This window comes from Spirosoma agri (assembly GCF_010747415.1).
GTDB classification, from domain to species: Bacteria; Bacteroidota; Bacteroidia; order Cytophagales; family Spirosomataceae; genus Spirosoma; species Spirosoma agri.
On sequence record NZ_JAAGNZ010000001.1, the window covers coordinates 1038082 to 1095752 of the forward strand.

A 57671-nucleotide genomic window follows, 5' to 3' on the forward strand; every position below is an offset into this window, starting at 1 on the left:
CTTCTAAAAACTATCCGGCCTTGTAAACGAGTGGGAGCGATCACCCGCGACTAACATAGGTCGATGGAGTATACCTAGAGAAAGACCAGTAACAGGCCCAGTAAGCCAGCCAATAGTAGGCATAGCCATTCGATATACTGATGGCTTTGGGGCCGTTTCATAGGAGGATCAATTAGTAGTGAAAAATAAACCGCCATTCAGTTCAGGACAAAAGCCCCTGCGTGAATGGCGGTTTCGATTTAGCGAAATGCGGTTTGTTACTGTATCAGGATTTTCGCCTGATAGCGCAAAGCCAGTTTAGTCAAACTGAGTATCTAAGTGCGCTGATGTATAGCTGGAAGTAATTGATTATCAGAAGAAATTAGGATCAATTCTGGTAGCGTGGAAGCCGTGAACCGTTTTCTGCATGTAGTGCGCCCATCACGCGTTTCCGGCGCAATGAGTCTTCGTTCCCCGCCACTGCCCGGCAATGTTGACGGTTTACCGATAGATGCCGTTCGAAATCAGTTCCAGCCAATTCGCTCGAAAAAATACTGCTTCTCCCGCCGGGATACTTCGACCTCGCTGCCGTCGGACATGACGACCGTACCACCTTCTCCCCGGATGTATTCGCTCAGATGCTGAAGATTGATCAGCGATGAGCGGTGAACGCGGGCAAAACTGAGCGGCTCCAGTATGTCCGCGAAATCTTTCAGCGTCTTGGTCGCTACAATTTTACGACCGTCGATCAGGTAGAACGTTGTATAATTACTGTCGGCTTCGAGTCGGATAATATCCTGGATCGGTACGAACATGAGCCCTCTCAGCGATGACACCGCAATTTTATTGAACAGCGCATGGGGCGACGGTGTTGGCCGGGCCGTATTGATCGAACTTGTTTCGCGATGCTTCCGCTTCTGCTGGAGCCGTTCGATGGCCTGCTGAAGTTCACCTTCGTGGATCGGTTTGAGCAGAAAGTCCAGCGCGCTCATCCGCAGCGCGTCAATTGCGTATTGACCGTAGGCTGTGCAGAAAATCACTTCGAAGTCGGTCGTGCCAAGCTCTCGTAACATAGAAAACCCGTCCATGCCGGGCATGTCGATGTCGAGAAAAACCACATCGGGTTTGTAATGAGCCATACTGGCCACAGCGTCGGAGGGATGCTGAAAGGTTTGCAGGATAGCGATATCCGGGGCTACTTTTTGGATTTTTACGCGTAAGGCGTCTAAACTGGCCCGTTCATCGTCAACAAGAATAGCAGATAGTTTCATCATTCCGGTTGGTTGTCTACGCTTAAATGTACGGACTTCCATCGGAGAAGATTGACCGATAACTAAACCGGTAACAAAATCCCGTGTTTCAGGGCATTTGAGTAGGTTTTGACGGGCCTGACGATTCTTATTTTCCTTGTCATGAGCACTTTACTGAATAGAATCGCCCGAACTGGCGCGTGGCGGTGGCATCAGGTATACGAATCTGACACCACCGCCACGCGTTAGTTGAATCATTATCAGGGGGCTACCGCTCCGTTCGCTTTTAGGATTTTAGTAAAGAACAGGATGTGGTAGGGCAGCGAGTTTTCCCAGTAATCCCATGTATGGCCGCCCGGATGTTCGGTGTAATCGTGGGGCGTCTGGTTGTAGACCAACCGGCGGTGTAACTCCCGGTTCGGCTCAATCAGGAAATCATCGACACCACAATCGATAATCAGCTTCAGCCCGTTTGCTTTCATTTTGTCGGCCATATTTACGACCGAATTGGCCGCGTATAGGTCGGGAGTAGCGTCCTGCATCCCCAGAATTCGCTCGAACTGGGGCTTGATCTGTTTCGCAAATTCGGGGGCGATTCGCCAGTGGGCTGTGTTCAGGTCCAGTGCGCCACTCATGCTGCCAGCCGCGCAATAGAGATCGGGGTGTCGCGTTGCCAGATACAAAGCCCCGTGTCCGCCCATACTCAAGCCTGTAATGACCCGCCCTTTGCGATCCCGAATGGTGCGATACGTATTGTCAATTTTAGAGAGAACTTCCTGCGTAATATAGGTCTCGAACAGGTTATCTTTCTGGATCGGACTATCCAGATAACCGCTTAGCTTTTCGCCTTCCGGTGTTACGATAATCAGGTTGTACTGATCGGCCAGCGTATGCAGCAGCAATTTATTGGGCGTTTGCCGCAGCCAGTCGCTAAACTGACCGCCACCACCGTGTAGGAGGTACAAAACCGGATAGGCGGCTTTACTTTTCGCATAGCTGGCAGGCAGCACTACAGCCGCCCGAAGCTTTTTCTGCATGGCCGCACTCGGGATGTCGAGCGTATCGACGGTTGCCCCGAAGGAGCAAATGGAAATCAGCAGACACAATAAACTAAACGATAAACGCATCGATGGTCAGGAACGAATAAGTGTGAAGATAGATGAGTGGCAGATGGGACGTTACCGGAACAGCAACGGCGCGTATTCGTTGAGGTACTGCCGCCAATTGATCCAGGTATGCCCGCCGTCGGTTTCTTTATACTGGTACTTGATATTGTGTTTGTCGAGCAAAGCAATCGTCTTCTTGTTGGCGTCCATCACGAAATCATCTTTACCAATCTCGATCCAGAAGAGTTTTTTGCCTTTGTTGAAATTACTGTCGTTCAGGACTTTCGCGTATTTTGTTTCGGCCTCATCGACGGTCGCGCCGAAAAATCCCGAACTGAACACGCCGACATAGTTGAACAATTCGGGATGTGTCAGCGTAACATCCAGCGTCTGGAAACCACCCATGGACAACCCCGCGATGGCCCGGTTTTCCTGATTGGTCAGCGTTCGGTATGTTTTTTCGACGTGCGGCATCACATCCTTGAGCAATTCATCGGCAAACAGCGACCGCATCCGGTTCATCGTTTCATTAGTAGGCATACCCGTTTGAGGAGGCATCGGCATACTCCCGTTGGGCATAACAACCACCATCGGCTTTACTTTGCCAGCCGCCAGTAAATTATCCATGATGAAACCCGAGCGTCCGACGGTGTTCCAGCCGGAGTCGTCGTCACCCGCACCGTGCAACAGATAAAAGACCGGGTATTTTGTTGTTCCTTTTTCGTAGCCGGGGGGCGTGTATACATGCATCCGGCGCATCATACCCAGCGATTTCGACTGATACCAAACTTCCCGCACGTCGCCGTGAGGCACCGGCTGATTATCCTCAAACGCCGTTTCGGTACCGGGTACGGCCATTACGTTTTCCAGACTACTGATCCCCTGCTTGATGACCGGATTTTTCGGGTCCATCGTACGAACCCCATCAACCATCAGCGTGTAGGTGTAGTAATCCGGTTTTAGCGGGCCAACCAGTGTCGACCAGACACCCTGTTCACTTTTGGTCAGGCTGAGTGGTTTGGGCTGCCCCAGAAAATCGCCTGTTACTGTCACGTCGCTCGCTTTGGGCGCGTAGATGCTGATCATAACGCGCTTGTCAGCCATAACCTTTGGCGATTTGAGCGTATCGTTCGGCGTGGGTTGACGTTGGGGTGCCTGCGCAACCACCCGAAGGGTAACCAGACTGATGGCCAGCAGTGTGTAGCAAAGCCGGTTTACAATTGGATGCTGATTCATGGGTATAGGAAAGTTAGCAGAACGGAACAGGTTGTCCTGAACGAGTCTGTTCATAGGAAAGCCAATGTCGATAGCTAATTTACTCGCAGGTGGTAGTTGCAGGCCTATTGATCAGCGCGGTATAAACGAAAAAGCCCGATGATCGGTTGACAATCATCGGGCCTACTGTACGTTACATTGCGTTGGGCTTACTTCTTGGCGTCGGCCGTTTCGCCTTCCTGCTTCACGAATTCACCGCTGGCTTTCACTTCAACTTCATCACTTACAACAACGACAGGGATCGTACCAATGCCGAAATCGGAACGTTTGATCGAACTGGCGATTTTGAAGCCAACTTTTTCCTGCTCTTTGCCGCCCATGCCTTTCATTTTGACGGGACCAACCATTGTTACGTCCAGTGTAACGGGTTTCGTCACGCCATGCATGGTCAGATTACCCGTTGCCGTGTATTTTTTCGCGTCTACTTTCTTGAACGATGTGCTTTTGAACGTCAGCGTTGGGTATTTGGCCGCGTCAAAAAAGTCGGGACCTTTCAGGTGGCCATCCCGGCGTTCGTTGTCGGTGTTGATACTGTTTACGTCGGCGGTCAGTTCGAGAACGGCATCGGACAGATCAGGTTTCGACGAGATAACTTTAGCGTCGAACGTTTTAAAATTGCCATCCACTTCGGCCAGCAAATTGTGGGTAACGTTGAATCCAACGCGTGAGTGCGATTTATCGACCGTCCACGTTTGGGCCAATGAAACGCCGGAAACAAACAGGCAAGCAGCAAATACGGTAAGTGTTTTCATGTGTAAACTGGTTTTTTAAGTGGAATTCAGTACAAATGGTAACGGTTGGTTATTGACTCGAACGGTAAGAAAGCAGGTAATCGGCTGATAAGCAAAACTACTTTCCTCAAATCGCCTGTCAGGATAGCGAATACAGGTTGAAATGCGTTCTGTTTGTCTACTGATTAACAATCGAGTGGACTGCTTATCGCTTGCCAATCAACCAACTGTGTTGCGAAGTTGGGAACGATAAAGCCGGTTTTGAAATCTACTATAGCGGAGTGCCCATTTTGAGTAGTTGAAACCGGTATTTTACCGGCTGAATACCTAAGTAGCTCACCCGCCAGGCGTTAGGATCGCTTTTGAAGTCGTTCAAATAACATCCGAAACCAGACCGAAAATGTATGGGGAGCACTACGCATTTCCTGCGCCAGATCATCGGGTGCTATCCAGCGAACGGCGCAGGCTTCGTCAGAATTGAACGGAATTGGTCCCTGATAATGACCCATAAATACGTGATCAAATTCATGCTCGGTCAAACCGTTGGGTAATTCGGCGTGATACCGAAAACTGAACAGCGGCTTCAGCGTAGTTCGGAATCCCATTTCTTCGTAGAGCCGTTGCTGAGCCTGTTCTGCCGTATCGTGCGGATGGCTGGGATGGCCGCAACAGGTGTTTGACCACAGACCACCGGAATGGTATTTTTCATGGGCTCGCTGTTGAAGCAGGTATTCGCCCTGGTCATTGAAGATCAGGACCGAAAACGCCCGGTGAAGGTCGCCTGACTCATGAACCGCTAGTTTTTCGGCAGTTCCCAGGATTTCGTCCTGTTCATTAACGAGCAGAACGGTTGGTGAGGAGATATGCGTAGTTGTCATACGTGGGGAGACGTTCTAAATGATTGGCCAGACTGTCCTACCGCTTGTAACACATAAACGGATGAGTAGGGTTTTATCGTTTACCGAGCCTGGGCAAAAAGCGGAATTTGTCGTTCGATTACTGCTGTTCCTTACCGGTTTATGCATAAAACGTTGACAGATGCTTCCGGTGAAGAAACCACGAAGTTACGTCCGGATCGGTCGTGTGCCTCCGCAATTTGGCTACAAAACTATATAGTGAGGGGGCATTTCCTCTTTGCTGGCTAGCCGTATTTGCCCGCAATCATAGTCTGGTATCGGAATAAAAGCGTATTTGCCAGTTCTATTTTCCTTACACCTATGTCTGATCAAATGGCCACCGAACGGGCTGTGATGCCCGTTGCGCATAATCCAGTTCTTGAGCGACGAACCGTCGAAAATGCGAACCGTAACCTGTTGAAATACCTGCGGCTGGGGCTATCTGTGCTGGATGTGGGTTGCGGATCAGGGGCAATAACCCGCAGTATTGCCGAAAAAGTAGGCCCAACCGGGCGAGTTTTGGGTATCGATCCGAACGAAAACCTGATCCAACAGGCCATCCGGCATGCTGATCGGGTAGCAGATCTCGGTTTTCAGCAGGCCGATGTGTACACATTCGACACCGACGAACGATTTGATCTGGTCACCTGCGCCCGAACGCTGCAATGGCTGGCTGATCCAATGGCCGCGCTCCGTACGATGAAACGGATGGTCAAGCCCGGTGGTTACCTGTCTATCCTCGACTTCAACCACGAAAAGATCAGCTGGCACCCCGAGCCGCCCGAAGCGATGAGCCTATTCTACGCGGCTTTTCTGAACTGGCGGCAGGATGCCGGTTTCGACAATGCCATCGCCGATCATCTGGTTGATCTCATGACGAGCCTCGGGCTTACGGAGATTCAAATCGAAAATCAGTCCGAACAATCCCGAAAAGCAGACCCGACATTCGCTATTGACAGTCGATTGTGGGCAGAAGTTGCGGAACTGCGCGGCCCTCAGTTGGTCAAGGCAGGTTACATTACCGAAGACCAGCGCCTACAGGCCATTACCGACTACGACAACTGGATTCAAACGGCTGGTGAGTCCATGACCGTTTATATGCTAGCCGTAGAAGCGCGTGTTGGCTGAATTGCCCTCACCGACGGGTCGGTGAGGGTTGGTCGGTGAGGGAGTTTACAACTTGTTCAGCAGTATCGCAGGCACGTTCAGCGTTGCGGTACTGTCGGTGTGTAGCGCCAGTGAACCAAAAATAGCACGATCGACAATAAAGGTCGTTCCGTTGTGTGCGGTAATGTCGGCTGTATGAATCTGGCTGTTCGCTGTCGTCTGTAGTGTACTTCGGCGTTGGCCCGTTGCCGTTAGATTGTTAATCGTGCTGTTGCTGATCAGTAAACGAGCATTGGAGGCAGCAAGTGTGAGCTTATCCGTCGTTAGCCCGGCTACTTTGCAAACCGATCCGTTCGCTACTATCGTCTGGAAAGAAGGCGCAATGATGTAGGCAAAGGGAGCCGCTTCAAAGGCATCGTTGGCACTAATAAGACCAGAATGAAATTCGGGTTTGTATCGGACAACCAGCGTATCACCCACAGACCGACAGGTGAACGCAACCGCGTTGCCTTTCCGCGTTCGGATTGCAAACGTTTTCCCTGTCTGTACGCCAACCGACGTATAGCTATCCGTTGAGTCAGAATGGCTTGTCGCCTGGTCACGGCCTGCCGCTACTCCGGGCTTAACGCCTTCCAGTTTTATTACCGTAAATGGCTTGAGAGCCGTTGACGAGAAGCCATAGAACGGATCGGTAAAGTCAATTTTATCATGTTCGGCTTTCAACGCTATTGTCGAGCCAACCAGGGTCAGCAAACCTGCCACCAGCAGAGTTATCAACAGTTTATTGCTTGTTTTCATCGTGTAGGAGACTGGAATTCAACTATGTGGATAAGTCTTGCTAGTTATCCACATAGTTGGTAAATGGTTGATTAGTTGAATTCAGCCTTGACAAAGCTGTCGTATCGTTGCTCGATTTCTTTCAGATCGATGTTCAGTAGGTACATGGTGCGGAAGAAAACAGGTAGTTCCGTTTCCAGAAACTGCTCGCGCCGGTGCGCAATAATGCGGTCATTGGCATCGTCGGCGGCAAAATAACCAATGCCGCGCTTGTTGAAAATGATGCTCTTTTGCTGCAAAAAATCGTAGGTTCGAACAACGGTGTTGGGGTTCACCTCCAGCTCCACGCCCAAATCCCGAACGGACGGTATTCGGTCACCCGGCGGCCATTGCCCCAGTAAAATCTTCTCGCAGACGTAATCGGCGATTTGTAAATAGATGGCCTGTTTATCGCGAAAATCCATAATTACAGTTCTTTTTCTTTAAAGCGGATATAGGCCGTAAACCACAGCATTAGTGTGATCAGCAACAGCGAGCATACAACGATCAGTTTGGGCGTACCCGTTAATTCTACCTCGTACCAAGTCCTGTTTTGCTCGAAGTGAACCTCGGTGAACACGGTCGATCCGTAGAATTCCCGGCTGGGGAACACCTGATTTACGATGAACTCATTCAGAAACATGGTGATAAAGAGAAGCAGAAAAGCGACGATACCCGTTTTGACGAACGCTACTTTCGGAAAATAAATCGAACCCAGGAAGAATAAGGGAACGCCAACCAGGGCGCAGTAGCGTAGTTCGATGGGTGTGAACGGACCACGGAGGTCAAGCAACTGATAGCGGGGTTCGATCTGTGGTAGCCGGGCGTTGATGATTGAGAAGCAAACGCCTTCGACGGTGTAGAAAACAGCCAGAAAGACCAGGACGAAGAGCACTATCATCAGGCAGGCGACCAGGTATTTTTCCAGTTGGGAAGCTGGAAGTGTCAGGAAGGGAATGCCTCGCATGGGCGTGTTGACAACCCGAAACGATTCACTGGCAAACCACGCACTGGCCCCACAAAAAATAAAGCCAAGCATCACGCCATGCGTTCGATAGATAGATTCGGAGAAGTGGCTGATTTTTGCCGTACTGGGTGCCAGCATGACGGTCCAGATGCCGAATAAGATACCGACTCCCATCAGATAGGTCCGACTATGCTCGGATAAGTGCAGACGCAGGAGCAGCGTAAAGCGGTGAAGGTTAAATGTCTGATTCATAAGTAAATGGTAGATAGGAGGGCTAAAAATTGATCGCAATAGGGTATGATCGTGCCTGAGATGGCGGCCAGAAGTGTGGCGAATAAGGTATAAAAAGCCATTGGAATTAATAGAAAAGAGTTTTGATGCGCTCCCGGTTGCTCACTACGGTGTTGAATAGTCGTTCGAGATCGACCTTACTGTCTTCCTGGGTTGGATTTTCCATGACAACGGCCTGCCCCCGTAGCGACGGCTCGGCGTAAAGAACACCACTCGTTCCTGCCAGCACCGATACCGTGTCGAACAGAAGCCGGTCGGCAATGTCGGCCAGAGAGTGGTTGAGCAGAATTTCGCTTTCGTCCAAGATAATGACCGCATCGATCAGGTTGTCTAGGTCGCGTACTTGGTGGGTCGAAATCAGCATCAACCGGTCCGAGTCGACGGCAGTAGCAACAATCTTCCGAAACTGCCCTTTCGATGGAATATCGAGGCCGTTGGTTGGCTCGTCCATGATCAGCAGGCGGGTGTTGGTTGCCAGGCCAAAGCTGATGATGACCTTCTTCTTCTGCCCATACGACATAGCGGTTAGCTTCTGGTCCTGAGGTACGTCAAAATCGGTCAGGTAACGCCGAAACTGCGACTCACTGAATTTCGGATAGAACGGTCCCATCGTGTCGATGTAGGTTTGAAGCGTCACGGCGGGCAGATAAATCTCTTCCGGAATAAAATACAGCTCCTGCAAGAAAGCGGGTTGCCGTTTCCGGGGTTCGAAGCCCACCACGTTCACTTGGCCGGCCAGTGGGTAAAGCAGACCGCCCATAAGCCGCAGCAGGCTCGATTTTCCCGCCCCATTTTTTCCCAGCAAGCCGTAGATCGTGCCGGATTTTAGCGACAGCGTAAGGTCCTGAAAAATCAGTTTTTTTCGATTGTACCCGAACGTCAGGTTGGTAAGGTCAACCATTGTGTTTTTGGTTTAGTGTACTATTGAACTAATACACTACAATGCTCGGGATTTATTTTCACACTGTCAAGAAGTTAGCCAGATTTATTTTTTGTAGGATAGGCAGAAGCCCGCTTTACGTAGTTAGAAGGGGTAATTTAATGTTGACTACAGTTCCGGTTCCGTCAGCGGGATTCTGGTCCGTAATGGTGCAGCTGGCTTCGGAGCCGTAGAGAATCTGCAATGAATCGACGCGCTCGGTTGTAACCGTACTGCCCAGTGACTGATACGGTTTGGCCATTCTTGGGGCCTGCATCGTAGCCGATTTTGTCCGGCCAATACCATTGTCTTCAACCCGGCAGTAGAGTTGATTACCCGTTTGCTGGATCGTGATGAGTAGTAGCCCTGGTCCGTTGGTTTTATGGCGCAGTCCGTGCAGAATGGCGTTCTCGACAAAGGGTTGCAGCAGCAGCGGAGGCATCAGGCACGATTGAACGCCGGGCCCAATCGAGAACGTATGACTGAACCTGTGATCGGCGCGTTCTTCTTCCAGTTCGATATACAGCGTTAGCGTTTCGAGTTCCTGTGCAACCGGAATCAGCGTTTCGCGGGAATTTTCCAGCACTTGACGCACCAGCCGGGAGAATTTTTGCAAGAAAACCGAAGCCGCATCGGGTCGATTGGTCAGAATGTAGGCGTCGATGGTGTTCATGCAGTTGAAGATAAAATGCGGATTCATCTGGGCGCGTAATGCCCGCGTTTCTGCTTCGGCCCGCTGGCGGGTCAACTCACTACGCCGACGTTCCTGACCGATGCGCAACCGGTAAAATCCGTACAAAACGCCCAGTAACGCGAGTAACACCAACCCTCTGAACAGCCCGGTTTCGTACCAGGCTGGTGCAATGTTGAACTGGATCGTAACACCATCCGAATTCCATCGCCCCGTATCATCGCCATTCTGAACAACCAGTGTATAATCGCCCGATTTTAGGTTGGTCAGGTTGATTTCGTTGACGGTGCCCAGATTGATCCAGTCGGCGTGTTCGTTTAGCTTGTAGCGGAAATGAACAGTGCTTACGGGTCTGAAAGTCAGTGTCGTAAACGTAAGCCGCAGGTCATTTTCCGCAGTGGCCAGAGACAACGGTTTCGCCAGATCGACAGGTCTGTACTGGCCATTGACCTGCATGCTAGAGATCGCCAGCGCGGGCAAAGGCATTGGCTGGTGCAGCCGATTGATGTCGATCAGATCGAACCCGTTCTGCTGGCCCACGAGCAATAAATCATTCCAGGTCAGCGCAAAGCCATTGGTAACATCGTCGCTGAGCAACCCGTCTACTTCCGTAAAGCGTCGGATTCGCCGAGTTGCCGGGTCGAAGGTGTGTAAACCCTCGCCCGTACCGATCCAGATTCGGCCTTTCGTATCCTCGGCTACACCAAAGCACTGATCGTCGGCCAACTCAGGAGATAGACCACTGTAGACCGATCGTAGGGAGTCGATTTTTCCATTGGCATCCGTACTGTTGACACCACCACCGCCTGAAAACAACATTCGACCATCCTGTCCCACCGATACCCTGGTGAAATAATCGCCCACAAACTGTTTATGGTTGTTAAAATCAGCCAGTTCCTGCAACCGCCGTTCGCGTTCGTTGTACCAGATCATGCCAAAGCTTTTCGGGTACCAGGCAGCTAACCAGATTCGACCATCGGGCGATTCGGCTATGTCGTGATACTGATTGACAGACCACAATTGACGCGCTTTCTGCTCATCCCAAAGGGTAACCGGGCGTAATGAGTTGAGATCAAAAACCTGCACACCTTCTGTACTGTGCAGCACCCAGAGTCGTTGGCACTTATCGGCGAGCACTTTCTGAATACGAGCGGATGAGAACCGGGCGGGCAGTCGAATCGATTGAAAACCCCGCCCGGTCAGTTGAAAAATGCCCTGATCCGTTGCGGCCCAAAGTCGCCCGTTTACCCACGAAAGCGTGTTGGTTGCGGCATTGGTCGGGTATCGGAAAAGCTGAAACGTATTGGTCGGCCGATGCCATCGCAACGCACCCGTTTGCGACAGACCGAGCCAGAACGTATCGCTGGATTCTGGTAAGATCGCTTTGACAACGACTGCCTGGGGAACGATGGTTTCGGGTAGGCGAATGGCCTGAATGGTAGGAATGCCGGACCGATACGACCACAGACCATCGCTGGTGGCAAGCCAGACAAGGCCGTTGCGGGTGTCAGGGACGATCTGCTGGACAGAAACACCCTGTCTGGTCAGATCCGCTACGGTTGTGATCGTTTCCAGAGCGGGCTGGAAAATGCGTAGTCCATTGTCGCAGCCCAACCAGAGCGTAGTGGCGCCTGATGCATCGACCACAAAAGCCATGCTCAGAATGACCTCTGAAAAAGGGTAATGAGTCAGTGCGTTTGTTGCGGGTTGATATCGGAACAAACCAATTCGGGGGCTTCCCAGCCACAAGTTGCCAGCGTTGTCTTCGGCAATGGCCGAAAAAGGGATTGCCTTGCGCTGACTTTCGACGCTGGCTTCCGGGCCTAAGACACCGCGTATGGTGTTGCGTTTGTAATCGAACTCACTCAGCCCAAGCTCGCTCAAGATCCAGAGCCGATGTTGCTTATCTTCAAAAAAATGATTTCGGTCACCGTTTTGATCGGCCCCTTTGACCGGATACTGGAACCGTTTTTTGGTACTGATTTCGTATCGACGGACTAGGCCGTAGCTACTCGACCAGAGATTGCCGCGTGAATCGGTGAAGAGATTATCGAAGTGATCATTGACCGGATCGGCATCATTAAACTGAACGGAATCGATGGTTGTAACCGACTGGCGGGTGGGATCGACGAGGCACAGACCGATGTTATTCCAGTACACGGCCAGCGCATTATCGGGTAAGCGGCTGATACTTCTGACATAGCCGGATTCGTTCTCGGGAATCTTCCGGAACGTGTACCCGTCATAACGACAGAGTCCGCGCCGGGTGGCAACCCACAGATACCCTTCCGCATCGGTTGCGACGCCCGAGACGAAGTTGGAGAGCAGTCCATCTTTTGTGCTTAGTTTCTGGAACGTTGGGCCGGGCGATTGGCCAACGGCGGTTACGGACAGAAACAGCAGGAAAATGAACAGATAAACGCCTTTAACGAACATCATTATCAAGGCATTATAGTGTTTAGCGAGGCATCAGCTTTCGATAATCCGGTAAAAAGCGTCCCGGTAGGTATCGCCAATCGGAATGACGGCTTTCCCGATGTAAATCCGGTTTCGCTCAATGGATTCGATGCGATTTACGGCAACAATATAAGATTTATGTACCCGAATGAACTGATTGTCGGGAAGTTTTTCTTCCAGACTCTTCATGGTCTGTAGAGTTAGCATACGTTCTGGCTGTGAACCGTCGCCGATCGTGTACAGCGATACGTAATCTTTCAACCCTTCGCAGTACAAAATATCGGGCAGGCTAACCCGCTGCAACCGGTATTCGGTCTTGACAAAAATGAACTCCTTGGGGGCACTGCCCGATGGTATGGCTGCGGGGCTGGGCGTTGGATTGCGGCTGTCGTCGGGAGCGGGGTCAACAACGGCGGGCGTCGTAGGCTCGTTCTTTGGAAATAATTTTTGTACGGCCCGGTAAAAACGCTCGAAAGAAACCGGTTTGAGCAGATAATCGACCACATCGTGTTCGTAGCCTTCCAGCGCATAGTCGGAATAGGCTGTGGTCAGGATAACCCGGCATTTGTTGCCACCGACCGCGCGTTCAACCAGTTTCAGGAACTGAATGCCGGTCAGTTCCGGCATCTGAATATCGAGAAAGACGAGGTCAACTTCGCCCAGCTGAACCCGCGATAAGGCGTCGATGGGGCTGGTCGTTGCACCAACCAACTCAAGAAACGGTACTTTACGAATGTAGTCGCTCAAAATGGCGTGAGCCAACGGTTCGTCATCAACAATCAGACAGCGCATGTAGTAGTTCGGTTCACAGCGTCAACTCCAGCGAAGACGCGTAACTAGTCGATTCGTCGGTGATATGCAGCGTATGTTGCTTTGGATAGAGCAGTTCCAGCCGACGGCGGACGTTGATCAGGCCAATACCACCAACGCTATCCGTCTGACGCTTCGCTTTTTTGTTTAACGTATCGAATCGCAATTTACCAGTTCGTACGCTCAACTCAATGATCAGCGGATGCGCCGGATCGCTCAAGTCGCCGTGTTTAAACGCGTTCTCCACGAACGACACCAGCAGCAGCGGCTCAATACGAAACAAATCGACGTTTCCCTCAATGTTGAATTCGACGTTGGCATTCACGACGCGTAATTTTTCGAGTTCAACGAAGTTTTTCAGATACGCAACCTCTTTGCCCAGCGACACCCGCCCGGACGGGCCCGCCGTGGAGGAGTGGCCTTGCCCATTGCTGTCGTAGAGCATATAGCGCATCAGTTCGGACAGCTTCAGAATAGCCCCCGGTGCCGCGTCCGATTTGGTATAGGCCAGCGAGTAGATGTTATTAAGCGTATTGAACAGGAAATGCGGGTTCACCTGCGATTTCAGAAAAGCCAGTTCAGCCGCGTTTCGCTCACTGACCAGTTCCGAGCGTTCCTGCTGATGCGCCAGCCAGTCTTCCACAATTTTGAACGCAAAGCCAAGACCCACCGCTGGCAGGGCATAGTAAAGATTATCTCTGGTGTAATAAAGTAGGGGAACGTCTGGATTGTAGTTGGTAAAGCCAAACAAATACCAGTAAAGAACCTGTTCCAGTCCATACCGTATGCCCACAAAGCACCCGAGTGCGGCTATCGATCCGACTACTGCCCAGACCAGTTTTTGCCGGTTCAGGTAGCGCGTGAGCACAACGGCGTGTTCGAACCAGACCGTCAACCAGAAGGACGCGCTGAACGAGAATTCCAGCGCATCGAACTCCAGTGATTGTTTCTTCGGCTCGTACGCATTCATTACGAGCATCGTACACCAGATCAACAGGTATAACAGGTTACGAACGAAGGCGCGGTTGTTCAGAAAAGCGGGCAGTTGTAGGGCGGCCATAACGGGAGCAGTTTACTTAATCACGAAGTACTATGGTTGACGCGGTAATGGCAAGAACAATCGACCAACGCCCGGTTTCAGCCGACAAATCTTGTTTCAATCTATTCAGCAGGTTGGTCGATCAGGAATGCCGTTAGCCGACGAGATGGTGGGGTTGGTCGACTTGCGTTGGCGGACCCGTCCATGAGACCACATCTTTGTTTCATCAAACACGCAGAAACGCACAAACAACATGAAAACGATTATAACTACTGTACTCCTGATCGCTTCGGTACTCGCTGGCTTTGCCCAATCAAAACGTGCCGACCAGCCGATTGAGATCCTGTTCATCGGAACATCCCATGATTACGGCAAAAAACCGGTTGAGAAATTCGACTATGTGAACGATAAGATCCGCGCGTTTCGGCCTGATGCGTTCTTTGGTGAGTTTCTGTCAGCGGCTGATTATGACGCCATTCCGAATTACTGGAATAAGGCCAATGTAGAGAAGCGCATTGCGTACATCCGTGATCTTGACTACCCGATGCCGGCTAACCGGGAGAAGCTGATTGCAACGTCATACAAAGCCTTGAAGCAAAATCCGAATTACCATCAGAATCGGATGCGACTCACCAATGCCTTGGTGCAGCAACACGATTTTGCCAATGCACAGTATCAGCTTTATCAATTGATGCAGCGCAAACAGGCGTTTGGGGACGAAGAGAAGGCCACCTTTACCAAAGCCTTAGGTCCGATCGATTCGCTGCATCGGCTGGGGTATCGCACCACCAGCGAATACTACTACATTCTCTTTCCCATGATGAACGAATTGAAAATCGACAAACTGATGTCGATGGATTCGCAGCGGCATGATCTGGATTGGCAGGGTGCGTGGGAGCGGGCTGATACGCTGGTTAAGCTATTCGAAGCGCAGGTCGAGAAGGATTCAACGTCGGCTGAAGCACTGGCCTACAAGGCACTCAACCAGCGTACCCGTGTGCTGAACAAACTGGCCAATGCAGCCGAGCGCGATGGCATGGCTACCAAATTTTACAATTCACCCGAAGGTGACGAATACCTGAACATCGTGAATTTCTACGGCGCTCATCGGCTGTTCGGTGTGAAAGGGTTTCCGGAAAAGGAAGTGACCGAAATGTTAAACTACTGGAAAATGCGAAACCAGGATATGAGTCAGAATATTGTGAGCCGGGCGCGGGCGGCTGGTGTAAAACGACTGGTCGTGGGTGTGGGCGCTAACCACCGCAAAATGATCGTCGATCTTCTACGGGCTACACCCGGCGTAACGGTCCACGAACTTAATAGCTACCAGCCGTAGAGCAAGCTAGTTTTTCCCAGCTTATTTCCCACAAAGGCCCAGAGGACACAGAGACAAATAGGTTAACTCTCTGCGTCCTCTGGGCCTTTGTGATAAATAAGATTATTATGCAATAGTAAAGTATCTGATAATCAATAAGATATAGTGGAGAAATGAAAAATTTGGCAATTTTTTTAAGTCGTATGCAACCTGGATAGCGCGTTTTTACATCTACCAGTCAACTAACACAAGGAATACAATCCTGAACTCTATAAACTTCAAATTTCCTAAACGCTTACTCTTGTTTACAGCCATGAAAACGTTCAAACACCTCCTGACTACCGCTTTAGTTGCTGCTTCGACCGCCGTATTCGCCCAGACAACCGTCGTAATTTCTACCGATTCGGTTGCGAAACCACGCAGAACCGTCGAGCGCATCACCTCCGATTTCAGCATCTACGTAGGGTTCAATAACCTCGGTGGTTCATTGCCTGCTGGCTACGATTTGCGCCCCATCGGTTCGCGCTTTGTTGCGCTGGCCTGGCAGAAACGTATTCCCCTGATCACAAATGGTTCGACGAAATTACGGCTGGTAACCGGTCCGGAAATTGCCTGGAATAATTTCATGTTCGAAGGACGCAACACGCTGACCGAGCAAAACAACCAACTTATCGTTGAACCGGCCAACGTCGATCTACGCAAATCGAAACTCGTAACGACTCAGCTCAATTTGCCCGTCATTCTGAACCTGCGGTTCAAATCGGGTTTGACCTTGGGGGCCGGAGCGTATGTCGGCATGCGGCTGGATAGTTACACGAAAGTGAAACCCGAAGGTGGATCAGCCGTTCGGACTCACGGATCGTTCAACCTGAATCCCGTTCGTTGGGGATTAACCAGTGAGCTTGGCTATCGCGGTAGCGCAAAACTGTTCTTCCGTTACGAGCCAAACAGCCCCTTCCGTGCCGGCGAAGGTCCTGATGCAAGCGTATGGTCGGTTGGGTTGAAATTGTAAGTCTGAACGTTGATTTTTTCGATTACACTGACTGACTATGGTTTTGCTTTCGCTTCATTGAAGCGCTTTACTACTAAAAAATCATAGTCAGTCAGCGAAATCACATAAATCCTGGTTTGGATGAAAGGGAGAGTTTGCCTTCGAAAAACTTGGGTTGCCGGTAAATAGTGAAACTGAGCAAGCGCCATTCAAACACGCCGGACGTAGAATAAGACAGCTCATTATTCCGGCTGATATCCACAGTTGAGTAGATGGGCTCCCACCGTAAGCCCGTAGCCCAGCCAGTCAAATAAATCTGACTCGACACCTGGGCCGAATCCGATCTGGACTGGTGATTGATCTGTACCTGCTGAAAAAGGCTGATTGTGGGGAGTTCCAGCAGCGGAATCGTTCTGGAAGTCAACCCGTGAGACAGTTGGGCCTTCACCGGAATAACGCGCTCGAAAACACCGACTGATTGCTTTTCCTGTACTTTATTTGGTGACTGACACATGCCAGCGGTCAGTATAAATAATAACCCGCTGGGCAGATAGCCATAGCGTTCTGAAAACAGCCGGAAGTTTCGATACGAAAGGATGAACAAGCCGATGGCCAGGCCAATATTCAGGAGTATCCAGATAACGTGAAAAAAGGCCATCGTTTAGGTTAGAAAGACAGGCCAGAAAAATAGTAAAAAAAATCGCCTGTCAAGCAACGTTCCGTTCGTTCGGGCATCTTTGATCCAAAGTCGCTCGTCAAAACACCAATCACAACCTAAATCCATTCATACAGCCGTTCAGACCGCTTGTGTAAGAACAGGTACTTTGTGATGCCCACTACCTACCTTTGCCATGTACTCAGGTACAAGCACAGCAACCTTCCGAACAAAGACAGCACGATGAAAACGACTTTATACGCTCTACCCTTATTACTGCTGACAATAACAACGTCGTTTGGGCAGGTCCTGACACGAGGCAACGTGAGCGGTCAGGTGAACACGGTGGCCGGTAAACCACTCGAATTTGCGACGATGATGCTCGTAAAAGCGAAAGACTCGACGCTCGTGAAAGGTGCGATCAGCGAGGCCACCGGTAAGTACGTGTTCGAACATATTGGAGCGGGCCAATATCGGGTAGCCGCTCAGCAAATCGGTTTCCGCAAAACATACAGTGATGCATTCGCTATCGACGAAACGCATCCAACGGTCGAACTGCCTGCGCTGGCACTGGCGGAGGAGTCGAGAAACCTGACCGAAGTAAACGTGGTGGCCAAGAAGCCCTTCATCGAACAGCAGGTTGATCGCACCGTCGTGAACGTGGAGAATAGCATCGTTTCCAGTGGCAACACGGCGCTGGAAGTGCTGGAAAAAGCGCCGGGCGTAACCATCGACCGGCAGAACGATCAGATCCAGTTGAAAGGCAAATCGGGCGTTATTGTTTACATCGATGGTAAGCAGACGTACCTCTCACAACAGGAAGTCGCGAATCTGCTCAAGAACACGCCAAGTGATAACATTGCCACCATCGAGATCATTACTAATCCAGGCTCAAAATACGATGCTGCCGGCAATTCGGGGATCATCAATATCAAGATGAAGAAGAACAAGAATTTTGGCACGAACGGAACGTTCATCGTTGGAACCGGCTACGGCTGGGTGAATAACCTCAACGGTGTTCGCGACGACCTGCCGAAATTCAATACGTCGCTCAACCTGAACCACCGCGAAGGCAAAGTCAATCTGTTCGGAAACTACAGCTACACGAATCGGCAGAGTTCGCAGAGCAACGAGATCAATCGATCCATTCCGTACAACGGGAAAACGACGTACTTCGATCAATATTCGTTCCGGCCAAATACGTTCGTTGGACACTCCTACAAAGCGGGTCTCGACTATTTTGTCAGCAAGAAAAGTACGGTGGGGGTTCTGGTTAATGGTTTTACGAATGACTGGCGGTCGGCGGGTCTCAATAACACCTTCATCAGTGACGAAAATCGCCAGTTGACCAGCAAGCCCGCGACGAAAACCGATGCGCGCCAGTATCTGTCGAATGTGACGGGTAACATCAACTACAAATACGAATTTGACGGAAAGGGCCGCGAATGGACCGCCGATGCCGACTACGTTCACTACGGTGGTGAGGGCACGAACAATCTAAGCACAACCTATTCCAACGGTGCCAACGAGATGATTCGGCCTAATCAGGATGTTCGGAACGGTATGCCATCGACAATCAACATAGTGGCGTTCAAGACGGATTACGTGCATCCGCTCAAAAATGGCAGCAAGTTCGAAGCCGGTCTGAAAAGTAGCTTTGTGAACGCCGATAACAACACGATTTACGACACGCTTCAGCAGGAAACAAAACTGTGGTTGTTCGACGCCAGCCGGTCGAATCAGTTCAAATACGACGAAAATATCAACGCGGCTTACATGAATTACGCCGGAAATCTGGATAAGAAAACCAAGCTGCAAGTGGGTCTGCGGGCCGAACATACGCACTCAACGGGTACGTCGGTTACGCTTAATCAGACCGTTGACCGCAATTACCTGAATCTTTTCCCAACGCTGTTTCTGTCTCGGCAATTAGATTCGACCAATACGCTGAATCTGTCGTATAGCCGCCGGATTCAACGCCCTGACTACCAAAACCTGAATCCGTTTGTGTTCTATCTTGACCCGTACACGTATCAGCAGGGAAATCCGTTCCTGCGGCCTCAGTATACGAATTCGATCGAACTGACGCACGTTTACAAGAGCGCGATCTCAACGACACTGGGCTTCAGCCGGACGACGGATTTCATCAACGGTGAAACGCCCCGGCAGATTCCGGCAGAAAACATCACCTACGTAACACCCGAAAATCTGGGTTCGCTCGACAATATCAACCTGACTGTCAGCTTCCCCGTAGACATCACGAAATGGTGGAAAATGCAGAACAACGTGAGTGCCTATTACACACACTATCAGACCTTCTATTCGGGAACGCCTTACGAAGTGAAGTTAGTGACGTTCAACGCTTATACCTCGAACAATATTACGCTGAGCAAAACGCTCTCTGCCGAAATCTCAGCTTGGTATAACTCCGCGTCGCAATATGGTTTCTACAGAGCCCGGCCAATGGGCGCTTTCAGCCTGGGTATTCAGAAGAAAATACTGGACGGCAAAGGCAACATAAAAATGAACATCAACGACCCGTTCTGGCTCAACAAGTTTAACGGAGTTGCTATGGTACAGGACATCAACTTCCGGGTTAGTTCGCAGTGGGAGAGCCGTCGGATCATGCTGACATTCACCTATCGGTTCGGCAACCAGAACGTGAAAACGGCTCGTCAGCGTAATTCAGCTACATCGGCCGAACAAAGCCGGGTAGGGGGACAAAATTAGAAGGCTACCAGGTTATCAACAGCCGGTACCTGGTTCCTTAACGATTAGTTTAGGTTAAGAAAACGTGAAAGCCATACTCATCTTGAGGTATGGCTTTTTTGTTTGCTGATAACCAATGCGTTTACGGCTATGCTGCCAGTAATGGCAACAAGTTGGTTGGTAAGATGATATGTGCCTTTGTTTAGCCCGAAAAATGATGGGCGTAGAGCCGCTGTAGTTTGTCACGTGAGCGCTTCAGGCGCATTTTAACCGCGCTTTCCGACAGGTTGTACTGCTCACTGATCGCCTGAATGGATAGTCCCTGTTCATGCTTGAGCCGCAACAGTTTTATGTCCTCCTGGGGCAGCTCGTTCATCACACGCTCCAGTTCCTGCATCCGCTCTTCGGAGATACCAGACGTTGTCGCTTCAGGTAAATTGATTGACTGCTCTTCCGACAACGATTCGGTAGTCAGTCGTTTACTGATTCGAATCTGGTCCAGGCAGTAGTTATGCGAAATGGAATAGAGCCAGGTCGAAAAGGCGGACTGGTTCTGGAATGTATCGAGTTTACTGAATACTTTGATAAAGATATCCTGCGTGTAATCCTGGGCTACTTCGGAGTCCTTCGTGATCGATAAACATTTCTGATAAACTTTGCCCACATACCGGCTGTAAAGTGCTTCGAAGCTGTCGGCAGCACTTGTCGTTTGAAACGAGTTGACCAATTGCTCATCGGCTAGTCTGCTTTTTTTCATAAGAGTCGAGTAAGGGGCTAATTCGATAATGGATAGTTTACGACACTAAAGCTAACGTAGATTTATTTGGTTAACTAGTTAACAGGTAGAGTATAGGGATTTTCTTAGTTGATGTATAACTGTTCTGGCAACAGATAGTTACTTTAAAACGGCCTAATTTGTCTCCCAGTGCTATAATTGCCTTATTTTGACGTAATGAGATTATAAAAATGCTACAAGTGTAGCTATTTTACAAATTTATTAGACGGTATGTTTATTTTTATCACTGGTCACTGCTACTCCTCACGCGTTTAACGCGCCCGGTTTAATCGCTTAAGCGAGATAAATTGGCCGGTCAGTGGTTGTGTCGGCTGCTGGTCAACGTGAAAATGTGTTCCGTTTTAAGTACAAATCAACGTCAGCTGTCAGCCACCAAGAGCAAAACTGGCCTGCTTTTTGCCGCTTACTCACGGCCCAGTCTATGTTTACCTGATCAAGGCATTGTAGACTCAGTGTCAATTGATCAATTGGCTGCTTCTTCGACTGTATGGTAGAGCAAGAGCCGGTATACCGTCGCCATTACAGATCTTAGATAGTCTATGAACTCCCCACCTTCCGAAATGCAAAAGGCTCGTAGTTTGCCTGTTGTGGCCAAAGTAATCCTATCCGCTGATTTTGCGTATGTTATCGTCGAGCTACGGAAAGATCCCTCGGTCGGTTTACTACATAAAAATACCCTATTCTATCCGGCCACTACATTTACTGTTTCGTCGCTCGAAGCCAAAATAGACGAGATGAAACGGCAACAGTCAGATGACTGTCTTTCGAAAAGAAAGTGACAGGCAGCAATACGTTGTAATCCTGTACGCTCTACGTCGATTGCTTACGTGGCCATGATGCATTGTTATAATCTCCGCCTGCTACTAGACTTATTAATAGGGATACAGACTTAATTAAAAGAGCTATTGTAATATATTGAGTATTTTTTATCTTTAATGGAGTCTTAATATCTTTGCACGGTATCTATTCCACCGTCGCCATGAAAAGAAAATCCATCAATACCGTTGCTATCGCTTGGATAAGCATCTTCATTATTTCGCTGATGGTGATGTTAGGCCTTGTCTGGCTGATGTTTTAGCATGAAAGACTATTTTGAAAAGTTTGATCGGCTTACTTTTTTGTCAGTCTAGTAATGCTGGTTTTTATAATTGGTGTTGCTGTTCTACTGATTAACATGCCTGAGTAGTGGCTTTGCCGCACGACTGCTGCCGGCCTGAAGTAAGGGGATTGGTCTCCCGCTACTTGACGACGATATCATATTTGGTGAGAAGGCCTGGTAGACTATGAAGTGAGAATTTTGTCTTCTTGAGCTTATTCGCATCTGGATCTAGTTCCAGATTGTATGAACTAGAAAAATCTACCTGAGCAAGTGTATTGGCCGAAAACAGAGCCAGCTCAAGGTTGCAATTTTTGAAGGCAGCCCCACTGAGATCGCAGCTTATGAAGCGCGCTTCTCGCATTGAGCAGTCCACAAAACGAGTTTTTTTGAGGTTACGGTTCGAAAAAGAAGTGTAATCGAGCTGGCACTCCTGGAAGTCGATGTGGAAACCGAAGGCGCTACACAGCCCAAAGTTTACCGAGGTCAGTTTACAACGAACAAAAACAACGTCATCAAGTTTGGTCCCTTCCAACACGATCATCGATAGGTCGCAGTCCTCAAAGCGGCAGTTGATAAAGTTGGCGCTGGCTACTATCGCTTTCGACAAGTTGAGGTCTTTAAAGGTACACTGCTCGAACAATTGATAAGGCCACTGGTCAGGTGTACCCGTCGTCGGGTCAACGAGTTGGTTAAATAAATCCATGTAAGCGTGTTGTATTCGTGTGATGATGCAATCGCAAAGAAAACACATACGTTGTTCTCTTTCCCTCATGACCTGGTTCCTGATCATGGCAATGTTCCCGCGCTGTCGTTCGCTTACGCCGATTGTAGGTCACTTGTTATCGGTATAGTACCGGTCACTGGGCCAACTTCAATTGCGTCGAATTGAGGAAACCCGGCGCTTTACTTAAAAACCCGACCTTGAGAACAAGGTCGGGTTTTTAGCTTGGTTACGCGAAGAGCATTTGTGATGATGCCGTTACTACTGACTTTTTAAGCTAGGTTAAGAAAACGTGAAAGCCATGCGCAGATTCTGGCGTTGGGCTTTTTTGTTCCTATTGGTCAGCAAGATACACCGCCGTTCGCATAGTTACCAATAGCTGTTCTATACGGTACAGATCGGGTCGGTCGGGGAGGGGACTGATAGCTGTTGCCGCTTCGACCTGAGCGACTTTCTGTTCGGCCCGCTTGATAAGGTCATTATGCTTAAAAGCTCCTAACCGGATTTGCAATAACTTATCCCAACTATCAGTGTCGGATGTGGGCAAATCACTACTAGGCGCGCCTTCCCTAATGCAGTCGAAAAGAACCAGAGAGAGTATGATTACGAAGGGCCTGAACGGTCCTTGATAGAGCCAGCGTTTCTAGGCTGTTAATGATGGGCAAAAGATGAGACAGGCTATAAAAAAGATAAGGTTCCCTGATCGAAGCAGAGAACCTTATACTGACTATTCCTAAACCCTTAACCTTTTCTACATGAAAAACTAACTTTTACCCTTTTCTGTTCCAAACACTCGTCTAATTCAGTATTTAATTTAACCTACTGAACGTCAGAGTTTTCGCTATGAGGTTGATTCGCGTTCCAGAGGAAGTTGATCATCCGGGCTGTGTAACCAGCCTGGTTCATCCAGCGACTGGCTTCTGCATTTTTCTGCTTGGCCAGTTGATTATTTACTTGAGCGACTGATTCGTTAAACTTGGCACGGTCGTCAGCGCTGAGATTCAGTACAGCGACCGGGCTTTGGTTGTATAGCGAAATGACGCTCATAAAGTTTTGCCAATTGGTGTTGTGCGAAAACTTGGTAACATTCTGTCCATAATACAAAGCGAACTGCTTTTCTGAACCGTTAACAAGCATGGCACTTGCCGGCTTGGAGGTTGCCGGGCTATCATCAGTGTTGGTGGTGGTAGCCGCGGTTGCCCGAGTTGTCAGTAATCCTAATCCAAGAATTAACGACGCAAAGATAACACGCGATTTCATTGTTTTGTTCTATTTTGTTTTCAGTTAGAGAACGCACAAATGTCTATGTAAGTTCTGAAAGTACAAAGCAATGATAAGGCTCTGTTCGAAATAATATTCCGAATTTAATGTGGTTTAAAAGGTAAGTTGTTGAATCGAGTACTACTGTTAGTTTGAAAATAGAATATTATTTGGTAGTTTACTCGCTTAATATACAGAAAATATTCTTTTAAAAAAATGCAAAATTCTTTAAAAAATTATACTATTGGTTGTAATTGTTCATGGCAAATTGTATGCCCATAGTACAAAAAGCAAGAATGATATTGCCCACACGATCCAAATAGTCCGGTAACTGAATCAGCTCGTCCTCCGGAAACTCGCCCAACACAAAATCGATCTGCTTTCCACGGGAGAAATCACTGCCAATGCCGACACGTAACCGAGCGTATTCCTGTGTGTTCAGCACCTCATCAATATTACGTAGTCCGTTATGTCCGCCCGGCGACCCCTTGGGTTTCAGGCGCAGTTTGCCAAACGGCAGATCTTTGTCATCCGTCACGATGATAATATTGCTGACGGGAATATTTTCCTGTTTCATGTAGTAGCTTACGGCCCGGCCACTTAGGTTCATGAACGTAGTCGGCTTCACGAAAAACAGTTGCTTTCCTTTGTGCTGCCATTTGGCGGTGTAAGCCAGACGAGTCATCGTAAAATCGAAGCCGTGCTGGGCGGCCATTCGGTCGAGCGCCATAAAGCCGGCATTGTGCCGGGTCATCGCGTATTCAGGGCCTATGTTGCCAAGGCCAACGATCAAAAATTTCATGGGTTGTCAGTGCAAGAGCGATACCGATTGATGAAGAATGGTCTGAACGCCGTTCGGAAACTGACAGTCCAGCTGGTACAGGTATGTACCCGCCGGTGCTGTGTTGCCGTTAAGCTGACCATCCCACAGAGAGTCGCCGTTTGAAAGCACAAAATTAGTACGATTATGGATGACTGCTCCCCATCGGTCAAAAACGGTGAAGCGGGCTACGGAGATTGACGGGAAACGGAAATAAACGGTGAGCGCATCATTCGACTGATCAGCATTGGGCGAGAAGGCCGTGGGCAAATGAAGTTGACTGGGACAATCGGACGGAACTAGAACCAGTTTCGTGACAAGGCAATTGTTCGCGTCTTTCACCGTCACGGGGTACGTGCCCGCCTGTAGGTTTGCGTAGTCGGTTGCCTGCTGAAAAAGCTGCCCGTCGATGGACAGAGACGTATTGTCGGCCAGTGGACTTACACGGAGTCCGCCATTACGCTCCCCACACGCTTCGGGCGTCACCTGAACATCGGTGAGTACGGGACCCGTGCTGGCACCTACGCTGATAGCCTGACGAACGATACAACCGATGCTATCGGTCGCAACGAGCGTATGCGTACCCGCTGTCAAACTATCGAACACGTTGCTGATCTGGAACGACTGATTGTCAATACTATATTGAATTGGTCGCTTCCCATTGGCACCCGTTATCGTTACGCGCCCGTTTGTCTGGCCGCAGGTGGTAGGCGTTATGTCAACCGCAGCAAGGACCAATAGAGTAGGTGCGGGAAGGCTGGCGACCTTATTGACTTCGCAGCCATTGGCATCATGTACGCGAACGGTATAGTCGCTGGCCGGCAATTGCTTGAAAACGGAACTTGACTGGAATGTAACGCCGTAGTCGATCGAGTAGGTCAGGGGAGGAGTTCCACCGGCGGCCTGTACGCTCAACTCGCCATTGGCCGTGGCGCAGTGGGGAGGGGTAACGCTTATATTCGCGATGGTGGGTGCATCCCCGGAAACGATCTTTACCGGCTGATCGGCCTGACAGCCAGCCGCATCTTGGACCGTAACCGTATAACTTCCGGGGCTGATATTCAAAAAGGAAGGCGAGGATTGAAACGGGCCTCCGTTCAGGCTGTAATGCCAGTTCGTCGCATTCGTCGCGATAACATCGATGGAACCGCTCGGTTTGCCACAGCCTACGTTCGTGACAGTCGTTTTAAAAATCGGTTCCCTAATGTCAATCGTGATGGGTACCGCCGGGCTTTCGGTGTTATATAATGTCTGGGTAATGTAATAGGTTGTTGTCTTGGTAATAGTTGGGCTGAACTGGTTGCCGGTGGCCAGCAGTTTGGACTGGGAGTCCCCCGAATACCAGCGAACGTTTTTACCCGTAACGACTAGATCGACTGGCGTGCCTTTGCAAAAGGAATTACCCGACTTCAATACGATGCGATACAGCTCAACCTTGCCGCTGGTTTTGTCCTTGCAGGTTGTGCCGTTGACAATCGGCTGGTAGGTGCCGATCAAACTTTCGTCGGTAGCATTATAGGTTAGGCTGCCGCGCCAGTAGCAAACGTCCTCTACGGTGGTGCTGCCGTTTTTGTTAGATTCGCTGAAGGTAACGGCCGCCGGACCCACCTGTCCCGACAATTGAGCCACTCCGCCGAAAGGTACGTTTGGGTTGCTTGTCTGCGCGGTCCCGCCGATCGTGTTGCCCGTCTGCGTAAGGGTCATGGCGTAATTGAACACCGCCTTGCTTGGATCATCGGGGTAGGTGACGCCCATCCAGAAACCAGCTACGTTCTGTGCCCGACATATGGTCGAAACGAGACCAAGCAATAGCATTAGATGGATCGTAGCTTGTCCTTTCATGATAAGTAACGCAAGTGCTTCAAGCCAAAACAAAGCAAGTTCAGCTGTAAACTACTAACAATACTGTATTTGTGGTCGGTAAACCTATCGACTGAGAAGGGAAAATGCCGAATCTGCCCGTAACCTCCTATTTTTACCCCATGAACCAACAACGCCTGATTCTTTCCAGCCCACTGCTTGAAATCGTTATTAGCCGACTGGCCCAGCAACTGATCGAAAATCACCAGGATTTTGCCGACACCGTGATTCTGGGTATGCAACCACGGGGAATCTACTTTGCCGAACGCGTCGGGCGCGAGCTAAACCGCACGCTGGGGTACGATGTGCCACTGGGCTACCTCGATGCTACCTTTTATCGGGATGATTTCCGTCGTCGCGATTCTCCGCTACGGGCCAATGCAACACATGTGCCGTTTATTATTGAAGACAAGCGCGTCATTCTGGTCGACGACGTGCTGGCTACGGGCCGGATGGTACGGGCCGCGCTTGATGCCATGACCGCGTTTGGCCGCCCCCGGAAAGTCGAACTGCTGGTACTGGTCGACCGGCGTTACAATCGCGATCTCCCGATCAAGCCCGATTACACCGGCAAGCGCGTAAATACCCTCGAATCACAGCGGGTACTCGTCGAGTGGACCGAGCAGGGCGCCGACGCCGATCGCATATGGCTGGTCGGGTAAAACAGTATTTTTGATTTGCTCTAAGCTTTTAACAATTAATGACTTATTAATGACATTTGGGTGGGAACTATATTTCAAGATTATAGAGGTTTATGTAAATTTGTTTTCCGTAATTCTACGTAATGAAGCCTCTACAGAAACTACTCACACTTTTCTTCTTTTTAATTCTCTTCAGTCTTGTTAGAGAGACCAGTGCACAGACAATATATACCGTTACCGGTTTAATCACAGATGCGCGCACAGGCGAACCCGTACCCTTTGCAAGCGTCGCGTTGGTTGGCCGTCGTGTTGGTACGCTGACCGACGAGCGTGGCCGATATGTCCTCAACGCGAAAATACTGTCCGATTCGATTGCGGTTAGCTCGCTGGGGTACGTCACGCAGCGGCAATTTATTGACCGGGAACGGCAAACGCAGGCGGTTGACCTCAAACTCGTGGCGGGCGGTACATCCTTGCAGGAAGTGACGGTTCATGCGGGTGAGAACCCGGCGTTTCGCGTGTTGCGGCAGGTACGCAAAAATCGCGTCATCAACGACCGCAAACGACTGGTAGCTTATGAAACCGACAATTACGTAAAAACACAGATCGCTCTCAGCCACGTTTCGGAGCGGATGCGCCGGAATCCACTGATCAAACGAATCAATGAATCACTGAGCAAGCAGGACTCCATTGTCGATAGCGATGGTAATCGACTGCTGCCGATCCTTGTCTCGGAATCGGTTTCTCATTACTACTTTCGGGATAGTCCGCAGCGTAAACGCGAGGATGTGCTGAAAACCCGGATCAAAGGGGTAGCTGTTGACGATGCCGGACTTAGCTCGCAATTATTGGGCGGAACGAACCTGGTCAGCCAGAATTTCTACGACAATTACATCCCGATTCTGGGTAAAGATTTTGCGTCACCCATCGGCGATAACTGGAAAAACTGGTACGAATTTTTCCTGGCGGATACAACCCAGATCGGCGACCACACCTGCTACGAAATTCAGTTCGATCCAAAACGACCTGAAGACTTGGTCTTCACGGGTAAAGCCTGGATCGATACAACCACCTTTGCGTTGTGCCAGATCGAAACGCACGTTGGTAAAGGAGCCAACCTGAACTACGTACGTGCGTTGACCATTGAACAGGAGCTGGAACCCACCATCGATACGACGAACTCATCGGGAACGGCTGGCTGGCTGCCTACTACCATCCGGCTGACCGCTGACCTAACGGGGGTTGGTAAACAATCGCTGGGTCTACGTGCTGAAGTAACGCTTCGGAGTAGTAATGTGATCGTGAACAAACCCCACCCATTGACCTTTTATGAGCAGCCTCTAGAACCGAGCGATACTGTTGCGACGGCCAATGATGCCTATTGGCATACGGTACAGGGGACGCTTGCGGGCTCAGATTCGCTGAGTAAAGACGATCAGAAAGCCCGCCAGATCATCGATAAGCTAAGGGCCGTGCCAGCGGTGAAAACGGCCGAAGGTATCGGGCAGGTGCTCATCACCGGATTCTACAAATTGGGAGGTGTGGACTTAGGACCATACCCTTACTTATTTGCTGTCAACTCGGTAGAGGGATTACGGACTCGGATCGGTTTCAGAACAAATGATGAGTTTAGCAAGAACTGGATTTTTCGGGGTTATCTGGCTTATGGAACACTCGACCATCAATTCAAGTATGGAGCCGAAGCGAATTATCTCTTCTCACGCCAGCACTGGACAATGCTGGGTGTTCGGTTTGCCAATGATCTAGAACGCCTGGGCCTGACGCCTGAGTTGATCGGTGGAAACCGGATTTTCTACGCGCTGAGCCGTTTTGGCCGGTATCGGGGGGCATACCGGAGTGAACAGAAAGAACTGTTTTTTCGCACTGAGCCCGTTCGTGGCATTCTGCTGACGGCCATGCTGGGTACTCGTACGGTTGATCCGATCTTCCCGTTCCAGTACCGAAGTGAACCGGACATGGGTGATCTGTCACCGTTGAAATCCGATATTTTTGATGCCTACTGGTCGATCGAAGCCCGACTGGCGCGGAAAGAGAAATACATTATGGATGGCAATGAACGGATCACACTCGGTACAAAACGAGCCCCCGTTCTAACGATCCGGTACACGAAAGGACTCAAATCGATGGGCGGCAATTTCAACTACGACCGAATTACGTTACGCGCTCAGCAATCCCTGCGAATCGGCCCACTCGGACGGATGACGTATCTGCTCTCAGCGGGATATACACCATCGACCTTGCCCGCCCCGCTGTTGTTTCCGCATATTGGCAACCCAACGCCCCTGCTGACGAACAACACGTTTAACCGGATGCAGTTTTACGAATTCGTCAGCGACCGGTTTGTTGCCGTTCACATTCAGCACAAGTTTGAAGGACTTCTGTTCAATCGGATTCCCGGCATTCGTAAGCTCAACTGGCGGTTAGTGGCCAATGTCGATGCACTGTGGGGCAGCCAGTCGAAGGCGAACCAGGACGTTGAGTCGTTCAAGCCCCTGCCGGGTGGTATGAGGCCAATTCACTTTGGCGCGCTCGATGGTTCCAAACCTTATATGGAAGTGGGGTATGGTATTGATAACATTTTTAAGATCATTCGTATTCAGGCGATACACCGGCTTACCTACCTGAATGTCGGACCGAATAACATCCCGGTCAATCCATTTGCCTTAAAAGCGTCTGCCTCGTTTAATTTCTAGAAAAAGCGTTGCAAAACACTCATCGGCGACTAGTCACGGAAAATAGATTTCGCTCTGTGACTGGTCGCCGATGGGCTATATGGTAGTTACTGAACGGGCTCATCCATTACGCGGCCCAGCCGAAAAAATACCGGGAATCGTATCTCCCGCTCGCCTTCGCCCCAATGGGCTTTTAGCTGTTCACCGAAGTCAGTAACGGGATCTTCTTCATTCTCGTGGATATATTGTCGCACGGCTGACCAGGTTCGTAAGTAGTTCAGAAAGCGATCCAGCGTCCAGTTTCGGTGGATGGTAAATTGATTGTGCTGTACATCCGCAAACGGGAACGGCAGATTGGCGTACGATGTATCGATGTGAACACGTTGCGGGTCCCAATAGGGGCCAACGCGGTTGCGGTAGAAGTCGAGCAGGACAGCGTCGAGGTCGGAGCCGAGTTTAACCAGGCCATAGCCCCATTCGGCCAGTATAGCACCCGGTTTAGCGACTCGTCTGACCTCCTGATGGAATGCGTCAATAGTAAACCAGTGCAACGCCTGTGCCACGGTAATCAGGTCAAATGTCTGGTTGGCAAACGGCGTTTGTTCGGCTTGGCTAAGCTGGTAACGGATATTCGGTTTTTTTGCCGCCAGGATCAGTTGTGTCTCACTAATGTCGGTGGCATCGACCTGATCAAATGAATTGGCCAACACATCCGCAACCTGACCATTTCCCGTAGCACAATCCCAGGCGGCACGACGCTCGGTTACAAACGAGAGAAGGTAATTATAAAGGTCTGGCGGGTAATCGATGCGATACTGTGCATACAGATTAGCATGTCCCGAAAAACGGTCGAGAGGTATCATATTATATTTATTTTAATAAATTTTAAACGTTTTCTTAGAATAATTGTCAAACAGTTGGTTTATCATGAAAAACCCAGACAAAATTGGGTTATAACCCGGAACCGTCTATTTTTGCGGGGTTGGTCTACCGCCGGTTATCAATTTGTTCCGTTCATTTATCGTTACCCGATTCTCATGAAAAAATCGTTTGGATTTCTCTTTGCTGCGGCTGCTCTTGCCCTGGCTTCATTCGATGTCAATGCGCAGGCTCCGACTGGTGATATTCCGCCGGATATGAATGCCCTGATGAGCAAATATACTTGTATTGCCTGCCATCGGCCTAATCAACGCTTGGTTGGTCCTGCCTACGCAGATGTGGCTAAGAAAAAGTATTCTGACGAGGAGATCGTCAATTTGATTTACAACCCGATTCCGAGTCACTGGCCGGGTTATCCCCCAATGGCACCTATGAAACAGGTTCCTAAAGAGGATGCAATGAAACTGGCAACCTGGATCAACTCGCTTGACAAAAGCCCTGCCAAAAAAGCTGGTTCTAGCAAAGCAAAAGGCAAAGGCAAAAAAGCTGCCTAACGAATACGTTTGTCGATTAACAGAAATGCCCCTCCTGTGCAGGAGGGGCATTTTCGTGTTTGTATTGATCCGCTCTAAAGCAACCATCTGTACCGAAGTAGCGCTTACTCGGCGCTGACCGGTATGCTTCGTTGCCGAACGGCTTCGTAGAGGACTACCCCCGTTGCCACCGATACGTTCAGTGAGCCGACTGCGCCGAGAAGCGGAATTTTAACGTGGTTGTCAGCCATACGCAACAGTTCGGGTGAAATACCATCTTCCTCCGATCCCATGATCACGGCAATGGGACCCGTAAGATCGGTACTGCGTTCGTAAAGGTCGCGGCTTGATTTTTCCGTACAGGCCACAACTGTAATCCCTGATTCCTGTAAATATTTTATCGTTTCAGCCAGTTCCGGCTCGCGGCAAACCGAAATATGGTTGAGCGCACCCGACGACGTTTTCATCGCATCGGAGTTGATGGCCGCAGCCCCACGTCCGGGAATAACGATGCACTGGACACCCGTACATTCGGCTGTCCGGGCAATGGCTCCAAAATTCCGAACGTCGGTTATGCGGTCGAGAAGCAGGAAAAACGGCGTTTCGCCCCGCTCATACACATCGGCGATAACGTTGGAAAGCTTGACGTACTGGACCTGCGCAATGAGACAGACAACACCCTGGTGATTTTTTCGGGTCAGCCGATCGAGCCGTTCGACCGGTACACGCTGAATGGTGACGCGGTTTTGAAAGGCCAGATTTTGAATATCGGGGTTGCTCAACCCCTTTTCCATGTATAGTTTGTCAATCTGCTGATCGGACTTGAGCGTCTCGATAACAGACTGAATACCGAACACCATTTCGTCGGGTTCAGGGCGAAACTGGGGTCTTGAATTGGTATTTCTATTCGTATTCGGGCGATTTACTCGCGGATTGCGCCGGTTCTCCATGCTTCGACAATCGGGTACCAAATCGGCTGATACTCAATGTAGCGCACCAGTTCGTAATGATCCTCGACAAATTGATTCGGTTTCTTGGTAAAGGTAAAATTAACTTCCGAGACATTGGCCCGGCGATTATAAACCCACACTTCGCGCTCGCGGTTCCGTTGCACACGATCAGGAGCACCCAGGACGATATAAATCATCCCTTTATCGGTCTTCCAGCCTTCTTTGTAGCTCGTAAATAACCGATTGGCCTCTTCAACCCGATCAAAATACGCTTTGAGCGTTTTCCGGGCAACCTCTTCATTGCCCGACATCAGACTCAGCCAGTAGCGATCGAATGCTTTTTTAACATCCTGCGCCTGGTTCAATTCGCCAATCTCACTGCTGGTACTCATGTACAGCACCGGTTTGATCAGCTTTTCGGGGCGGGTCATCTTGGGGAAACGCTTATCAGCGACGACCAAGCCAATGCCCGACTCCGCCGTCGTGTCTTCCACGAAATAGTACAGACCTTCGCGTGGAATGATGAATGGCTGATTTGTCGTAATGGTCAGTGTTGAATCAACGTTCAGTGATCGCGCGGCTGGTTTGGGCGACGTGTTCATAGGCGATGACGCTGCCTCGAAGTCGTGCCGGTAGCGAAAACCGAACAGCGGTTTGCTGGTGCCGTTTACGTCGCGAATAATAACCGTATCGCCTGCGTTCACATAGTTGCGTAGTTGCGGCTGCTTCCCGTTTTTATCGAATAGAGAGTACTGGTCACTGAGTTTAGGAGATTTGAAACGAAGTGTAAGATCATTCCGCGCTTTAGCCCCGTTGTTGGTTTCCGTAATTTCCGTCAGCAAAACAGCGGTTGTAATGTCTTTTTTATCGGATGCGACAGGGCGTTTTACGTCAAACGTTAAGGTCAGGTAGTCATTCTCGTAGCCAACGTTCTGCGTTGTCAATTGAATATTTCCGTAACCCAGCCGTTCCCGATTGTTATAATCGGGATACATGACGTAAGCGATCTGAAAATGTTCAATAAAATCCGTTGGGTTGACGATGGGTTCGCCCTTGGGCGTTTTAGCCGTCAGGTTCATAAATACCCGAACGGAGCTGGTATCGATAGCCAGAAACTTGCCTTTGATGGAGGTGACAACCCAGTCACCAACCTGCTTTGGTCCCGCTGTTGGCGTTGAGCTGGGGGTAACGGCGGGCCTGTCATTTAGTTTTATGGGTGCGGCTGTAGCCGGTGGTGCTGCCGGTCGATCGCTCTGGGTCGAGTTGCGACGGGCTTCCGTACGAGCCTCGTAGGCAGCCGTGGCACGATCCTGCTGCGTTTTTTTGCTGGTTGAGCAGGCCAATACGAATAGACTAAGCAGTAAAGCTGACAGAATACGCATAAACAATACGAATCTCGCGTGTTTCGAATAAGAAAATGGTTGACTATAGCCTTTAGCTTGCTACCATACAACGATCTGGTAGACGCGCTGTACGACAAAAGTTAAAATGCCTGCATTTATAACGAAAAAATAGCTGCGTTCACGTTAAGGGAGCGGTTCATTTTTCTTTACTTAACCACAAAAGACTAATTTTGTCGATTGAATTGCAAACGAAGACGCTGGATAGAAGACGCTAGAGGGTGGATTCGCCGTTGATTCGCTGAAATAGGCAGACAACCAACGGTCCAGTCTCCGAAATCCACAGTCCACTGTCACAGGAACGATATGTACAAAACCACCGAAATTACTTCTGCCGAAATTGCCTCGGACAATCCTGTTCACCAACGGTTGCTATTTCCCTACGTTGAAGCGGCAACGATCGTCAGCGGTAATGTGCTCGAAATCGGGTGTGGTTGGGGCCGTGGCCTCGAACTACTCACCAAAGCTGCCGGTCATTACACGGGTATTGATAAGAATACTGAGTTGATTGCCGCCCTTAGTGCCGAATATCCACAGTCTACTTTTATTGCGGCCAGTATTCCGCCCCTTACGAGTGCCAATGGGCTACCAATTCCTGACAATACGTTCGATTTTATTGTCACGTTTCAGGTAATTGAGCACATCGAAAATGATGACCTGTTTATCCGCGAGGCTCATCGCGTGCTGAAACCCGGTGGTAAACTGCTACTGACTACGGTCAATAAAACGTTCTCGCTGACCCGTAACCCCTGGCATGTCCGGGAATATTACGCCGACGGGCTCAGAAATCTGATCGGCCGTTATTTTTCGTCGGTCGATGACAAAGGGATTCACGGCAATGGCAAGGTGATGACGTATTATGAGCAGAATAAGCAGTCGGTCAAAAAGCTGACGCGCTTCGATATCTTCAACTTACAGTACAAACTGCCCCGTCGACTGTTGCAGGTTCCCTACGACCTGATGAACCGCCTGAATCGCAACCGGCTCCTAAAAGCCGATGGTATTGCCGCCGAAATCAACTATACCGACTATCTGGTCAGTAAAGATCCTGCCGGAAGCCTTGATTTCTTTTACATCGCGACAAAGTAACAGAAGCGCTGTTCGTTGTTTGTCGGTCAGGATTTTCCCTTATTGCATTCGTAAGACTCCCTTGTCGTATGAAAATCCTGTACAACTATAGCCTAATTGTCTTTTGTCTGCTGGTTTCCTATCGGTCAGTCGCTCAGTCGGGCCGTCTTAAACCCGGTTTCGAGAAAGCGGAACTTATTGACATGCTGAAAGTAGCGGGGGGCCATGTCGATTCCGTTACGATTGGTATGCCTGAACGATACAAGAAACTGTACCGTTCGCCGATCGTTGGTCTCGATAACCGCTGGGAATTATGGCAGCGCGATGACGGTGTGGGGGTAATCAGCATTCGGGGCACAACGCTTGATCCGCTGGGCTGGCTGGAAAATTTCTATGCCGCCATGATACCGGCCACCGGCCAGTTGCAGCTGAGTGAGACGGAATCGTTCTCTTACAAACTGGCAAAAAATCCACGAGCGGCTGTTCATGCAGGCTGGGTGATCGGCATGGCCTATCTAGTCAAGGACATCATGCCCAAACTGGATTCCTGCATTCAGAAGGGGACAAAAGAGTTCATCGTAACGGGCGATAGCCAGGGTGGAGCCATTTCTTTTCTGATGACCTCGTACTTAACTAGTCAGCTGGGAAACCGGCTCCCCGCCGATGTTCGCCTGAAGACCTATTGCATTGCTGCGCCCAAGCCGGGTAATCTTTCGTACGCCTACGATTACGAAGTGATAACGCAGGGCGGCTGGGGATTCAATGTCGTTAATTCGGCGGACTGGGTCCCCGAAATACCGATGTCGATCCAGACATCCAATGATTTCAACCAGACGAATCCATTCGTCGGTGTACCGCAGATGATCCGGAAGCAGAAATTCTTTAACCGGATTGCGCTCAATTACGCGTTCAACAAGTTAGACAAACCGACCAAGAAGGCCCAGAAGCAATACCAGCGGTTCTTAGGCACGTACATTGAGCGCATTGTTGGTAAAAACCTGCCCAACTATCAGGCACCGGCCTATGTCGAGAGTAATCATTACGTACGCACCGGGCAGACCATCGTGCTGGATGCTGACGAGGTTTACTACCAGCAATTCCCGAACGATACGAAAAAATTATTCATGCATCATTTTCTAAAGCCTTACTTATTTCTGGCCAATCGCCTGAAATAAACCAGGAGGCTAGCAGTTTTACTCATAGAAATACCATAAAAAAGGGATTGATTTATCGGCTAAAAAGTACCTCATTTAATTCAATTGATGAAGCGAATTTAGTTATCGGCAGTCGATTATACTTTTGCCCTGATTTTAAGTTTTTACTGACAGCCGATTACTAAATTCGATTACCTTAAATACATAATCTATTCGTGTAACTAAAAAAAGTACTGTATTTGCTTACTCTTCTTCACGAGAAATAAGCAAATAATATGGATATTTCTTCTAGATATTTTAGTCAATTAAAACGTAAAGATCCTGCAATCATTTTGAACTTATGGGCTTTTTTAGTGGCCGCTTATCGGGTTGGTAAACTTGTCGAGCTCCTCTCTTTTGTCGTATGGGAGTGCAGACATAGAGTAGGGTTATTCTCCCGAGACCGATATGTGAAATTTACCGATGATACTTGTCCTTCTCTGGGCGTAGATACCGATCTGGCTATACAAAGCAGTGAATTCTTAAATCGTGAGGGTTTTTGTTTCGAGCCAGTACCGATAGACTGGAAGTATTGTTTTGAGGCTCCGGACGGCACACTTTGGGGAACCCGGTATTCAGATAACAATAAATTGGTTTACAGTATTGACGGAAGTATATCGGTTACGATTGCCTATGAGTTTTTGCATTCAATAAGTTCTCTTTACATTAATTCGCAAGGGTACTTATTTGTTTGTGTCGAGGGTACTATTTATAAAAGTTCAGATTGTGGACTAAGCTTCAAGAAGGTTTTATCGCTCTCCAGTTCAATCAGCTACTTTCTATTCAATAACGGCATGACTGAATTGCCGGATCGGACGTTGTTTATTGGGGAGTATGGGTCTATCTGGCGGAGAAACAACTGGCAAAACCTGGCATTTCTGTACTATTCTACTGATGGTGGGGATACTTGGACGATGACTGATTTTCTAGTTCGCGAAGGCGCAAATAAACATATTCACGTAGTGAAATATTGTGAACGATTGGCCGCCCTTTTATTGACCGATGGTGATAATAAAAAACGAGCTTGGATTAATTCATCGTTGACGCATTTCGACGAACGCACCACTCGCAGGCAATCGTTCGGGTGGAGACTGGTTACCAAATTTCACCATCAGACGGGGGGCTATCTTGCCGTCACTGAAACGAAGAATTGTGTGCTTTTGGGTAGTGATTACCTGGGCGGTACAAACTTCATTGTCAGGACCCTCGACGGGCGTCGATTCGAGAAGTCGGTAATGCCTGATCCTTATCGTCGTAGCCCGATAATGAATATGACAACGACGCAGTCAAGAGCATGTCAGGAGGTGTGGGCCTTCTCGTACAGCTGTTTATCGACTACGTCAAAATCATTACTGATGTGCTCAAAAGACGATGGCAAAACGTGGGCTCGGGTCATTGAGTTTGATGGTACTAAAAATGAGGTACGACTGGTGAGTACCTCACAAAGAAAATCGGGGATTTTACATATTGCCATTACGACGTATGGGGATTGTCCTGAAAGTCATCGGCACCAGGTTTACAAGTTAATGCATAAGTCTGCCAGACCAGTTCAAGTCAATGAAGCATCCACTTTTACTACTACTGCTAATCATAGCGAGTTGTCGGTCATCCAGTGAGGAGACAATGCCCGTACAACCTGTACCGTTGGTTGAGCAGCCGCCACGACAAACGGCAGATACGACCATCATTTATTTAATAAAAGAAGGAGACCATTACTGTCAGCAAAGTCATCTGGAATATATAACTAAATCAACAATTTCTTTCGAGGCAACCTTTAATAAATCCGCTAGTTACCAGACTAAAGATCCCGAAAAACAAGGTGACGTCAATAAGTTGTACGGGTTCTCTGACTGTAAGGATTCACACCAAACAAACAGTGCCCGCTTTGGCTGGAACTGGCAGGACAATGCGCTCCATATCTACGCATACCATTATCGATCCGGGGAACTGCTGTTTCAATCTATTGGTACAGCACAACTTGATCGCATGTATCGGTATCAGATTTCGATTGAAGGGAATCAGTACAAGTTTCGATTCGATGGTAAAGAGGTTTCGGTGGACCGAGGATGTTCGGACACCACGCAGTTTAGCCGGTATAAATTGTATCCTTACTTTGGTGGAGAAGAACTGGCACCACACGATGTAACGATCGCCATTCGCGAACTGTATTAGTTGCCGCTTTTTAGTTGTAGCGATTGCTACGAATCCCCTCTGCCGCCTGCTGACATAGTTCCGCAAGTGATCGCGTATGTCGAGTTACCCGATGATTCCTGCTGCAATCTCTCGACTAAGAGGCTACCAGCCCGATGCTGACCGAATGCTGGTGGGCTTCGGAGCTATTGGAAAAATAACAGCAGGACACGCCAGCCGCCACAATTTTATCGACAAGCTCCTGCGTTTGGGGCTGTTTTTTAGGCTGAATTCGTCGAATGTAGACGCAGCGAATCTGCTGGGGAAAATGCTTGACAACCGACTCGTAAATAGTGGGGTCCATCTGCGAGTCGTCGCCCAGTAAGATGAATTGTTGAGCCGGATAGGTCTCGATGATCCGCACAATTCGGTCGAACTTGGTCAGGTGCTTGGTTTTTCCGGTCTGCAACACCTGCGCTAACTGTTTAAGCTGACTCAGCATGTAAACACCTTCGGGCAGCCCGTTTTTTCGGGAAAATTCCAGAATATAGTCATACAGATTCCACTCACTGCTCGATACGTAGAAGAATGGATTGGATGCATTCGCACCACTGTCGGCTTCGGCCAGTAGTTGGTAGTGCGCAACAACGCCATCGAACGGCTCCCGGCTATGGGCGTTCTCGGTCAGTAAAACCAACAGCCGTTTGGCAATGGTAGCCGAGTGCGAAATCAGAAAGGTATCGTCGATATCAGAAATACAGATAAAGCGCGTTGGGTGCGGAATCAGTACTTTTCCTTTGCCTTCGGCCAGCACCTTTTCCGGCGAAATCATCTGTGAAACAAGTGCCGCACGAACGGAATGCCAGCCGGGTGGCAAAGCTTGCTGTAAGGGCAGATCGAGCCTGAAATACCCATCGACATCCGTTTGTATCTGCGCTGTTTGTTCGCCTAAACTGACCCGAACCGTCGCGCGGGGGTAGGGCCGGACAAGGAATAGCCGTATGACAGCCAAGAGATTAACGAGTGGACTATCCCGATACTTCTTGCGGGGAAGGGCACTCCGCCGAAACACATGGCCGTGGATGGTTAGGTGATTATCGTTGCCAAATCCCCGATACACCTGCACAACGGGTTGGTCGGTCAGGCGCAGCCATGTTAAGAATTTTCGCGTCAGCTTACCTTTAAGGCTTAAATTTTGTTTAGTAGCTATTGACTGTTGCTCGATATCCATAAAGTTTAGGGGTGCACGCCACTAATAACCTATAATCCGCTCAGAAGTTGGTCTTTTTATTCGCAATTAATCCAGTTTCCGGCGGCAAAGCCAAAACAGACTGGGAAACCGGTATAACCAATTATTTCAAGGACTCGCCCCACAATGCTGAACTTCTACTGCTTGACGGGAAGACGGACGAGAAACGGTTAAATGAGAAAATTGCTCAGCTGAAGCCCGATCGGGTGGTAGCCGTTGGGGGTGATGGAACAATTAAATTTGTAGCCGAACAACTGCTGGATACGAAGATTCCGCTGGGCATTTTACCGGCTGGTTCTGCCAACGGAATGGCCCGCGAACTTGGTATTCCCCCCGATGTAGAAGGAAGCCTGAATGTGCTGGTCGATGGCGTATTAAAACCGACTGATCTGATTTCGGTGAATGGTGAAATTTGCCTCCACCTGGCCGACATTGGGCTTAATGCGCAATTGGTCAAGCATTACCAGCAGAATAATCTCCGGGGGAAACTGGGCTACCTGCGCGGGGTGGTGAACGTCTTGCAAAAGCACAGGCTACTACGGCTGGATATCAAGCTGGGCGACGAATGTATTTCGCGGGCCGCCTTTATGATCGTACTGGCCAATGCACGTATGTATGGCACGGGCGCGATCATCAACCCCGACGGTGATCCGTTCGACGGGAAATTTGAAGTCGTTATTTTTCGTCGGTTGTCGTTCTGGGAAATCCTGAAACTATTCTGGCGGTATCGGCCATTCGACCCGAAAAAGATCGAAATCTTTCCGGCAACGTCCGTCACGATTGAAACGCACCGCAAAGCGTATTTTCAAACGGATGGCGAGTATGTTGGCCGAATTACGAAGCTACAGGCCGACATTCGACCTGGTGCGTTAACGATGATCGTACCGAAGCCGGTTGACTGAACGATACCGCGTCATCCAGACAGCCTACGCTTGCTCGAATGACGCGGTAAATTTGCTCAGACAGATAACGGCTGCTGTAGGCTGACCCGTTCCGGCTTGTTGTAGAGGTTGAATCGCTCGTTGCGGACAAAACCCGCCATGGTTATACCGGCTTCCTGCGCCATCTGAACCGCCAGACTCGACGGCGCTCCGACGGCAGCCAGCAAGGGGACACCCGCCATCCAGCTTTTCTGAACAAGTTCAACACCAATGCGTCCGCTCAGGAATATACCGAATTGGCTCAGTGGCAGCCAGTTTTGCCAGAAGGCAGCCCCGATGAGTTTGTCCAGTGCATTGTGTCGGCCAATATCTTCCCGAATGAGCAAAAGCTTTCCGTCGGCGTCGAACAGGGCAGCGGCATGGATACCGCCCGTGTACGCGAAGGCGCGTTGGGTTTCCCGAACGCGGTCCGGTAGCGCATGAAGAACGGCTGGTTCGAGCAAAAAGTCAGCGTCAATGGGGCCGGGCGTCAAGGCCATGACCGCATCGATCGTGGTTTTGCCGCAAAGCCCGCAACTCGATGAAGTAAATGTATTTCGGGTTAGTCGGGACCAGTCGACAACCACGTCGGGATTGAGTTCGACCCGCATGACGTTACCTTCTTTCGCCGAATCCTGAACGCAATGGCGGCAGGAAATAACGTCGGTCGATTTATGAATAATGCCTTCCGTAAACAGGAAACCCATTGCCAACTCTTCGTCGTGTCCGGGGGTGCGCATCGTCACGGCGACGCTGCGCTGCTGACGGTCATCAACGGGGCCGAAACCGAGCCGAATTTCAAGCGGTTCCTCAACGGCGAGTAAGTCGGGTACTTCGATCAGGCTGCTGCCGGTAATTTTCTGAATAGTAACGGGCGCGACGAGAGACATGATTTTTAGCTTTTGTGTATAACGTCCGCTGGTCCGGTAAAGTTGGTTTAATTGATTGCTGGCTACTTATCTTCGTGGAATAAATGCTAGCCTGCAAATCGCCATTACGATGAAAAAATTTGAATACCGCGTTTTAGACGTTGCTGCCGGGGGAGGATTCTGGACCGGAGGTGGCGCAATCGATGTTCAGGAGCTGACAGACAAACTCAACGAATTGGGGCAGCAGGGCTGGGAAGTCGTCTCGTCTGTCGATCTGAACATGACTCAAGGGCAATCACGGGCTATCATTGTGATGCTGAAGCGGCAAATTAATTAGACCACACTATGACAATCAAGGACGCGCAGACTACCGTTGATGACTGGATCAAAACCGTTGGCGTTCGGTATTTCAACGAACTGACCAACATGGCCATGCTAACCGAAGAAGTTGGTGAGGTTGCCCGGATCATTGCCCGTCGCTACGGCGAACAATCGGAGAAAGAGTCGGATAAGAACAAAGATCTGGGTGATGAAATGGCCGACGTACTGTGGGTACTTATCTGCCTGGCGAACCAGACGGGTGTTGACCTGACCGAGGCATTTGCCAAAAATCTGGAGAAGAAGAACATACGGGATGCAACGCGACATCTGAACAATAAGAAACTGAGCGAATAGGCCGAACGTAGTATGATCAAGACCGCCTATCAGCAGGAATTACTGTTTACCGGTGTAGTGAAAAAAGGGAGTCAGGGAACCGATGTTGTGCGGGTTCAGGAATGGCTGTGTCTGAATGCGTTACGCTATCCGAAAATTGCGCTCATTACCACTATTGATGGACAGTTTGGTCCGGCGACCGAGTTGGCGGTGAAGAATTTTCAGGCGGTATTTAAACTGACTAAAACGGGTATCGTCACGGATGCGTTGTTTGCCCGGCTTAATGCTCCGCTGTCGGTGGCTTTTCAGGCAAAATCGACGGTCAAGGATATTCGTAAAGCTGTTTTGCAACTCGCAGGTGTTCACCTCAACCAACGATCGGCTGAGCTACAGACGGATGAGGGGCAAAATAGAGGCCCCTGGGTGCGTAGTTATTGCGATGGAAACGACGGCCCCCTGTTCAAATGGTGCGTTGGTTTTGTGCAAACGGTACTGGATCAGGCTGCGTCGGAAAGAGGGCGCACTTTTACCGCAATTATGCCCCATACGCTCAGCTGCGATGTAATGGCCCGAAGCGGTATCGAAACCGGGCGATTGACGAAATCGGCCGTAGTCCGTAAGAAGCCTAAGCTTATCCGCCCCGGTGATGTGTTTCTGCTGCGTAATCCGGACAATGACGACTGGTTTCACATGGGTATCATTACCGCAAGTGCTGGTGACGTTATCGAGACGCTGGAAGGAAACACCGATCTGAAAGGCAGCAGTAACGGAACCGCCGTGTTCGCCCGCGTTCGTAACATACAGAAAGCAACGATTGATGTGTTCTCAATTGAAGGCTTGTAGCGACTGCCCATCCGGTAATTTGCCTTCGATGATGTGGTCGGTCAGCAAGCGCTTAACCACGCTCCGGGGCGGCAGCTGCTCACCCAGAGTGGGATCCGATGAGATCATTGCCTTCCAGAAAGCCTGCCCGGTGGCTACGGATTTCATCTCGGCATTGTATTCGTAGTTCGCGCTGTTGTAGCGGCTGTAGTGTCCTGTTTTACTTAACTCAAGTGTTAAGATGACTTCGCTCTGGCAATTCTCCGCCTGTTTTTTTATGGCTTCGTCGGGATTATCGAACGCCAACGGGCTAAGGGCTACCGTACAGACTTCGTAGCCACTGGGAAATGAGGTAAGAAAACTTTCTGCGTAACGGTCGGGTGCTTTCCGCATTTTCGTGACAACCAGAATGCGCTTGAATGCGGGAACCGCATCTGATTTCGTGTTAGACTGTATGGTTACACAGCCTGCCAGCAGGCTAATGAGCAGGAACGCAGCGATCGTTTTCATAATCGGTAAGCTTTTGGATTTATCCCATTATAGAAGTAACGAAAGTTAGATAGTATGGTTGTTAAAAGCTAGTTAAAGTTGATGTCCCGAGATTGTTATTATCTTACTTCGGAAACCACTCAACGAAATGGTCCGATCCCTGCTGCTCCTGTTGCTTCTTTTCTCCGTTTTTTCTGTCCATTCGCAATCGACTATTGGCCTTCAGCAACCTGTCGAAGTAATCAAGGATCGGTGGGGTGTTAATCATATTTACGCCAAGAATGAACATGATCTGTTTTTTGTACAGGGCTATTCAGCCGCTCAGGACCGACTGTTTCAGCTGGAACTATGGCGCAGACAGGCAACGGGTACGGTAGCTGAATTGCTTGGGCCGCAGGAAATCAAACGCGATATTGGTGCCCGGCTGTTTCGGTTCAGACCCGATGCCGTTCGGGGTAATATGAACCAGGAATTGCTGCATTATCATCCGCATGGTCCGCAAATTGTACAGGCCTTCGTCGATGGCATCAATGCCTACATCACCGAAATTATGAAAACACCCGAAAAGCTTCCTTTCGAGTTTCGGGTGCTTAACACAAAACCGGGACTGTGGACACCCGAAGTCGTGATTAGCCGCCATCAGGGACTTGCCTATAACGTGCGTGAGGAACTGAATTACGGTCGGCTGGTGAAGCTGATCGGGGCCGACAAGCTGCGCGAACTGCAATGGTTTCACCCGACCGCAACCGCCAGTGAGCCAGACCTGACGCTGCGTGTCAACGGGGATGAACTCTTTCAGCCCATCCTCGAATTATACGAAGCGTTTCGTCTACCCCTGAAGTTCAAGGGCCTGCCCACCAAAGCCGATGAGGACGAAGCCCGGCGGGCTGGTGAAGGAAAAGACCAGATCGACGAGTGGTTCGACATCGAAAAGCAGTACGTCGGGTCGAACAACTGGGTCATTTCGGGCGATAAATCGGCGAGTGGCTATCCGATGCTGGCTAACGATCCGCACCGGGCGCAGTCCACACCATCACTGCGCTACTGGGTGCACCTCAGCGCACCGGGCTGGAACGTGATTGGGGCAGGAGAGCCGACACTGCCCGGCATATCGATCGGGCACAACGACTACGGCGCGTGGGGACTGACAATTTTTGAGACCGATAACGAAGATCTGTACGTCTATGAAACCAATCCGGCTAATCCGAACCAGTACCGCTACAAAGGCCAGTGGGTGACCATGAAAACGCTGACGGAAACGATTCCGGTGAAAGGAGGGCAGCCGGTTCGGGCCGAACTGAAATACACACGGCACGGTCCGGTGGTGTTCGAAGATAAACAGCATCATAAAGCCTACGCCGTTCGGGCGGGGTGGCTCGAAAAGGGCAGTGCGCCGTATCTGGCGAGTTTACGAATGAACCAGGCCAAAAACTGGGCCGAATTTCGGCAGGCGTGTACGTACAGCCGGATTCCGGGGGAGAATATGATCTGGGCGGAGCGGCCCACTGCGACTAAGCCCGGTACGATCGGCTGGCAATCCGTTGGCCTGGCCCCCATTCGCAAAAACTTTACGGGTCTGGTTCCGGTGCCGGGTGATGGCCGGTATGAGTGGAGTGGTTACCTGCCGATTCAGCAACTGCCTGGCAAAGTGAATCCGCCGGAAGGGTACGTAGCAACCGCAAACAACAACCTGACGCCCGTCAATTTTCCGTACCGTAACGCCGTCGGCTGGACATGGTCGTCACCGAACCGGGCTCATCGTATCGAAGAGGTGATGAACGATGGTAAACGGAAAACGATGGTCGATTTTATGGCCTTACAGGCTGATTATTTGTCTATTCCGGCCCGGACGCTGGTGCCGTTGCTGCAAAATCTGTTTTCGCCGACGGATCAAACTGAGAAGGCACTAAGCTATTTGCGTCGCTGGGATTACAAACTTGACCCAAGCTCGGTTGCGGCCTCCATTTATGTCGCCTGGGAGGGGCAGCTCAAGCAGGCTGTTTATCAGCAGCAAGTACCGAAAAATGCGCAACCTTATTTTAGAGCACTTCCATCCAAACGCGTTTTCGACGCGCTGCTTATACCAACACTCGCGCGTGATAGCCTGCTGCTTTCCTGCATGGACCGCGCTGTATCGGAACTCGCCGAACGGCTGGGTAGTGACATGGACGACTGGTCGTATGGGCAGCGGAAAAACAAGCACATCACCATCACGCACCCGCTTAGTGATCTGGTTGACAAAGCGATGCAGAAAAAGATCAACTTCGGTCCGGTCGCGCGCGGTGGCTATGGTGAAACCGTCAACGCAACCGCTAATGACCTGAATCAAACGCACGGGGCGTCGTTTCGTATTTTGGTCGATACCGAGAATTGGGACAAAACGCTGGGCGTCAACAGCCCCGGCCAGTCGGGTAATCCCGATAGTCCGCATTACGGCGATCTCTTCCCGATCTGGGCTGAAAATAATTATTTCCCCGTCTACTTCTCGAAAGAAAAAGTGAAATCGGTGGCCGAGCAAACGACAATCATGCGCCCGTAGCTGGCTGATTGCAGGAGCGAACATCCGGACGTAAGCAACTAGATGGGTTGCTATCAAACCGATCAAGTCATTCTGATCACCGAAAATAGGCGTTTATTTGCTTTCAGCTATGTGATGAGGATCGTAGCTTTGGTCCGACAATTTTGCTCACAATTATGCCAATCGCTAACTATTGTGTATTAAAAGGACGGGTTAAAGAGCGTCAGCGGGCTACCCAGCAGATGGCCCATTTTCAGATCCTGATCGAAGATGAGCAGGGCGTTCAGTACCGGGTTGCCGTTAACGCGAAATCGCAAGTGGCTCCCTCGGAAGTGCTTTACTTTTTCAGCGATAACTACTCGCACGAACTGATCGATAAAATCACGCAGGCGAATTTGCCCACGGGTCTGACCACCGTACCCAGCAAACCCAACGGGCCGGCGCTCGACTTTGTGCGACGAAATCTGTTCGATACGACGCAGATGCAGCCCTTGCCGCTGGAGGTGCTAGGTGAGGACAACGATCTCAACGATAAGCTCGATCTGTACGTTAAACGCGCTATCAATAACCCGGATGCGGTGTTGTATGCTTTTGGCGAAACCTGGGGTCCGGAAACAAAGGCCGACCAGTATTTTCATTTCCAGCCCGGTCGTGGCATTCACGATATTCACATGAATCAGGGGAATGTCGGGCAGTTTGTCGCGCAGGACGGAGTCTGGCAGGATGGCGGCATATTGATTCATTTCGCCAGTACCAACCGGTGGGTGGCTTTGTTTCTGGCGTTCCAGTCGCAGTCGTTCCACACCGATGCAAACGGGCACGCCATTTCCGATGCACCGGGAGGACCCGTACCCACGCCACAGACTGCCGACCTACACTTGATCGCAGCACTGGTGAAACCGGTTGCCGGTAAGCCTGAACGCATATACATGCTGAATGCGTCACCCAATGACATCAATCTGGCCGGTTATAGTTTGGTTGATAAAGCGAACCGACGCGAACCGCTGACCGGAACGCTGCCAGCCGGCGACGTGCTGGTGTATGCGCTTACGGGACAACAGGTGGTGCTGAGCAATGATGGCGGCTCGATTAGCCTGCTCGATCCAACCGGGCTGAAGGTTGCGGGTGTATCCTACACGCAGAGTCAGGTAGGTCAGGCCGGAAAATTGGTGGTGTTTTAGCGTGAAGAACAGGGTCGTAATCGCCACTAGTTGACCGGCGGCCCTGTTCTCTGATTTGTAAATCGGTGGTTTGGGGCATTACCTTTGTGATTCGTAATGGAATCCAACCGAATGGACATACAGGAGCAAGTAAAAAGCGACATACAGCAGGCAATCCAGGCACTCTTCCAGACAACCATGGACGACGTGACCTTACAACCAACCAAGAAAGAATTTGAGGGACTTTATACCTTTGTCACCTTTTCGCTAACCAAAGCGCTCCGGCAGGCTCCCGCCCAGATCGGACAGGCTATCGGTACCTGGTTAGCGCAAAACAGCCCGATCGTCAGTGGTTTCAACGTGGTGCAGGGCTTTCTGAACCTTAGCATTGCCGATGCTGCCTGGGTTAATGTACTGAATGCTATTGCGGCCAATCCATCGTTTGGTGTACTACCGAAGAAAGAGCAGTCGGTGATGGTTGAATTTTCGTCGCCCAATACCAACAAACCCCTCCACCTCGGACATCTGCGCAACAACTTTCTGGGTGACTCGGTCAGTCGGATTCTGACCGCTAATGGCTACGATGTTGTCAAAGCCTGCATCGTCAATGATCGCGGCATTCACATTTGCAAGTCCATGCTGGCGTATAAACTGTTCAGCAATGGCGAAACACCGGAGTCGTCGGGCCTGAAGGGTGACCACCTGATCGGGAAATATTACGTGTTGTTCGACAAAGCCTACAAAGCACAGGTTGCCGAAATGGTCGAACAGTGGCAATCTGGTACGCCTGTGACGAAGGAAGAAGCGGAAAAAACGGCTCCGCTGATGCAGGAAGTGCAGCAGATGCTACGGCTGTGGGAGCAGGGCGATCCCGAAACGGTTGCGCTCTGGAGCCAGCTCAATGCCTGGGTGTATGAAGGCTTCGACGCTACGTACCGTACGATTGGCGTCAGTTTTGACAAGACCTACTACGAATCGAATACCTACATCCTGGGTAAGGAAGTCGTTGAAGAAGGCTTGCAGAAGGGCGTTTTCTACCGGAAAGAAGACAGCTCGGTCTGGATCGACTTAACCGAAGAAGGACTCGATCAGAAACTCGTCATGCGTTCAGACGGTACATCGGTATACATGACCCAGGATTTGGGTACGACCGACCTGAAAGCGGAAGATTACCATACCGATCGGCAAATCTGGGTGGTGGGCAACGAACAGGATTACCACTTCAAGGTATTGTTTGCCATTCTGGGCCGGTTGGGCCGGACCTATGCCGACGGTTTGTATCACCTGTCTTACGGCATGGTCGATCTGCCGACGGGTAAGATGAAATCCCGCGAAGGTACGGTTGTCGATGCCGACGATCTGGTTCAGGAAACCATTGATGCGGCTTCTACCGCTGCCGATGAGGCCGCCAAAGGGAAACTCGATGAATTCAGTGAGACCGAAAAAGCAGCTCTTTTCCAGATGTTGGGCCTCGGGGCGCTGAAATATTATCTGTTGAAGGTTGATCCGCAGAAGCGAATGCAGTTCAACCCGGCCGAATCGGTCGATTTACACGGAAACACGGGGCCTTACATTCAGTATGTTCACGCCCGGATTCGGTCGGTTCTGCGGAAAGCCAGCGATATGGGAATTTCGCTGGAAGGGGCCGTTACGGTGTCGCAACTTGACGAGATTGAACAGCAACTGGTGTTCCTGTTGAGCCAGTATCCGCAGCGCGTAGCTGAGGCTGGGGCCGACTATGCTCCATCGTACATTGCGCAGTATGTGTATGAACTGGCGAAGACGTTCAACCAGTTTTATGACAAGCTATCGATCCTGAAAGAAACCGATGCAATCAAGCTACATTCACGGCTAATCCTGTCAAAATCAGTTGGTGAAACTATTCGTTCGTCAATGGGTTTATTGGGCATAGACGTACCTGAGAAAATGTAGAATCCAGCCATTCGTATTCCGCGTACATAGCGTATTGTCCAAACTCTTACGTATAACCAGTTAACCATGAAAAAAGCACTACTGCTGTCGGCCGTTGTTGCCGTAGCATTCATTACATCCAGTTTTATGTCTCTATCAACACTTGTCAAAGGCATCTTCAGCGATAAGAGCGAAGTTGCTGCGGCCCCGGCCAATGCCGCTGCGCCTACAAAAAGTCTGTATGATTTCACGGTTAAATCACTCGACGGCAAACCGGTTTCGCTGAGTGGTTTCAAAGGAAAGAAGGTGGTGATTTTGAACGTCGCATCGAAATGTGGGTTTACGCCACAATACGCCGATTGGGAAAAATTCTACAAAGAGCACGGCAGCAAAATTGTCGTTCTGGGTTTTCCCGCCAATAACTTTGCCAGCCAGGAACCGGGTAGCAGCGAAGACATTGCTGCGTTTTGCCAGAAAAATTATGGGGTGACATTTCCCATGTTTGAAAAAGTAGACGTAGTTGGCGACAACCAGTCTCCGCTGTACAAGTGGCTGACTACTAAGTCGATGAACGGTTGGAACGAAAAAGCACCAACCTGGAATTTCTGCAAATACGTGATCAACGAAAAAGGCGAACTAACGCACTTCTTCGCTTCCAAAGTGAAACCAGAAGACGACGAGTTTAAGAAAGCCGTTGGCATGTAATTGATACTTAAGTAGTCAATGCATGAACGAGCGAACGGGTGAATAGATCGTAATGATCCGTTCACTCGTTCGCTCGTTCATGCATTGACCCATTTACCTATGACGAAAAATTGGATTGCTGCGGCTCGTCCGCGTACGTTACCGCTGTCATTAGCCAGTATCATTCTGGGTAGTTTCCTGGCTGCTGGATCGTCGACAACGACTGGTCATTTCAGCTGGCAGATCGCGCTACTTGCCGCACTAACAACCATCTTTCTGCAAATTCTCTCCAATTTTGCCAACGATTATGGCGATGCCGTATCGGGCAAAGACACTGAGCTGCGGGTAGGTCCACGACGGGCGGTTGCCACGGGTGACATCACCAAAGAAGCGATGATGCGGGCCATTATCGTGACGTCAGTACTATCGCTGGTAAGTGGTATATGGCTGCTTACTGTCGCCTTTTTCGACGCGGGACCGAAGCTTTTCTGGTTTTTTCTAATTCTTGGCCTCTTGAGTATTGCGGCTGCTATTGGGTATACGAATGGAAAGCGTCCCTATGGTTACGCTGGTTTCGGTGATATTGCCGTGCTGCTATTTTTCGGTTGGGTTGGTGTGCTGGGAACGTATTTTCTCCACACGCTTTCCTTTGATCCGATTTTATTATTGCCCGCCACCAGTGTTGGCTTGTTTGCGACGGGCGTTCTGAATATCAATAATATCCGTGATATTGAAACGGATACCATGACGGGTAAACGCTCCATTCCGGCACGCCTGGGTTTGCCGCTGGCTATTCGTTATCACTGGGGCTTACTGATTGCCGGTATGTTCTGCGCGCTGGCGTATTCGTTCCTGACTGAGGCTCCGCTTCCGGGTTACATTTATGTGCTCGCTTTCCCGTTGTTTGTACTAAATGGACGGGCGGTCGCTACGCACAACCGCCCTGTTGAACTCAATGCCCGACTCGGCCAACTCGCTCTGTCTACCCTGCTGTTCGTCGTCCTGTTCGGAGTCAGTCAGCTTATGCGTTAGTTGAACTTTTCGGCAACCAAACTCATTCGGTCAGGCGTTGGCTAGATTCAGCGTACGGTGTAGCTTCAGTAAATGGCGTACTGGCCAATCGGTATTATTGTATGTCTCGAACTGCGACTTGCGGATCGCTAACATGCGCTCAACACATCTGCGTTCAGATTCCGGCATCGTGGCCCACTGAGCAGGCAAATCGTGAAGCAGCTTGTTTATCTGCTGACAGGCAGTTGTCGTAATTTTAAAGTGAGCGGCCAGACACTCTACCTCTGATATTTTCCATAGATCAGGTTTCGTCCGGCGGTTGCGGACTGCCCCACTGCTAAGGCCAAGCACCTCACTTAGCTGTTCATCATTGAGACGACATTCTCGTAAGCGCCACATTACGGCCTGATAGCTGTTAACGAAGGAACGGAGTATGTTTGGTAGATTTTCCATTATACGTATAGTATCTAAATTGTGTGGATAGAACTACTGTGCTTGATATGTATCCAGATTAATATGTATTGTATCGTAAAGTTACCCTTTTTCCAGGCCATCGTTATCGATAGTACAATGGCATATCATTAAATGGGCATTACGTTACCTAAATAGTCGTTATAAATGTATCTAATTAAACAAAAAAGGTCACCTTGTGTAAGGCAACCTTTTTTATTGAAACTATCTGTTTAATCCGTCTGATCGGCCTACGCGCGATCTACCTTGATGCGAAGCTGGAATTCATCCATGTCAATTTCCGTAGCCGATCCATTTAAATCACTGACCAGATCAAGCGAAACCGCCTGAACTTCCTGCTGGATATACTCCCGATTCGTTTCGATGGCGGCTACTAATAACTCGTCGTTACGGTCCAGCGAGATTCGGATTTTATCCGTCACCAAAAAATCGCGGTCTTTACGCAGATTTTGAATCCGATTCACAAAATCGCGGGCGATACCTTCCCGGCGTAGGTCGTCCGTTACGTTCACATCCAGCGCAACCGTCAGTCCGCCTTCGCTTGCCACGAGCCAGCCCGGAATGTCTTCCGTCAGAATCTCAACGTCGGCCAGCGAAATGGTGCCAACGGCCAATGGCCAGGTGCCCGTCGTTTCCAGTTGCTTCAGTTCCTCGTCGGTCATTGCGGTGATCGAAGCCGCAACGTCCTTCATCTGCTTGCCGAATTTCGGGCCGAGGGCTTTAAAATTTGGCTTCACTTTCTTTTTAAGGATACCACTGGCATCGTCGACAAACTCGACCGCTTTTACATTCACTTCCGACATAATGATCGGGGTGACGTGCTCGATTTGTCGGCGAGTGTCGGTATTAAGCACCGGGATCAACACGCGGCTCAGCGGTTGCCGAACTTTCAGTTTGTGCCCTTTGCGCAATGAGTGAACCAGCGACGATACGTCCTGTGCCAGTTCCATCGATATTTCCAGTTCCGTATCGAGTAGATTTTGCTCCGCTACCGGGAAGTCGGTCAGATGGACGGATGTCGTGCCACCGGTCAGGTTACGATACAGCCAATCGGCGTAAAAGGGTGCAATCGGCGACATCAGTTTCGACACGGTTGTCAGACATTCGTGCAGCGTTTCGTAGGCAGCGCGTTTGTCGGTTGTCATTTCTCCGGCATCCGATGCTCCGGCCCAGAAACGCCGACGCGATAGACGAACGTACCAGTTCGATAATTGATCGTTGACAAAATCCTGAACCGCCCGACCCGCTTTCGTTGGGTTGTAGTTATCGAACTGCTGACCAACTTCGAGAATCAGCGATTGCAGTTTCGACAGAATCCAGCGATCCAGTTCCGAGCGTTCAGCAACCGGCACCGTTCGCCCGTCAAAAGAGAAGGTGTCCAGATTCGCGTAAAGCGCAAAGAAATTATAGGTGTTGGACAGGGTGCCAAACAGTTTCCGCTGTACTTCTCCAATGCCTTCCGTGTTGAACTTGAGGTTGTCCCACGGTTCGGCGTTGGTGATCATGTACCAGCGCGTCGCATCGGGGCCAAATTGCGCCAGCGTATCAAACGGATTGACCGCGTTGCCAAGCCGCTTCGACATTTTGTTGCCGTTCTTGTCGAGCACCAGACCCGTCGATACCACGTTTTTAAACGCGACCGAATCGAACAGCAGAACCGAAATAGCATGGAGCGTGAAGAACCAGCCGCGTGTCTGATCGACGCCTTCCGAAATAAAATCAGCCGGGAAGGCTTTTTCGAACATCGTCTGATTCTCGAATGGATAGTGCCATTGCGCATACGGCATCGCCCCCGAATCGAACCAAACGTCGATCAGGTCCGATTCCCGTTGCATGACTTTACCGGATTCCGAAACGAAATAGACCTCATCGACGTAGGGCCGGTGAAGGTCATAATTTCCCGCCGACAGTTTTTCCAGGAAAGTACTGTTTTTTGTCCGTTGCTCATCCGTCAGTGCATCGCTGCCCTGTGCTTGTTGAACGTAGCTTGTTAGCTCATCAACCGAACCAATGCACACCTCTTCGCCGGTTTCGCTGCGCCAGATGGGCAGGGGGGTTCCCCAGAATCGGCTGCGGCTCAGGTTCCAGTCAACGAGGTTTTCGAGCCAGTTGCCAAAGCGACCGGTGCCCGTACTTTCGGGTTGCCAGTTGATGGTTTTGTTCAGTTCAACCAACCGGTCTTTCTTCGCTGTCGTGCGGATAAACCAGCTATCGAGCGGGTAATACAGGATTGGTTTATCGGTACGCCAGCAGTGCGGGTACGGGTGTTCGTATTTCTCCACCCGAAACGCTCTGTTTTCCTGCTTCAGTTTGATGGAAATCAGGACATCGGTCGGCTTGAAATCCGGATCGGCGCGTTCCTCATCGGAATAATATTCTTCCTTCACGTACCGACCAGCATAATCCGTGATCTCATTCACAAACTGGCCGTGTTTATCCACAATGGGAACATCTTTCCCGGTCTCATCCTTCACCATGATGGCCGGAATCCCCGCAGCCTGCGCTACCCGAAAGTCATCGGCACCAAACGTGGGCGACGTATGGACAACGCCCGTACCGTCTTCGGTCGTAACGAAATCGCCCAGAATGACCCGGAACGCGTTTCCTTCGGGCTTGACGTACGGCATTAATTGTTCGTATTCAATGCCTTCCAGGTGCTCCCCTTTAAAGCCGGGTATGTCAACAACCGCCCACGGAATGATCTTGTCGTTGGGGAGATAAGCGTCAAACGCGAGACTATTGCTTTCGTGCTGACCTTTTTCATTAAACCAGCGATTCACCAGTGCCTTGGCCAGCACAACATTGATTGGCTGGAATGTGTACTGGTTGAATGTTTTGACCAGTACATAATCGATGTCTTTCCCAACGGTCAGGGCCGAGTTGGCGGGTAGTGTCCAGGGCGTCGTTGTCCAGGCCAGAATGAACAAATCATTCTCGATGCCGTTCGACGCTTCCTGGGCTGAATCGAACAGAAAGAACGATTTGCCCGTACGTTTTACTTTAAACTGGGCGACAATGGTCGTGTCGCGCACGTCTTTGTAGGTGCCGGGCATATTTAGCTCGTGGGAGCTTAGGCCCGTACCCGCCTTCGGTGAGTAGGGTTGGATGGTATAGCCTTTGTACAGCATTTTTTTACCATCCACTTCCTGGTCGTACAGCCGTTTGAGCAGATACCACACCGATTCGATGTATTCGTTTTTATAGGTAACGTACGGATTGTCGAGGTCAACCCAGTAGCCCATTTTCTGGGTCAGGTCGTTCCACTGGTCGGTGAAGCGCATGACCGTTTCACGGCATTTGCGGTTGTATTCTTCAACGCTGATACCGCCTTCCGATTCGGGCTTGCCGATATCATCTTTGGTGATGCCCAGTTCTTTTTCGACCTGCAATTCGATGGGGAGACCATGTGTATCCCAGCCGCCTTTGCGATCGACCTGAAAGCCCTTCAACGTTTTATACCGGCAAAAAATATCCTTGATTGTCCGGGCCATAACGTGGTGAATACCCGGTGCTCCATTGGCTGAAGGAGGACCTTCATAGAACGTAAACGTATCGCTGCCCTTCCGGTTGGAGACAGACTGCTCGAAAACCTGATTCTGGTTCCAATACGTTAAAACCTCGGCTGCGATCTTCGCGTAATCGAGGGACTCATATTGCTGATACTTCACGCCTTGAGTAATCGTATGGCACGATCTCTCCGTTCGTCAGGAGTTGCCGTGCGGTTAAAAAATAATTGGCAAAGATACGGAAATTTAGGGCATAGGGTGATTCATCCATCCGCTCCTATTTGTGGTTATCTTTGTCTAGAGGCTGAACAACGTTTATCGTTTACAACGTTCAGAAGCCCTGTCGATAAATATCGTGACTCACTACCTCGTTCAGTCGAAGCCCAGTACTCTACCAAAATAAGGGATAGCGGGTTTGGCCGGTCCAGGCTGGAGTTTGGACTTAACTTAACCTGGTGAAGCGCTGGTCTGTTGCGTTCGAAACGCAAAAGGCCCAACCATAGTGGTTGAGCCTTGAGCAGTTCTGGGTTAGTAGAGGTATTTCTATTTTAGAGTAACACCTGATCGATCGGTCACCTTTTCTGCCTAAAAAATCACATAAAAAATTTAAGCCGCTGATTAACTGTTGTATTGTTGTTCATAAAGCCGATGAATCTTGTCCCGGCTGCGCTTGAGCCGCATTTTGACCGCGCTGGCTTTCATATCGTACATATCGGCGATCTGATCGATACTCATTCCGTCTTCGTATTTAAGGCGCAGAAAGGTAGTTTCCTCTTTAGACAGGGTGTCCATGGCCCGTTTTACGAGATGCAGCGTTTCTTCGTGGAGCGCCGAATCCTGCGTATCAGCCACATTGAAGTCATCATCGTCATCGATGGAAACCGTATTCAGACGCTTGGCCAGCCGAATCTGATCCAGGCAGTAATTATAGGCAATGGAATAAAGCCAGGTCGAGAAGCGGGCGCGTTCCTGAAAATGATCCAGTTTGTCAAATACTTTCAGAAAGATGTCGTGAGTGAAGTCTTCCGCCTTGGCTGAGTCCTTCGTAATGGACAAACAGCGACGATAAACTTTATTGACGTACCGAGTATAAAGTGTCTCAAAGCACTCACTAGGCTGATTGGGCAAGTATAAACGAATTACAGTTTCGTCGGTTATTGAAGCGTGCATAATGCTCTACCAAAGCAGCTCAGGTTGTCGTTTAATGTAATAAATAAACATATTGACTGCTTGCTTTACTTTAGACTATAAAAAGTCAATATAGACACGAAAAATATATTAAATGGTGTATTTGTAACTATAAATAGACGGAATACTTTTACTGGTAGACTATATTGTAGATAAAATGGTTATTAACGATCGGATCAATTGAAACTAAGTAGTCTGTTTGGGTAGGAATTCTTTAGGTTTAAAAATACCGCTTTCCCTCACCGACGGGCCGGTGAGGGAAGGCAAGGGTATGTATCAATACGTAAGTTTCGCCAGATAATCATAATCATACTTGGCACTCTCCATCGCAGTTTTCGGGTACTCTTCCTGCTCGACAAAGAAGAATTTCATGCCCGATTTATCGATGTTCTGCAGCATACTTTTGATGTTGATCTGCCCTTTGCCAAACTCCGTGCTTTCCTTTTTTACTTTGTCCATGTCTTTAAGGTGCCAGAGCGGAAAACGACCCGGAAATTTTTTGAAATACGTCAGCGGATCATTACCCGTGACAATAACCCAGCCGAGATCCATCTCCATTTTCACCAGATTCGGATCGGTACGTTCCAGCAGGATGTCATACAGCACTTTGCCGTCTACTTTCTCAAATTCGTACTCGTGGTTATGATAGCCGAAGACCAGATTGGCTTTTTTACAGGCTTCGGCGGCTTTGGAAAACGTATCGGCACAGCGTTGGTAGTTGGCAATCGTTTGGCCCTCCGATGGTAGTGATGAGCAGACAAGGTATGATTGCCCAGCTTCAGCAGCCATGTCGATCGATTTCTGCCAATCCTTGTCGATATGCACGTGTCCACTGCGCACAGTCATGCCCAGATCGCCCGCAATTTTTTTGATCTCTTTAGGCTGAAGGCCGTAGAAATTACCCTTGTCGCTGCGGGCCGATTCGAGCTGCTTATAACCAATTTTGGCCAGTTGCTTCAGGGTTCCTGTAGCATCGGCCAGCATCTCTTTCCGGACGGTATAGAGCTGAATACCAACATTGCTTACCTTGGCTGCCTTTGCCAGCGTTGGGAGCAAAACGGCACCCGCTGCCAGATAGCCTGATGTTTTAATAAATGCACGTCTTGTTTTCATTCGACTCGATAAGGTTAATGGATTTCTGTTCGGAGCTATAACCCGAAAATCTGCACAATATACCCTATCGGCGTGAATGGATTAGTTTTCCGCTATCTCCGCAGGGCTCAGCGTGCTCACATCCGTATTGCTGATAAATGCGATCCGTTTGCTGTCGGGCGACCACGAAGGAGTATTGATAGAGCCCTGACCGCCGTATACATACGCGATAACGGTTGGTGCTCCGCCCTGGATGGGCATCAGACGCAGGTACACGTGTTTGAAGGCCGGATGATCGCCCGCTGCCACTTCGTCCTTGAGGAACGATAGGAAAACGATCCATTTGCCATCCGGCGAAATGTGCGGAAACCAGTCGTGGAATTCGCCATTGGTAACGGCCTCCTGCTGGCTTCCGTCCGGTTTCATACGCCAGATTTGCATGGTGCCGGTCCGGTTCGAATTGAAGTAGATGTGGCTGCCGTCGGGCGTGTATTCCGGACCATCATCGAGTCCTCTGGCATCGGTCAGCCTGATTTCGGGACCACCATCGGCGGGTATCTTGTAGACATCATACTCGTTGTTTCGCGCCCCGCAGAAAACCAGGCTCTGCCCGTCGGGCGACCAACCGTGCAAATACGACGGGCCTTTGGGTGTGATCTGTTTGGGCGTTCCACCCGTAACGGGGACGGTATAAATAATCGATCCGCCTAGCTCATCGACACCGCTGCTCAGGCCCAGTGTTTTGCCATCGAACGACAATACGTGGTCGTTGTTATTGTTCTTGACCTCGCCGGTATTGAGTACTTTCTGCTGGCGGCTGCCCAGATCAAAGCTATAAATAAATCCTTGCCCGTTGTAAATCAGCGTTTTGCCGTCGTTTGTCCAGTTAGGGGCCTGAATGGAGTTGGGAGCCGTATGAATAACGTCACGCTTGCCGGTCATGACATCAAGTAGTTCCAGGCGGCTTCCAAGGTCCATCCTGCCGGGCGTCGCATCGACTTTAACCGGAACCGTAATTCGCACGTCCTGAAACATACAGGTCGTTTGCTGTTTTCTGGCGAGTGCCGTGACGAATAAACC

Annotated in this window: 50 protein-coding genes (2 of these 50 only partly in view); 21 read left to right on the plus strand and 29 right to left on the minus strand. The window is 49.9% G+C overall.

What is annotated here, in order from left to right; genetic code table 11:
• Positions 1-26: the 3' end of a glycoside hydrolase family 140 protein gene (locus tag GK091_RS04320; protein ID WP_164035379.1), read on the plus strand. It extends 1363 nt beyond the left edge of the window; 26 of the gene's 1389 nt are visible here — the last part of the coding sequence; its start codon lies beyond the left edge, outside the window; it ends in the stop codon at positions 24-26.
• Between the two features lie 477 nt (positions 27-503).
• Here GK091_RS04320 and GK091_RS04325 read toward each other — a convergent pair whose 3' ends face one another.
• The 5 genes from GK091_RS04325 to idi form a co-directional block, all read right to left on the minus strand.
• Entirely contained in the window at positions 504-1253 is a 750-nt protein-coding gene (locus GK091_RS04325) for a LytR/AlgR family response regulator transcription factor (protein ID WP_164035380.1), read from the minus strand.
• A 236-nt stretch (positions 1254-1489) separates the two neighbouring features.
• On the minus strand, positions 1490-2356 hold the full coding sequence (locus tag GK091_RS04330) for an alpha/beta hydrolase (RefSeq protein ID WP_164035381.1): 867 nt from the start codon (positions 2354-2356) through the stop codon (positions 1490-1492).
• 51 nt (positions 2357-2407) lie between these two features.
• The gene (locus GK091_RS04335) at positions 2408-3571 is read right to left on the minus strand and encodes an esterase (protein WP_164040556.1); all 1164 of its coding nucleotides are present in this window, start codon (positions 3569-3571) and stop codon (positions 2408-2410) included.
• Positions 3572-3759: 188 nt separating this feature from the next.
• A complete protein-coding gene (locus tag GK091_RS04340) occupies positions 3760-4362 on the minus strand; it encodes a YceI family protein (RefSeq protein WP_164035382.1) in 603 nt (200 codons plus the stop codon).
• A gap of 329 nt (positions 4363-4691) precedes the next feature.
• Positions 4692-5219, minus strand: coding sequence for an isopentenyl-diphosphate Delta-isomerase (gene idi / locus GK091_RS04345; protein WP_164035383.1), 528 nt, complete (start codon positions 5217-5219; stop codon positions 4692-4694).
• Between the two features lie 339 nt (positions 5220-5558).
• Between idi and GK091_RS04350 the strand changes: the two genes are divergently transcribed.
• A complete protein-coding gene (locus tag GK091_RS04350) occupies positions 5559-6365 on the plus strand; it encodes a class I SAM-dependent methyltransferase (RefSeq protein WP_164035384.1) in 807 nt (268 codons plus the stop codon).
• Between the two features lie 45 nt (positions 6366-6410).
• On the opposite strand, the gene GK091_RS04355 is transcribed toward GK091_RS04350, so the two are convergent.
• The 7 genes from GK091_RS04355 to GK091_RS04385 form a co-directional block, all read right to left on the minus strand.
• Positions 6411-7142, minus strand: coding sequence for a hypothetical protein (locus GK091_RS04355; protein ID WP_164035385.1), 732 nt, complete (start codon positions 7140-7142; stop codon positions 6411-6413).
• A gap of 71 nt (positions 7143-7213) precedes the next feature.
• Positions 7214-7585, minus strand: a complete 372-nt coding sequence (locus tag GK091_RS04360; protein ID WP_164035386.1) for a GntR family transcriptional regulator — start codon at positions 7583-7585, stop codon at positions 7214-7216.
• Positions 7586-7587: 2 nt separating this feature from the next.
• Positions 7588-8379: a hypothetical protein gene (locus GK091_RS04365; protein ID WP_164035387.1), complete on the minus strand. Its 792-nt coding sequence runs from the start codon at positions 8377-8379 to the stop codon at positions 7588-7590.
• A 106-nt stretch (positions 8380-8485) separates the two neighbouring features.
• Positions 8486-9319, minus strand: coding sequence for an ABC transporter ATP-binding protein (locus tag GK091_RS04370; protein ID WP_164035388.1), 834 nt, complete (start codon positions 9317-9319; stop codon positions 8486-8488).
• Between the two features lie 115 nt (positions 9320-9434).
• Positions 9435-12467, minus strand: a complete 3033-nt coding sequence (locus GK091_RS04375; RefSeq protein ID WP_164035389.1) for a sensor histidine kinase — start codon at positions 12465-12467, stop codon at positions 9435-9437.
• A gap of 30 nt (positions 12468-12497) precedes the next feature.
• The gene (locus GK091_RS04380) at positions 12498-13277 is read right to left on the minus strand and encodes a LytR/AlgR family response regulator transcription factor (RefSeq protein ID WP_164035390.1); all 780 of its coding nucleotides are present in this window, start codon (positions 13275-13277) and stop codon (positions 12498-12500) included.
• 13 nt (positions 13278-13290) lie between these two features.
• Positions 13291-14355 (minus strand): sensor histidine kinase, encoded by a 1065-nt coding sequence (locus GK091_RS04385; RefSeq protein ID WP_164035391.1) that lies wholly within the window; start codon positions 14353-14355, stop codon positions 13291-13293.
• A 232-nt stretch (positions 14356-14587) separates the two neighbouring features.
• Here GK091_RS04385 and GK091_RS04390 point away from each other — a divergent pair, with 232 nt between their 5' ends.
• Positions 14588-15670, plus strand: coding sequence for a DUF5694 domain-containing protein (locus GK091_RS04390; protein WP_164035392.1), 1083 nt, complete (start codon positions 14588-14590; stop codon positions 15668-15670).
• A 292-nt stretch (positions 15671-15962) separates the two neighbouring features.
• Positions 15963-16661 (plus strand): outer membrane beta-barrel protein, encoded by a 699-nt coding sequence (locus GK091_RS04395; RefSeq protein ID WP_164035393.1) that lies wholly within the window; start codon positions 15963-15965, stop codon positions 16659-16661.
• Between the two features lie 100 nt (positions 16662-16761).
• Here the strand turns inward: GK091_RS04395 and GK091_RS04400 are convergent, their stop codons facing one another.
• Positions 16762-17298 (minus strand): hypothetical protein, encoded by a 537-nt coding sequence (locus GK091_RS04400; RefSeq protein WP_164035394.1) that lies wholly within the window; start codon positions 17296-17298, stop codon positions 16762-16764.
• Between the two features lie 240 nt (positions 17299-17538).
• On the opposite strand from GK091_RS04400, the gene GK091_RS04405 reads away from it, so the two are divergent.
• The gene (locus GK091_RS04405; protein ID WP_164035395.1) at positions 17539-20025 is read left to right on the plus strand and encodes an outer membrane beta-barrel protein; all 2487 of its coding nucleotides are present in this window, start codon (positions 17539-17541) and stop codon (positions 20023-20025) included.
• 181 nt (positions 20026-20206) lie between these two features.
• Here GK091_RS04405 and GK091_RS04410 read toward each other — a convergent pair whose 3' ends face one another.
• The 5 genes from GK091_RS04410 to GK091_RS04430 form a co-directional block, all read right to left on the minus strand.
• Positions 20207-20761 (minus strand): RNA polymerase sigma factor, encoded by a 555-nt coding sequence (locus GK091_RS04410; protein WP_164035396.1) that lies wholly within the window; start codon positions 20759-20761, stop codon positions 20207-20209.
• Between the two features lie 1277 nt (positions 20762-22038).
• Positions 22039-22602 (minus strand): pentapeptide repeat-containing protein, encoded by a 564-nt coding sequence (locus tag GK091_RS04415; RefSeq protein WP_164035397.1) that lies wholly within the window; start codon positions 22600-22602, stop codon positions 22039-22041.
• An 837-nt stretch (positions 22603-23439) separates the two neighbouring features.
• Complete coding sequence (locus GK091_RS04420; protein WP_164035398.1) at positions 23440-23880, minus strand: hypothetical protein; 441 nt, start codon at positions 23878-23880, stop codon at positions 23440-23442.
• A 241-nt stretch (positions 23881-24121) separates the two neighbouring features.
• Positions 24122-24682, minus strand: coding sequence for an aminoacyl-tRNA hydrolase (gene pth / locus GK091_RS04425; protein WP_164035399.1), 561 nt, complete (start codon positions 24680-24682; stop codon positions 24122-24124).
• Positions 24683-24688: 6 nt separating this feature from the next.
• Positions 24689-26542, minus strand: coding sequence for a T9SS type B sorting domain-containing protein (locus GK091_RS04430; RefSeq protein ID WP_164035400.1), 1854 nt, complete (start codon positions 26540-26542; stop codon positions 24689-24691).
• Between the two features lie 140 nt (positions 26543-26682).
• Here GK091_RS04430 and pyrR point away from each other — a divergent pair, with 140 nt between their 5' ends.
• Positions 26683-27222: a bifunctional pyr operon transcriptional regulator/uracil phosphoribosyltransferase PyrR gene (gene pyrR / locus GK091_RS04435; protein ID WP_164035401.1), complete on the plus strand. Its 540-nt coding sequence runs from the start codon at positions 26683-26685 to the stop codon at positions 27220-27222.
• A gap of 122 nt (positions 27223-27344) precedes the next feature.
• A complete protein-coding gene (locus GK091_RS04440) occupies positions 27345-29915 on the plus strand; it encodes a DUF5686 and carboxypeptidase-like regulatory domain-containing protein (RefSeq protein WP_164035402.1) in 2571 nt (856 codons plus the stop codon).
• Between the two features lie 86 nt (positions 29916-30001).
• Here GK091_RS04440 and GK091_RS04445 read toward each other — a convergent pair whose 3' ends face one another.
• Positions 30002-30757, minus strand: coding sequence for a class I SAM-dependent methyltransferase (locus GK091_RS04445; protein WP_164035403.1), 756 nt, complete (start codon positions 30755-30757; stop codon positions 30002-30004).
• 174 nt (positions 30758-30931) lie between these two features.
• Between GK091_RS04445 and GK091_RS04450 the strand changes: the two genes are divergently transcribed.
• A complete protein-coding gene (locus tag GK091_RS04450; protein ID WP_164035404.1) occupies positions 30932-31327 on the plus strand; it encodes a c-type cytochrome in 396 nt (131 codons plus the stop codon).
• A gap of 104 nt (positions 31328-31431) precedes the next feature.
• On the opposite strand, the gene rlmB is transcribed toward GK091_RS04450, so the two are convergent.
• Positions 31432-32256 (minus strand): 23S rRNA (guanosine(2251)-2'-O)-methyltransferase RlmB, encoded by an 825-nt coding sequence (gene rlmB, locus GK091_RS04455; protein WP_164035405.1) that lies wholly within the window; start codon positions 32254-32256, stop codon positions 31432-31434.
• Positions 32229-33638, minus strand: a complete 1410-nt coding sequence (locus GK091_RS04460; RefSeq protein ID WP_164035406.1) for a GWxTD domain-containing protein — start codon at positions 33636-33638, stop codon at positions 32229-32231. The genes rlmB and GK091_RS04460 overlap by 28 nt, the downstream gene beginning before the upstream one ends.
• 324 nt (positions 33639-33962) lie before the next feature.
• Between GK091_RS04460 and GK091_RS04465 the strand changes: the two genes are divergently transcribed.
• The 4 genes from GK091_RS04465 to GK091_RS04480 all read left to right on the plus strand — a co-directional run bounded on the left by GK091_RS04465 (position 33963) and on the right by GK091_RS04480 (position 38089).
• Complete coding sequence (locus GK091_RS04465; protein WP_164035407.1) at positions 33963-34745, plus strand: class I SAM-dependent methyltransferase; 783 nt, start codon at positions 33963-33965, stop codon at positions 34743-34745.
• Between the two features lie 68 nt (positions 34746-34813).
• Positions 34814-35899, plus strand: coding sequence for a lipase family protein (locus tag GK091_RS04470; RefSeq protein ID WP_164035408.1), 1086 nt, complete (start codon positions 34814-34816; stop codon positions 35897-35899).
• Between the two features lie 254 nt (positions 35900-36153).
• Complete coding sequence (locus tag GK091_RS04475; RefSeq protein ID WP_212592942.1) at positions 36154-37533, plus strand: WD40/YVTN/BNR-like repeat-containing protein; 1380 nt, start codon at positions 36154-36156, stop codon at positions 37531-37533.
• Positions 37534-37540: 7 nt separating this feature from the next.
• Positions 37541-38089: a hypothetical protein gene (locus GK091_RS04480; protein WP_164035409.1), complete on the plus strand. Its 549-nt coding sequence runs from the start codon at positions 37541-37543 to the stop codon at positions 38087-38089.
• 115 nt (positions 38090-38204) lie between these two features.
• Here GK091_RS04480 and GK091_RS04485 read toward each other — a convergent pair whose 3' ends face one another.
• Positions 38205-39278: an App1 family protein gene (locus GK091_RS04485; protein WP_164035410.1), complete on the minus strand. Its 1074-nt coding sequence runs from the start codon at positions 39276-39278 to the stop codon at positions 38205-38207.
• A gap of 47 nt (positions 39279-39325) precedes the next feature.
• On the opposite strand from GK091_RS04485, the gene GK091_RS04490 reads away from it, so the two are divergent.
• Positions 39326-40198, plus strand: a complete 873-nt coding sequence (locus GK091_RS04490) for a diacylglycerol/lipid kinase family protein (RefSeq protein ID WP_164035411.1) — start codon at positions 39326-39328, stop codon at positions 40196-40198.
• A gap of 56 nt (positions 40199-40254) precedes the next feature.
• Here GK091_RS04490 and fdhD read toward each other — a convergent pair whose 3' ends face one another.
• Positions 40255-41106 (minus strand): formate dehydrogenase accessory sulfurtransferase FdhD, encoded by an 852-nt coding sequence (gene fdhD, locus GK091_RS04495; protein WP_164035412.1) that lies wholly within the window; start codon positions 41104-41106, stop codon positions 40255-40257.
• Positions 41107-41215: 109 nt separating this feature from the next.
• Here fdhD and GK091_RS04500 point away from each other — a divergent pair, with 109 nt between their 5' ends.
• From GK091_RS04500 to GK091_RS04510, 3 genes are read left to right on the plus strand one after another with little or no spacing between them, the layout of a single operon-like run.
• Positions 41216-41422: a DUF4177 domain-containing protein gene (locus GK091_RS04500; RefSeq protein WP_164035413.1), complete on the plus strand. Its 207-nt coding sequence runs from the start codon at positions 41216-41218 to the stop codon at positions 41420-41422.
• 8 nt (positions 41423-41430) lie between these two features.
• A complete protein-coding gene (locus GK091_RS04505; protein WP_164035414.1) occupies positions 41431-41760 on the plus strand; it encodes a nucleotide pyrophosphohydrolase in 330 nt (109 codons plus the stop codon).
• A gap of 12 nt (positions 41761-41772) precedes the next feature.
• Entirely contained in the window at positions 41773-42582 is an 810-nt protein-coding gene (locus GK091_RS04510) for a peptidoglycan-binding domain-containing protein (RefSeq protein WP_164035415.1), read from the plus strand.
• On the opposite strand, the gene GK091_RS04515 is transcribed toward GK091_RS04510, so the two are convergent.
• Positions 42565-43071 (minus strand): hypothetical protein, encoded by a 507-nt coding sequence (locus GK091_RS04515; protein ID WP_164035416.1) that lies wholly within the window; start codon positions 43069-43071, stop codon positions 42565-42567. The two genes, GK091_RS04510 and GK091_RS04515, sit on opposite strands and share 18 nt — an antisense overlap.
• Before the next feature lie 127 nt (positions 43072-43198).
• Between GK091_RS04515 and GK091_RS04520 the strand changes: the two genes are divergently transcribed.
• The 5 genes from GK091_RS04520 (at position 43199) to GK091_RS04540 (ending at position 50355) form a co-directional block, all read left to right on the plus strand.
• Complete coding sequence (locus tag GK091_RS04520) at positions 43199-45589, plus strand: penicillin acylase family protein (protein ID WP_164035417.1); 2391 nt, start codon at positions 43199-43201, stop codon at positions 45587-45589.
• 155 nt (positions 45590-45744) lie between these two features.
• A complete protein-coding gene (locus GK091_RS04525; RefSeq protein WP_164035418.1) occupies positions 45745-46749 on the plus strand; it encodes a DUF2278 family protein in 1005 nt (334 codons plus the stop codon).
• Between the two features lie 111 nt (positions 46750-46860).
• The gene (argS, locus tag GK091_RS04530; protein ID WP_164040558.1) at positions 46861-48660 is read left to right on the plus strand and encodes an arginine--tRNA ligase; all 1800 of its coding nucleotides are present in this window, start codon (positions 46861-46863) and stop codon (positions 48658-48660) included.
• 66 nt (positions 48661-48726) lie between these two features.
• On the plus strand, positions 48727-49344 hold the full coding sequence (locus GK091_RS04535; RefSeq protein ID WP_164035419.1) for a glutathione peroxidase: 618 nt from the start codon (positions 48727-48729) through the stop codon (positions 49342-49344).
• A gap of 99 nt (positions 49345-49443) precedes the next feature.
• Entirely contained in the window at positions 49444-50355 is a 912-nt protein-coding gene (locus tag GK091_RS04540) for a 1,4-dihydroxy-2-naphthoate polyprenyltransferase (RefSeq protein ID WP_164035420.1), read from the plus strand.
• A 30-nt stretch (positions 50356-50385) separates the two neighbouring features.
• Here the strand turns inward: GK091_RS04540 and GK091_RS04545 are convergent, their stop codons facing one another.
• The 5 genes from GK091_RS04545 to GK091_RS04565 all read right to left on the minus strand — a co-directional run.
• On the minus strand, positions 50386-50787 hold the full coding sequence (locus tag GK091_RS04545; protein WP_246202141.1) for a hypothetical protein: 402 nt from the start codon (positions 50785-50787) through the stop codon (positions 50386-50388).
• Between the two features lie 248 nt (positions 50788-51035).
• Positions 51036-54473, minus strand: coding sequence for an isoleucine--tRNA ligase (gene ileS / locus GK091_RS04550; RefSeq protein WP_164035421.1), 3438 nt, complete (start codon positions 54471-54473; stop codon positions 51036-51038).
• A gap of 456 nt (positions 54474-54929) precedes the next feature.
• Positions 54930-55481 carry an RNA polymerase sigma factor gene (locus tag GK091_RS04555; protein ID WP_164035422.1) on the minus strand — a complete coding sequence of 184 codons (552 nt, stop codon included), beginning with the start codon at positions 55479-55481 and terminating at the stop codon, positions 54930-54932.
• 294 nt (positions 55482-55775) lie between these two features.
• The gene (locus GK091_RS04560) at positions 55776-56612 is read right to left on the minus strand and encodes a sugar phosphate isomerase/epimerase family protein (protein ID WP_164035423.1); all 837 of its coding nucleotides are present in this window, start codon (positions 56610-56612) and stop codon (positions 55776-55778) included.
• Between the two features lie 81 nt (positions 56613-56693).
• Positions 56694-57671, minus strand: partial view of a TolB family protein gene (locus tag GK091_RS04565; protein WP_246202142.1) — the 3' portion only. 567 nt of this gene lie beyond the right edge of the window; only the last 978 of its 1545 coding nucleotides appear in the window; the start codon falls outside the window, past its right edge; it ends in the stop codon at positions 56694-56696.

Coding starts and splice junctions, on each gene's coding strand:
- GK091_RS04420 (WP_164035398.1), bottom strand. CDS start 23,880: ATGAAATCGCGTGTTATCTTTGCGTCGTTAATTCTTGGATTAGGATTA.
- GK091_RS04525 (WP_164035418.1), top strand. CDS start 45,745: ATGCCAATCGCTAACTATTGTGTATTAAAAGGACGGGTTAAAGAGCGT.
- GK091_RS04355 (WP_164035385.1), bottom strand. CDS start 7,142: ATGAAAACAAGCAATAAACTGTTGATAACTCTGCTGGTGGCAGGTTTG.
- GK091_RS04380 (WP_164035390.1), bottom strand. CDS start 13,277: ATGCGCTGTCTGATTGTTGATGACGAACCGTTGGCTCACGCCATTTTG.
- GK091_RS04400 (WP_164035394.1), bottom strand. CDS start 17,298: ATGGCCTTTTTTCACGTTATCTGGATACTCCTGAATATTGGCCTGGCC.
- GK091_RS04545 (WP_246202141.1), bottom strand. CDS start 50,787: ATGGAAAATCTACCAAACATACTCCGTTCCTTCGTTAACAGCTATCAG.
- GK091_RS04470 (WP_164035408.1), top strand. CDS start 34,814: ATGAAAATCCTGTACAACTATAGCCTAATTGTCTTTTGTCTGCTGGTT.
- GK091_RS04335 (WP_164040556.1), bottom strand. CDS start 3,571: ATGAATCAGCATCCAATTGTAAACCGGCTTTGCTACACACTGCTGGCC.
- GK091_RS04410 (WP_164035396.1), bottom strand. CDS start 20,761: ATGAAAAAAAGCAGACTAGCCGATGAGCAATTGGTCAACTCGTTTCAA.
- GK091_RS04350 (WP_164035384.1), top strand. CDS start 5,559: ATGTCTGATCAAATGGCCACCGAACGGGCTGTGATGCCCGTTGCGCAT.
- GK091_RS04500 (WP_164035413.1), top strand. CDS start 41,216: ATGAAAAAATTTGAATACCGCGTTTTAGACGTTGCTGCCGGGGGAGGA.
- fdhD (WP_164035412.1), bottom strand. CDS start 41,106: ATGTCTCTCGTCGCGCCCGTTACTATTCAGAAAATTACCGGCAGCAGC.
- GK091_RS04385 (WP_164035391.1), bottom strand. CDS start 14,355: ATGGCCGCCCTACAACTGCCCGCTTTTCTGAACAACCGCGCCTTCGTT.
- GK091_RS04360 (WP_164035386.1), bottom strand. CDS start 7,585: ATGGATTTTCGCGATAAACAGGCCATCTATTTACAAATCGCCGATTAC.
- GK091_RS04520 (WP_164035417.1), top strand. CDS start 43,199: ATGGTCCGATCCCTGCTGCTCCTGTTGCTTCTTTTCTCCGTTTTTTCT.
- GK091_RS04430 (WP_164035400.1), bottom strand. CDS start 26,542: ATGAAAGGACAAGCTACGATCCATCTAATGCTATTGCTTGGTCTCGTT.
- GK091_RS04485 (WP_164035410.1), bottom strand. CDS start 39,278: ATGGATATCGAGCAACAGTCAATAGCTACTAAACAAAATTTAAGCCTT.
- GK091_RS04450 (WP_164035404.1), top strand. CDS start 30,932: ATGAAAAAATCGTTTGGATTTCTCTTTGCTGCGGCTGCTCTTGCCCTG.
- GK091_RS04460 (WP_164035406.1), bottom strand. CDS start 33,638: ATGCGTATTCTGTCAGCTTTACTGCTTAGTCTATTCGTATTGGCCTGC.
- GK091_RS04555 (WP_164035422.1), bottom strand. CDS start 55,481: ATGCACGCTTCAATAACCGACGAAACTGTAATTCGTTTATACTTGCCC.
- GK091_RS04370 (WP_164035388.1), bottom strand. CDS start 9,319: ATGGTTGACCTTACCAACCTGACGTTCGGGTACAATCGAAAAAAACTG.
- GK091_RS04515 (WP_164035416.1), bottom strand. CDS start 43,071: ATGAAAACGATCGCTGCGTTCCTGCTCATTAGCCTGCTGGCAGGCTGT.
- GK091_RS04560 (WP_164035423.1), bottom strand. CDS start 56,612: ATGAAAACAAGACGTGCATTTATTAAAACATCAGGCTATCTGGCAGCG.
- pth (WP_164035399.1), bottom strand. CDS start 24,682: ATGAAATTTTTGATCGTTGGCCTTGGCAACATAGGCCCTGAATACGCG.
- GK091_RS04445 (WP_164035403.1), bottom strand. CDS start 30,757: ATGATACCTCTCGACCGTTTTTCGGGACATGCTAATCTGTATGCACAG.
- GK091_RS04440 (WP_164035402.1), top strand. CDS start 27,345: ATGAAGCCTCTACAGAAACTACTCACACTTTTCTTCTTTTTAATTCTC.
- GK091_RS04395 (WP_164035393.1), top strand. CDS start 15,963: ATGAAAACGTTCAAACACCTCCTGACTACCGCTTTAGTTGCTGCTTCG.
- GK091_RS04325 (WP_164035380.1), bottom strand. CDS start 1,253: ATGATGAAACTATCTGCTATTCTTGTTGACGATGAACGGGCCAGTTTA.
- GK091_RS04415 (WP_164035397.1), bottom strand. CDS start 22,602: ATGGATTTATTTAACCAACTCGTTGACCCGACGACGGGTACACCTGAC.
- GK091_RS04330 (WP_164035381.1), bottom strand. CDS start 2,356: ATGCGTTTATCGTTTAGTTTATTGTGTCTGCTGATTTCCATTTGCTCC.
- pyrR (WP_164035401.1), top strand. CDS start 26,683: ATGAACCAACAACGCCTGATTCTTTCCAGCCCACTGCTTGAAATCGTT.
- GK091_RS04535 (WP_164035419.1), top strand. CDS start 48,727: ATGAAAAAAGCACTACTGCTGTCGGCCGTTGTTGCCGTAGCATTCATT.
- GK091_RS04365 (WP_164035387.1), bottom strand. CDS start 8,379: ATGAATCAGACATTTAACCTTCACCGCTTTACGCTGCTCCTGCGTCTG.
- GK091_RS04465 (WP_164035407.1), top strand. CDS start 33,963: ATGTACAAAACCACCGAAATTACTTCTGCCGAAATTGCCTCGGACAAT.
- GK091_RS04375 (WP_164035389.1), bottom strand. CDS start 12,467: ATGATGTTCGTTAAAGGCGTTTATCTGTTCATTTTCCTGCTGTTTCTG.
- GK091_RS04505 (WP_164035414.1), top strand. CDS start 41,431: ATGACAATCAAGGACGCGCAGACTACCGTTGATGACTGGATCAAAACC.
- GK091_RS04340 (WP_164035382.1), bottom strand. CDS start 4,362: ATGAAAACACTTACCGTATTTGCTGCTTGCCTGTTTGTTTCCGGCGTT.
- GK091_RS04390 (WP_164035392.1), top strand. CDS start 14,588: ATGAAAACGATTATAACTACTGTACTCCTGATCGCTTCGGTACTCGCT.
- idi (WP_164035383.1), bottom strand. CDS start 5,219: ATGACAACTACGCATATCTCCTCACCAACCGTTCTGCTCGTTAATGAA.
- argS (WP_164040558.1), top strand. CDS start 46,861: ATGGACATACAGGAGCAAGTAAAAAGCGACATACAGCAGGCAATCCAG.
- GK091_RS04480 (WP_164035409.1), top strand. CDS start 37,541: ATGCCCGTACAACCTGTACCGTTGGTTGAGCAGCCGCCACGACAAACG.
- rlmB (WP_164035405.1), bottom strand. CDS start 32,256: ATGGAGAACCGGCGCAATCCGCGAGTAAATCGCCCGAATACGAATAGA.
- GK091_RS04405 (WP_164035395.1), top strand. CDS start 17,539: ATGAAAACGACTTTATACGCTCTACCCTTATTACTGCTGACAATAACA.
- GK091_RS04475 (WP_212592942.1), top strand. CDS start 36,154: ATGGATATTTCTTCTAGATATTTTAGTCAATTAAAACGTAAAGATCCT.
- GK091_RS04510 (WP_164035415.1), top strand. CDS start 41,773: ATGATCAAGACCGCCTATCAGCAGGAATTACTGTTTACCGGTGTAGTG.
- GK091_RS04540 (WP_164035420.1), top strand. CDS start 49,444: ATGACGAAAAATTGGATTGCTGCGGCTCGTCCGCGTACGTTACCGCTG.